This is a genomic window from Methylocella tundrae, assembly GCF_901905185.1.
Lineage (GTDB): Bacteria > Pseudomonadota > Alphaproteobacteria > Rhizobiales > Beijerinckiaceae > Methylocapsa > Methylocapsa tundrae.
Genome location: NZ_CABFMQ020000002.1, coordinates 1 through 57671 on the forward strand (window position 1 = coordinate 1; position 57671 = coordinate 57671).

Annotated in this window: 47 protein-coding genes and 1 other RNA gene (1 of these 48 running past the window's edge); 31 read left to right on the forward strand and 17 right to left on the reverse strand. The window is 61.3% G+C overall.

Annotated elements, in window-relative coordinates:
• Together MPC4_RS20845 and MPC4_RS02330 are read left to right on the forward strand one after the other, a co-directional pair.
• On the forward strand, window positions 1–615 hold a 615-nt coding region (locus MPC4_RS20845; protein ID WP_210253574.1), incomplete at its 5' end, for a hypothetical protein.
• A 35-nt stretch (window positions 616–650) separates the two neighbouring features.
• Window positions 651–1679, forward strand: coding sequence for a hypothetical protein (locus MPC4_RS02330; RefSeq protein WP_174511100.1), 1029 nt, complete (start codon window positions 651–653; stop codon window positions 1677–1679).
• Between the two features lie 52 nt (window positions 1680–1731).
• Here MPC4_RS02330 and rnpB read toward each other — a convergent pair.
• Window positions 1732–2120: RNase P RNA component class A (rnpB, locus tag MPC4_RS02335), an RNA gene on the reverse strand.
• A 190-nt stretch (window positions 2121–2310) separates the two neighbouring features.
• Here rnpB and MPC4_RS02340 point away from each other — a divergent pair.
• Window positions 2311–2649 carry an LptM family lipoprotein gene (locus MPC4_RS02340; protein ID WP_134488692.1) on the forward strand — a complete coding sequence of 113 codons (339 nt, stop codon included), beginning with the start codon at window positions 2311–2313 and terminating at the stop codon, window positions 2647–2649.
• 13 nt (window positions 2650–2662) lie between these two features.
• Window positions 2663–3403: an N-acetylmuramoyl-L-alanine amidase gene (locus tag MPC4_RS02345; RefSeq protein WP_244628804.1), complete on the forward strand. Its 741-nt coding sequence runs from the start codon at window positions 2663–2665 to the stop codon at window positions 3401–3403.
• Between the two features lie 15 nt (window positions 3404–3418).
• Here the strand turns inward: MPC4_RS02345 and metH are convergent, their stop codons facing one another.
• Genes metH through MPC4_RS02360 form a run of 3 tightly spaced genes read right to left on the reverse strand, consistent with a single transcriptional unit; the run spans window position 3419 to window position 9090 of the window.
• A complete protein-coding gene (gene metH / locus MPC4_RS02350; protein WP_174511101.1) occupies window positions 3419–7165 on the reverse strand; it encodes a methionine synthase in 3747 nt (1248 codons plus the stop codon).
• Window positions 7166–8083: a methylenetetrahydrofolate reductase [NAD(P)H] gene (gene metF / locus MPC4_RS02355; RefSeq protein WP_174511102.1), complete on the reverse strand. Its 918-nt coding sequence runs from the start codon at window positions 8081–8083 to the stop codon at window positions 7166–7168.
• A complete protein-coding gene (locus tag MPC4_RS02360) occupies window positions 8080–9090 on the reverse strand; it encodes a metalloregulator ArsR/SmtB family transcription factor (protein ID WP_174511103.1) in 1011 nt (336 codons plus the stop codon). The genes metF and MPC4_RS02360 overlap by 4 nt, the downstream gene beginning before the upstream one ends.
• A gap of 189 nt (window positions 9091–9279) precedes the next feature.
• On the opposite strand from MPC4_RS02360, the gene MPC4_RS02365 reads away from it, so the two are divergent.
• Together MPC4_RS02365 and MPC4_RS02370 are read left to right on the forward strand one after the other, a co-directional pair.
• Window positions 9280–9513 carry a PsiF family protein gene (locus MPC4_RS02365; protein ID WP_134488694.1) on the forward strand — a complete coding sequence of 78 codons (234 nt, stop codon included), beginning with the start codon at window positions 9280–9282 and terminating at the stop codon, window positions 9511–9513.
• A 135-nt stretch (window positions 9514–9648) separates the two neighbouring features.
• Window positions 9649–10419, forward strand: a complete 771-nt coding sequence (locus MPC4_RS02370) for a lysophospholipid acyltransferase family protein (RefSeq protein WP_174511104.1) — start codon at window positions 9649–9651, stop codon at window positions 10417–10419.
• Between the two features lie 646 nt (window positions 10420–11065).
• On the opposite strand, the gene MPC4_RS02375 is transcribed toward MPC4_RS02370, so the two are convergent.
• Entirely contained in the window at window positions 11066–11593 is a 528-nt protein-coding gene (locus tag MPC4_RS02375; protein WP_174511105.1) for a gamma-glutamylcyclotransferase, read from the reverse strand.
• Between the two features lie 152 nt (window positions 11594–11745).
• On the opposite strand from MPC4_RS02375, the gene MPC4_RS02380 reads away from it, so the two are divergent.
• Window positions 11746–12798, forward strand: a complete 1053-nt coding sequence (locus MPC4_RS02380) for a DUF2125 domain-containing protein (protein ID WP_174511106.1) — start codon at window positions 11746–11748, stop codon at window positions 12796–12798.
• A 134-nt stretch (window positions 12799–12932) separates the two neighbouring features.
• Here MPC4_RS02380 and MPC4_RS02385 read toward each other — a convergent pair whose 3' ends face one another.
• Both MPC4_RS02385 and thrS read right to left on the reverse strand, forming a co-directional pair.
• Window positions 12933–14399 carry an undecaprenyl-phosphate glucose phosphotransferase gene (locus MPC4_RS02385; RefSeq protein ID WP_174511107.1) on the reverse strand — a complete coding sequence of 489 codons (1467 nt, stop codon included), beginning with the start codon at window positions 14397–14399 and terminating at the stop codon, window positions 12933–12935.
• Window positions 14400–14683: 284 nt separating this feature from the next.
• Complete coding sequence (thrS, locus tag MPC4_RS02390; RefSeq protein ID WP_174511108.1) at window positions 14684–16663, reverse strand: threonine--tRNA ligase; 1980 nt, start codon at window positions 16661–16663, stop codon at window positions 14684–14686.
• A 764-nt stretch (window positions 16664–17427) separates the two neighbouring features.
• Here thrS and MPC4_RS02395 point away from each other — a divergent pair.
• A complete protein-coding gene (locus MPC4_RS02395) occupies window positions 17428–18096 on the forward strand; it encodes a helix-turn-helix transcriptional regulator (protein ID WP_174511109.1) in 669 nt (222 codons plus the stop codon).
• Between the two features lie 487 nt (window positions 18097–18583).
• Here the strand turns inward: MPC4_RS02395 and MPC4_RS02400 are convergent, their stop codons facing one another.
• The gene (locus MPC4_RS02400) at window positions 18584–19003 is read right to left on the reverse strand and encodes a DUF6197 family protein (protein ID WP_134488710.1); all 420 of its coding nucleotides are present in this window, start codon (window positions 19001–19003) and stop codon (window positions 18584–18586) included.
• Window positions 19004–19580: 577 nt separating this feature from the next.
• Here MPC4_RS02400 and MPC4_RS02405 point away from each other — a divergent pair.
• The 5 genes from MPC4_RS02405 to dksA all read left to right on the forward strand — a co-directional run bounded on the left by MPC4_RS02405 (window position 19581) and on the right by dksA (window position 24847).
• Window positions 19581–21134, forward strand: a complete 1554-nt coding sequence (locus MPC4_RS02405; RefSeq protein WP_174511110.1) for a CYTH and CHAD domain-containing protein — start codon at window positions 19581–19583, stop codon at window positions 21132–21134.
• Between the two features lie 110 nt (window positions 21135–21244).
• Entirely contained in the window at window positions 21245–22003 is a 759-nt protein-coding gene (locus MPC4_RS02410) for a metallophosphoesterase (RefSeq protein WP_244628805.1), read from the forward strand.
• A gap of 83 nt (window positions 22004–22086) precedes the next feature.
• Complete coding sequence (locus MPC4_RS02415) at window positions 22087–22839, forward strand: hypothetical protein (protein WP_174511111.1); 753 nt, start codon at window positions 22087–22089, stop codon at window positions 22837–22839.
• Window positions 22840–22945: 106 nt separating this feature from the next.
• Entirely contained in the window at window positions 22946–24172 is a 1227-nt protein-coding gene (locus tag MPC4_RS02420; RefSeq protein WP_174511112.1) for an NADP-dependent isocitrate dehydrogenase, read from the forward strand.
• 267 nt (window positions 24173–24439) lie between these two features.
• A complete protein-coding gene (gene dksA / locus MPC4_RS02425) occupies window positions 24440–24847 on the forward strand; it encodes an RNA polymerase-binding protein DksA (protein WP_134492411.1) in 408 nt (135 codons plus the stop codon).
• Window positions 24848–25023: 176 nt separating this feature from the next.
• Here the strand turns inward: dksA and MPC4_RS02430 are convergent, their stop codons facing one another.
• Window positions 25024–26241 carry a flagellar biosynthetic protein FliO gene (locus MPC4_RS02430; protein ID WP_174511113.1) on the reverse strand — a complete coding sequence of 406 codons (1218 nt, stop codon included), beginning with the start codon at window positions 26239–26241 and terminating at the stop codon, window positions 25024–25026.
• A gap of 481 nt (window positions 26242–26722) precedes the next feature.
• Here MPC4_RS02430 and cckA point away from each other — a divergent pair, with 481 nt between their 5' ends.
• Complete coding sequence (gene cckA, locus MPC4_RS02435; protein ID WP_174511114.1) at window positions 26723–29233, forward strand: cell cycle histidine kinase CckA; 2511 nt, start codon at window positions 26723–26725, stop codon at window positions 29231–29233.
• A gap of 25 nt (window positions 29234–29258) precedes the next feature.
• Here cckA and MPC4_RS02440 read toward each other — a convergent pair whose 3' ends face one another.
• Entirely contained in the window at window positions 29259–29582 is a 324-nt protein-coding gene (locus MPC4_RS02440) for a hypothetical protein (RefSeq protein WP_425312412.1), read from the reverse strand.
• 114 nt (window positions 29583–29696) lie between these two features.
• Complete coding sequence (locus tag MPC4_RS02445) at window positions 29697–30215, reverse strand: hypothetical protein (protein ID WP_174511115.1); 519 nt, start codon at window positions 30213–30215, stop codon at window positions 29697–29699.
• A 380-nt stretch (window positions 30216–30595) separates the two neighbouring features.
• Here MPC4_RS02445 and recA point away from each other — a divergent pair, with 380 nt between their 5' ends.
• The 7 genes from recA (at window position 30596) to MPC4_RS02480 (ending at window position 39629) form a co-directional block, all read left to right on the forward strand.
• The gene (gene recA / locus MPC4_RS02450; protein ID WP_134488727.1) at window positions 30596–31660 is read left to right on the forward strand and encodes a recombinase RecA; all 1065 of its coding nucleotides are present in this window, start codon (window positions 30596–30598) and stop codon (window positions 31658–31660) included.
• Window positions 31661–31924: 264 nt separating this feature from the next.
• Entirely contained in the window at window positions 31925–34615 is a 2691-nt protein-coding gene (gene alaS / locus MPC4_RS02455) for an alanine--tRNA ligase (protein WP_174511116.1), read from the forward strand.
• Between the two features lie 88 nt (window positions 34616–34703).
• Window positions 34704–35108, forward strand: coding sequence for a phasin family protein (locus tag MPC4_RS02460; protein WP_134488731.1), 405 nt, complete (start codon window positions 34704–34706; stop codon window positions 35106–35108).
• Between the two features lie 153 nt (window positions 35109–35261).
• Window positions 35262–35777, forward strand: coding sequence for a SixA phosphatase family protein (locus tag MPC4_RS02465; protein WP_174511117.1), 516 nt, complete (start codon window positions 35262–35264; stop codon window positions 35775–35777).
• Between the two features lie 89 nt (window positions 35778–35866).
• Window positions 35867–36913, forward strand: coding sequence for a hypothetical protein (locus MPC4_RS02470; protein ID WP_174511118.1), 1047 nt, complete (start codon window positions 35867–35869; stop codon window positions 36911–36913).
• Window positions 36914–37022: 109 nt separating this feature from the next.
• Window positions 37023–38537: a YcjX family GTP-binding protein gene (locus MPC4_RS02475; RefSeq protein ID WP_174511119.1), complete on the forward strand. Its 1515-nt coding sequence runs from the start codon at window positions 37023–37025 to the stop codon at window positions 38535–38537.
• A gap of 24 nt (window positions 38538–38561) precedes the next feature.
• A complete protein-coding gene (locus MPC4_RS02480) occupies window positions 38562–39629 on the forward strand; it encodes a YcjF family protein (protein ID WP_174511120.1) in 1068 nt (355 codons plus the stop codon).
• Window positions 39630–39720: 91 nt separating this feature from the next.
• Here the strand turns inward: MPC4_RS02480 and MPC4_RS02485 are convergent, their stop codons facing one another.
• Both MPC4_RS02485 and MPC4_RS02490 read right to left on the reverse strand, forming a co-directional pair.
• Entirely contained in the window at window positions 39721–41058 is a 1338-nt protein-coding gene (locus MPC4_RS02485; protein ID WP_174511121.1) for a hemolysin family protein, read from the reverse strand.
• A 391-nt stretch (window positions 41059–41449) separates the two neighbouring features.
• Window positions 41450–42484 (reverse strand): aspartate-semialdehyde dehydrogenase, encoded by a 1035-nt coding sequence (locus MPC4_RS02490; protein WP_174511122.1) that lies wholly within the window; start codon window positions 42482–42484, stop codon window positions 41450–41452.
• Window positions 42485–42797: 313 nt separating this feature from the next.
• Here MPC4_RS02490 and MPC4_RS02495 point away from each other — a divergent pair, with 313 nt between their 5' ends.
• Both MPC4_RS02495 and MPC4_RS02500 read left to right on the forward strand, forming a co-directional pair.
• On the forward strand, window positions 42798–43691 hold the full coding sequence (locus MPC4_RS02495) for a hypothetical protein (protein WP_174511123.1): 894 nt from the start codon (window positions 42798–42800) through the stop codon (window positions 43689–43691).
• Between the two features lie 75 nt (window positions 43692–43766).
• Window positions 43767–44129, forward strand: a complete 363-nt coding sequence (locus tag MPC4_RS02500) for a hypothetical protein (protein ID WP_174511124.1) — start codon at window positions 43767–43769, stop codon at window positions 44127–44129.
• Window positions 44130–44516: 387 nt separating this feature from the next.
• Here the strand turns inward: MPC4_RS02500 and leuB are convergent, their stop codons facing one another.
• Both leuB and acnA read right to left on the reverse strand, forming a co-directional pair.
• Window positions 44517–45629 (reverse strand): 3-isopropylmalate dehydrogenase, encoded by a 1113-nt coding sequence (leuB, locus tag MPC4_RS02505; RefSeq protein WP_134488750.1) that lies wholly within the window; start codon window positions 45627–45629, stop codon window positions 44517–44519.
• Window positions 45630–46125: 496 nt separating this feature from the next.
• Window positions 46126–48855 (reverse strand): aconitate hydratase AcnA, encoded by a 2730-nt coding sequence (acnA, locus tag MPC4_RS02510; RefSeq protein WP_280514708.1) that lies wholly within the window; start codon window positions 48853–48855, stop codon window positions 46126–46128.
• 124 nt (window positions 48856–48979) lie between these two features.
• Between acnA and ccmA the strand changes: the two genes are divergently transcribed.
• The 5 genes from ccmA to MPC4_RS02535 all read left to right on the forward strand — a co-directional run bounded on the left by ccmA (window position 48980) and on the right by MPC4_RS02535 (window position 52787).
• On the forward strand, window positions 48980–49585 hold the full coding sequence (ccmA, locus tag MPC4_RS02515) for a heme ABC exporter ATP-binding protein CcmA (protein ID WP_174511126.1): 606 nt from the start codon (window positions 48980–48982) through the stop codon (window positions 49583–49585).
• Complete coding sequence (gene ccmB / locus MPC4_RS02520; RefSeq protein WP_174511127.1) at window positions 49582–50283, forward strand: heme exporter protein CcmB; 702 nt, start codon at window positions 49582–49584, stop codon at window positions 50281–50283. The genes ccmA and ccmB overlap by 4 nt, the downstream gene beginning before the upstream one ends.
• A 130-nt stretch (window positions 50284–50413) precedes the next feature.
• The gene (locus MPC4_RS02525; protein ID WP_174511128.1) at window positions 50414–51187 is read left to right on the forward strand and encodes a hypothetical protein; all 774 of its coding nucleotides are present in this window, start codon (window positions 50414–50416) and stop codon (window positions 51185–51187) included.
• A gap of 168 nt (window positions 51188–51355) precedes the next feature.
• A complete protein-coding gene (locus MPC4_RS02530) occupies window positions 51356–52153 on the forward strand; it encodes a DUF2092 domain-containing protein (protein ID WP_174511129.1) in 798 nt (265 codons plus the stop codon).
• A gap of 85 nt (window positions 52154–52238) precedes the next feature.
• Window positions 52239–52787, forward strand: coding sequence for a hypothetical protein (locus MPC4_RS02535; RefSeq protein ID WP_174511130.1), 549 nt, complete (start codon window positions 52239–52241; stop codon window positions 52785–52787).
• 146 nt (window positions 52788–52933) lie between these two features.
• Here MPC4_RS02535 and MPC4_RS02540 read toward each other — a convergent pair whose 3' ends face one another.
• A complete protein-coding gene (locus tag MPC4_RS02540) occupies window positions 52934–54085 on the reverse strand; it encodes an alpha/beta hydrolase (protein WP_174511131.1) in 1152 nt (383 codons plus the stop codon).
• Window positions 54086–54762: 677 nt separating this feature from the next.
• On the opposite strand from MPC4_RS02540, the gene MPC4_RS02545 reads away from it, so the two are divergent.
• Genes MPC4_RS02545 through MPC4_RS02555 form a run of 3 tightly spaced genes read left to right on the forward strand, consistent with a single transcriptional unit; the run spans window position 54763 to window position 56336 of the window.
• The gene (locus MPC4_RS02545) at window positions 54763–55530 is read left to right on the forward strand and encodes a heme ABC transporter permease (RefSeq protein WP_174511132.1); all 768 of its coding nucleotides are present in this window, start codon (window positions 54763–54765) and stop codon (window positions 55528–55530) included.
• A complete protein-coding gene (gene ccmD / locus MPC4_RS02550) occupies window positions 55527–55691 on the forward strand; it encodes a heme exporter protein CcmD (protein ID WP_174511133.1) in 165 nt (54 codons plus the stop codon). Before MPC4_RS02545 ends, ccmD begins: the two co-directional genes overlap by 4 nt.
• A gap of 27 nt (window positions 55692–55718) precedes the next feature.
• A complete protein-coding gene (locus tag MPC4_RS02555; protein WP_174511193.1) occupies window positions 55719–56336 on the forward strand; it encodes a DsbE family thiol:disulfide interchange protein in 618 nt (205 codons plus the stop codon).
• Window positions 56337–56375: 39 nt separating this feature from the next.
• Here the strand turns inward: MPC4_RS02555 and ligA are convergent, their stop codons facing one another.
• Window positions 56376–57671, reverse strand: the 3' portion of a protein-coding gene (gene ligA, locus MPC4_RS02560; protein WP_174511134.1) for an NAD-dependent DNA ligase LigA. It continues 807 nt past the right edge of the window; only the last 1296 of its 2103 coding nucleotides appear in the window; its start codon lies off the right edge, out of view; the stop codon is at window positions 56376–56378.

Here is a 57671-nt window from a genome sequence, read left to right on the forward strand (position 1 = left end):
GGGGGGGAGCGTGAGAGGTGTATAAGAGACAGGGCTCGGCCGGCGGAACCCGCCCGCGCGCTCGAGGCGCCCCAGACGGCGGAGCCCCGCCGCCCGCAAGCGTCCCCGGCGGCGCCGTCCCGCCCGGAGGGAGCACCGACTCCGGAACGCGGCGGATGGCTGTCCGATCTGCTCGCGCGCGCCTCGACCGACGAGCCGGAGGCGCCGCCGCGCATCATGAGGGACATCAAACCGAAAGGCGTCGGCGCGAGACCGCAGCAGGCGGGTCAGCCGCTCGACGCCATCTCGCTCGACGTCGCCAGCATGATCGACCCTGACGCGGCCGCCGAGGCGTGGGAGCGCTATCGCCGCGGCGAGGCCAACGCTTTCTCGCACCGGATCTATATCGGCCGGGGCGTGCAGACTTTCGAGGATATCCGCCGGCGCTACCGGCTAAACCCCGAGTTCCATGCGACGGTCGACCGCTATGTACAAGAATTCGAACGCCTGATCTTGGAGCTGAATCGCGACAACGCCGATGAAACGGCGACGCAGACCTATCTGAATTCCGAGACCGGCATGGTCTACACGATGCTTGCCCATGCCTCGGGCAGGCTGAACGGCCTTGGAGGTTAGCCCACGCCTTTGCAGACGCTGAGAGTGTTTCGTTCATGCCGGATTTTGTTCCACCATCGCCAGATTATGCGGAACCACTACGTTGTTTGATAGCTGAGCAGGAAACACAACTGCAATATGAACGCCGGGCCCGGTTAATCGCTGAAACCAGACTGACAGCAGCGAGACAAGAGCTTGCAACGCAGAGTTTTCTAATCGGCAAAATCAAAGGTCGGATCGCGCAATTGCGCTCGCTATTGATCGACCGGTTGTGGGAGAAACTGGGAATTGAGATTGACCAACTCGAACTGTCGCTCGGAGAGACGGCAGCCCCGTTGAACGAAGCAACCGAAGCTCCGGGCGTATCCCTAGGAATTCGTCACGCTGCACCTCTGCTCGATACGGACTTGCTGGAGTTGGGCGGCATGGTCAACCAGCAATTGGCTGAAATCCGCGTCTATATCGCGCAGGAATGCGAACGCATCTTTGCGGGGATACACGTTGCCTTCGAGGAGACCAATATTGAAATTAAAGGCATCATCGGCAAAGCCTCAGAAGGCTTCCGGACGACAGCTTTAGAGCTAGGTCAGATTTCCCGGGAGTGGCAGAGCGAACTCGCGGCGACGCGGGAGGCCTTGAGGATCAGCGCCGCGGATCTGCCGCAGGAGACGGCGCAGCAAGCGCCAGCGATGCGCATCATGAGGGACATCAAACCGAAAGGCGTCGGCGCGAGACCGCAGCAGGCGGGCCAGCCGCTCGACGCCATCTCGCTCGACGTCGCCAGCATGATCGACCCTGACGCGGCCGCCGAGGCCTGGGAGCGCTATCGCCGCGGCGAGGCCAACGCTTTCTCGCGCCGCATCTATCTCGGCCGCGGCGCGCAAACCTTCGACGAGGTGCGCCGGCGCTATCGGCTCGATCCGGAGTTCCATGCCACAATCGACCGCTATGTGCAGGAATTCGAGCGTCTGCTCGCCGAGCTGAACCGCGACAACGCCGATGAATCGGCCACGCAGACCTATCTGAATTCGGAGACCGGCATGGTCTACACGATGCTTGCCCATGCCTCGGGCCGCCTCGGATAGAATGTACGAAGGGCGCGGCGGCGAGCCGCGCCCTGCGCTGCTTCCATTTGATGCTGCCAGCCGGCCTGTAAGCCGGGTTCTGTATGGCGCGCGGGAAACCCGCGACGCGTGATGGCCATTCCTCTGGGGCGGCCGTCGCCAGCCGCCTCGAGCAACCAACCCGGGCGACGATCCAGAGACGGATCTAAGGTTTTTTAGGACCTCGCGTCGCCCCTATTCGGTCTTGCTCCCGGTGGGGCTTGCCGTGCCGCTCATGTCGCCATGCGCGCGGTGCGCTCTTACCGCACCGTTTCACCCTTGCCGCCGGCGCAGGGCCGGATGGCGGTTTATTTTCTGTGGCGCTTTCCCTGGGGTCTCCCCCGCCGGACGTTATCCGGCACCGTTTCTCTGTGGAGCCCGGACTTTCCTCCGCCCTAAGGCGGCGGCCATCCGGCCGGCTGGCGCTTGCCACATAGGCGTGAAGAGGCGGCCAGTCAATGGAGGCCGCGCAATCGCTTTGGTTCCTCCTCCCTGATCTGTGTCGAAAAAATCGCAATCGAAGGAAAATCTTAACGGCGCCCAGTTCTAACTTGACCTCCCGGGGCAGTCTCGATTTTTTGGCGCGAGGCCCCAGGCGATGCTAGGATCTGCAATGAAGAAAATTTTCCTGCCGACTGTCTTTCTCGCAACTTCGCTCGCGCTTGCGGGATGCGGCTATACGCCTGAACAGCGGGCCGGAAGCGGCGCGGCCATTGGCGGCGCCACGGGCGCTGCGATCGGCGCGGCCACAGGCGGGGGAGTCGGGGCGGCGCTCGTCGGCGGGGCGCTCGGAGCGGCGACAGGCGCGATCGTTGGCGCTAACACCCGTCCAGCAAATCCGCCGCCGCCGCCGCCCGGTTATTATCCGCCGCCGCCGCCGCCGCGCGCTTGCGCGCGGGTCGTCTACGACCCCTACGGCAACGCCTTCTGCCAGGGATATTACGGCTATTAAAACGGACACAGCTTTGCCAGCGGCGTTTTGCTCCTCGCCAAACCACGGTGAGCGCAAAGGCGGACGCACGCCCGATTCGCTCATTCTTCACTATACCGGGGTGGCGACCGGCGAGGCCGCCGTACGTCTGCTCTGTGATCCCGCAACGCAGGTCTCGGCTCATTATGTCGTGATGCCGGACGGCGCCCTTTGGCAGCTCGTCCCCGAGACGCGCAGGGCCTGGCACGCCGGCAAAGGCTCATGGGCCGGCGAAACCGACATGAACGATATTTCGATCGGCGTCGAGATCGCGCATCCGGGCCATAAGGACGGCGCCGCCGCCTTTCCCTATCCCGAGGCGCAGATCGCAACCGTCACGGCCCTCTGCCTCGATATCGTGGGGCGGTGGCGGATCACGCCGCAAAGAGTGCTCGCGCATTCGGACATCGCCCCCGATCGGAAGATCGATCCCGGCGAGTTTTTTCCCTGGGCGCAGCTCGCCAAAGCAGGCGTTGGCCATTACGTCGCTCCCTGCCCGATCGCGGACGGCCCGCGGCTCGAACAGGACGCCAGCGGCGCCGATGTCGAAGAGCTGCAATCCTTGCTGGCGCGCTATGGCTATGGGATCGATTTCAGCGGCGTCTATGACAGGAAGACGCAATTGGTCGTCCGCGCCTTCCAGCGCCATTTCAGGCCGGCGCTGGTTGACGGGACGGCCGATTTTTCGACCATCGTCACTTTGCGCAAATTGCTGGCGGCGCGACCTCAAGGGTAGCGCCGACGCGTCGTGCTACTCCGCCGCCGCGGCCTCGGCCAGGGTCGCCGGAACGTAATTCAGGATCGGCGCGAGCCAGCGCTCGACCTCGGAAATCTTCATGCCCTTGCGGCGGGCATAATCCTCGACCTGATCGCGCTCGATCTTCGCCACCCCGAAATAATGCGCTTGCGGATGCGCGAAATAGAGTCCCGAAACCGAGGCGCCAGGCCACATGGCGTAGCTTTCCGTCAGCGAAACGCCGATCCGTCTTTCAGCGGCGAGCAGGTCGAACAGCGTCGCCTTTTCGGTATGATCGGGCTGGGCCGGATAGCCCGGCGCCGGGCGGATGCCGCGATACTCTTCCCGCAGCCGCGCCTCTTCGGTCAAATCCTCGTCCGTGGCATAGGCCCAGAACTCGCGCCGCACGCGTTCATGCATCCGCTCGGCCAGCGCCTCGGCGATGCGGTCGGCGAGCGCCTTCACCAGAATCGAGCCATAATCGTCGTTGGCCTTGGCGAATCGATCAGCGATCTTGCCTTCCTGCGCGCCGGAGGTGACGACGAAAGCGCCGATGTAATCGGCTTTGCCGCTGTCGTGCGGCGCGATGAAATCGGCGAGGGCCAGATTGGGCTTGCCGTCGCGCCGCAACAATTGCTGGCGCAACGTATGGAAAGTTGCGAGCTTTTCCGTGCGGGACTCGCCCGTATAGAGCGTGATGTCGTCGCCGATCGCGGCCGCCGGCCAGAAGCCGATCACCGCTTTCGGATCGAACCAACGCTCTGTGACGATGCGCTTCAGCATGGCCTGCGCGTCGTCGAAAAGCTGCCTTGCCGCTTCGCCCTGTTTCGGATCATCGAGGATCAAGGGATAGCGGCCGCGCAATTCCCAGGTCTGGAAAAAGGGCGTCCAGTCGATATAGGGAATGAGCTCGGCGACATCATAGGCGCGGAACACGCGCGTCCCGGTAAACGCCGGCCGCGGCGGCGCGTAATCCGGCCAGTTGAGCTTCATCGCATTGGCGCGGGCCCTGGCGATCGGCAGGCGCTGCTTCTCTGCTTCCGACCGTTGATGCGCCTCCGCGACCTTTTTATATTCGGCCCGCACGCCGGCGATGGTCTCGTCGCGCGTGGTTTTCGAGAGCAGCGACTGCACGACGCCGACAGCCCGGCTCGCGTCATTGACATAGACCGCCTGGCCGCGCGTGTAATTGGGATGAATCTTGACCGCGGTATGGACGCGGCTCGTCGTCGCGCCGCCGATCAGGAGAGGTAAATCGAACCCTTCGCGCTCCATCTCCGCGGCGACGAAGCACATCTCGTCGAGCGAGGGCGTGATGAGGCCGGACAAGCCGATGGCGTCGACTTTCTCCGCGCGGGCGGTCGCCAGAATTTTCGCGGCCGGGACCATGACGCCAAGATCAATGATCTCATAATTGTTGCAGGCGAGCACGACGCCGACGATATTCTTGCCGATATCGTGCACGTCGCCCTTGACCGTCGCCATCAATATCCTGCCCGCCGTCGAGCGTTCACCGCCGCCGTTCAGGCGCTTTTCTTCATCCATGTAAGGCAAGAGATAAGCAACCGCCTGCTTCATCACACGCGCGGATTTGACGACCTGCGGCAGGAACATCTTGCCCGCGCCAAAAAGATCGCCGACGACATTCATGCCCGCCATCAGCGGGCCTTCGATCACGTCGAGAGGCCGCACGCTGGCCGCGCGCGCCTCCTCGACGTCGCGGTCAATGTACTCCGTTATGCCGTTCACGAGCGCATGTTCGAGACGCTTGCCCACCGGCTCATCGCGCCAGGCAAGATCCTTCTCAAATCGCTCGGCGCCTCCTTGCCCCTTGAAGCCTTCGGCGAGCGCAAGCAAACGCTCCGTTGCATCCGCGCGACGATTCAGGATGACGTCCTCGCAGGCCTCGCGCAGCCCCGGTTCGATCTCGGCATAGACCGCGAGCTGGCCCGCGTTGACGATGCCCATATCCATGCCGGCCTTGATGGCATGATAGAGAAACACCGAATGCATCGCCTCGCGCACGGGCTCATTGCCGCGAAACGAGAAAGAGAGATTGGAGACGCCGCCCGAAATATGCACGAGCGGAAAACGCTTGCGGATTTCCCGCGCCGCCTCGATGAAATCGACGCCGTAATTATTGTGCTCTTCGATGCCCGTCGCGATGGCGAAGACGTTCGGATCGAAGATGATGTCTTCGCCCGGGAAGCCGACGTCCCCGGTCAGAATTTTATATGCCGCGGAGCATATCTCGACCTTGCGCTCGAAGGTGTCGGCCTGACCTTTTTCATCGAAAGCCATGACGACGACAGCGGCGCCATAGCTGCGCACGATGCGGGCGTCATGGATGAATTTCTCGACGCCTTCCTTCATTGAAATGGAATTGACGACGGCCTTGCCCTGCACGCATTTGAGGCCGGCCTCGATGACAGAGAACTTGGATGAGTCGATCATCACCGGCACGCGCGCGATATCGGGCTCGGCTGCGACAAGATTCAAGAATTCGACCATCGCCTTTTCGGAATCGAGCAGGCCTTCGTCCATGTTGACGTCGATGATCTGGGCGCCCATCGCAACCTGATCGCGCGCGACGTCGAGCGCGGCTGAAAAATCGCCCTCTTTGATCAGCCTGCGGAATTTCGCCGAGCCGGTGACATTGGTGCGCTCGCCCACATTGACGAAAGGGATTTCGGGCGTCAGCGTGAAAGGCTCGAGCCCCGACAAGCGCAGCAAAGGCGCGATATAAGGAACCTCGCGCGGTGGAACGTCCTTCACGCGTTGCGCGATGGCGTGAATATGCGCGGGCGTCGTGCCGCAACAGCCGCCGACCACATTGACGAGACCCGCTTCGGCGAACTCGCCAATGAGGCCCGCCATATATTCTGGGCTCTCGTCATAAAGGCCGAATTCATTGGGCAGGCCGGCGTTGGGATAGGCGCAGACGAGGGTATCGGCGATGCGCGAAAGTTCGGCGAGATGCGCGCGCATCTCGCGCGCGCCGAGCGCGCAATTGAGGCCGATCGTCAAAGGATTGGCATGGCGCAACGAGTGCCAGAAAGCCGTCGGCGTCTGGCCGGACAATGTGCGGCCGGAAAGGTCGGTGATCGTGCCCGAGATCATTACAGGCGTCTCGACGCCGAGCGCCTTGAAGGCGTCATTGACGCCGGCCAGCGCCGCCTTCGCGTTCAATGTGTCGAAGATCGTCTCGACGATCAAAATATCCGCGCCGCCTTCGATGAGAGCCGTCGCGGATTCAGCATAGGCCTCGCGCAATTCATCGAAGGTGACCGCGCGAAAGCCGGGATTGTTGACGTCGGGCGAGATCGAGGCTGTGCGGCTCGTCGGGCCCAGCGCGCCAGCGACAAAGCGGCGCCGGCCGTCCTTGCGCCCGACGGCGTCGGCCGCCGCGCGGCAGAGACGCGCCGCCTCGAAGTTCAGTTCGCGCACAAGCGATTCCATGCCGTAGTCGGCTTGCGAAATGCGCGTCGAATTGAATGTGTTGGTCGCGATAATGTCCGCGCCCGCCTCGATATAGGCGTGATGAATAGCCTCGATCGCCTCGGGCTGGGTCAGGCACAAGAGGTCGTTGTTGCCGCGAAGGTCGCTCGGCCAATCCTTGAAGCGCTCGCCGCGAAACTGCTCCTCGGTGAATTTGCGCTGCTGAATCATTGTGCCCATGGCGCCGTCCAGCACCAGGATCCTTTTCCGCGCGGCGTCGAGGAAGGCGTTGCGGGTCGCCTCGCCATTGAAACCATGAGTCATTCAGGCGGCCTTTTGTTCGAGTTTTGGCCGAAGCCCCAGAAGGTGGCAGATCGCATAGACGAGATCGGCGCGATTGTTGGTGTAGAAATGAAAATCGCGGACGCCGTGATCGACGAGATTGAGCACCTGCTCCGCCGCGACCGTGGCGGCGACGAGACGCCTTGTCTGAGGGTCATCATCCAATCCCTCGAAGCGGTCGGCGAGCCATTGCGGTACGCTGGCGCCCGCCTTCCTGGCGAAGCCCGCCGTCTGCTTGAAATTCTGCATCGGCATGATGCCGGGCACGATCGGAATATCGACGCCACGCTCTTGCAGCCTGTCGCGATAGCGCAGGTAAATTTCGTTTTCGAAAAAGAACTGGGTGATCGCACGGTTCGCGCCCGCGTCGACCTTTGCGCGCATGAAATCGAGATCCGCTTCGAGCGAGAGGCTTTCCGGGTGCCGCTCCGGATAGGCGGACACCGAAACTTCGAAATCGGCGATCCGCTTGATGCCGGCGACAAGCGCGCAGGAGCTTTCGTATCCTTCGGGGTGGGGGCAGTATTTGGTTCCGACGCCTTCCTGCGGGTCGCCGCGCAGCGCCACGATATGGCGGACGCCGGCGTCCCAATAGCCCTGTACGATGGAGTCGATCTCCTTGCGCGCCGCCGCGACGCAGGTGAGATGAGCGGCCGGCTTCACAACCCCCTCTTTGGCGAGGCGCGCGACCGTCGAATGGGTGCGTTCGCGGGTCGATCCGCCCGCGCCATAGGTCACAGAGACGAAACTCGGTCCAAGCGGCGCGAGCCGGTTGATCGACTCCCAAAGAAGCGCCTCCATCGCGACGGTCTTTGGCGGGAAGAACTCAAAGGACACCCGGATGTCAGGCTGATGCGTGCGGCTTGCGCGCGGCAGGTCACAGCTTGCATTTTCGCTCATGCGACTTCTCGCGCAGTTAAAGGAAGAGGATCAGCGATGACGCGGCGGTCGCGGCCGAGCCACAGGGAAACGGTGAGTTTGCCGCCCTCGCCCGGCTCGGGCGCCAGATCGCGCCGCATCGAAACTTCGAGCCCCGCCGCCGTCATATATCCGGCGACTTCCTCGGCGGTAAAGCCGAGGCGGCGATGCGCATGGACGGAACGCAGGCTCTCTTCTTCATGGGGAGCGAAATCGACGATGACGAGCCGCCCGCCTGGCCGCAACGCCCGCGTCGCTTCACGAATAGCGCGCAAAGGATCATCGAGATAATGCAGAACCTGGTGCATGACGACGAGATCATAGAAATCCGGTTCGACTGGCAACGCATAAATGTCGCCCTGACGCAATTGGGCGTTGCGCAGTCCGATCCGCTCAAGACGCGCCCTGGCGACGCTGAGCATTTGCGGCGACTGATCGACGCCGACCGCGCGCGTCGCAAGCGGCGCCAGAATTTCGAGCATGCGGCCGGCGCCCGTGCCGAGATCCAGCGCCGCGTTGAACGGGCCGGTTCCGACCGCCTCGAGGATCGCAGCCTCGACGCGTTCTTCCGGCAAATGCATGGCGCGCACCTCATCCCAGTTGGCGGCATGCGAGGCGAAGTACCGGGCCGCCTGCTCCGCGCGCGCCTGGCGCACCTCCGCGAGCCGGGCGCGATCGGCAAGAAGGTGGGCGTCGCCGGGCGCGAGGCGCGCAACGATATCGCGCGCGAATCCGGCGGCCTGACCGCTCTGGCTCATGAAAAAGAAAACCCAGGATCCCTCACGGTGACGCTCGACAAGTCCGGCTTCCGCGAGCAGCTTCAAATGACGCGAAACGCGCGGCTGGGATTGCCCGAGGATCGTTACAAGTTCGCTCACGGTCAGTTCGGCTTCGGCAAGGAGCGCAAGGAGGCGCAACCGCGTCGCCTCTCCAGCGGCGGTCAAGCCGTTGAGAATGACGTCGAAAGGCGCATGTTGAGACTGAGGCATCGTAAGCCGTCCTGGCAATTCATTCTTCGATATATATGCAGATATCTTTATATGTAAAGTTCATTTTTGAGCACTGCGAATTGAAGGCTTGAGCTTTTCGCCTTGGTTCGGCCCCTCGGCAGAGATAAGGTCGCGCCGCGGTTGACGCTGAAGCCAAGATCAATCGCGTCGGTTTTGGAGGGTGCGTGTATGAAGAACGCTTTTTCATGGATCATCGCCAGCGCGCTCGTGCTGTCCTTCGCAAACATCAGCTTCGCGCAGCAGCAGGCCCCCGCCGCTGCGCCTGCGGCTGCCGCTGCAAAGCCGGCGGCCTCCGACGCCGCGAAGAAGGCCAAAGCCAAGGAATGCTCCGACCAGGCCGACGCCAAAGGTCTGCACGGCAAAGCGCGCAAGGAATTCCGCTCAAAATGCAAGCGCAGCTAGTCCTCAATGCGGCTCAGAAGCGCGCGCCTAGCGATTCGCAATGCCGGGTCTGCCAGCCGGCGGATGAAGGCGCGATCCTGAACCGCGCGTGCTCGATGCGGGCTTCGCCAAAATGGAACAAGATCAGACAAACGAATGACAGTCATCCGCTCCTTGCTCTTCAATGTTCTATTCTACGCGAATATAACCGTTCTTGCGTTCTTGGGCCTGCCTACTCTGTTGATGAAGCGCGCCGCCGTTCAGGAACTCGCGCGGATCTGGTCGCGCAACTCTTTGTGGCTGCTCAAATGGATTTGCGGAACCACGGTCGAGTTCAGGGGGCTTCACAATCTTCCCTCAGGCGCCTGCATTATTGCCGCGAAACATCACTCCGCTCTCGAGACCTTCGCGCTGACCACGCAGATGGGCGACTTCACATTTGTGTTGAAGCGCGAATTGATGTCGATCCCCTTTTTCGGCTGGTATCTAAAAGGCGCCGAGCAGATTGGCATTGAACGCGCGAAGCGCGGGCAGGCTCTTGCCGACCTGACGCGGCAGGTGCGTCAGGCCATCGCCGAGGAGCGGCAGGTCTTTATCTTCCCTGAGGGCACTCGCAAGGCCGTGGGGGCCCCGCCCGACTATAAAGCGGGCGTCGCCCATTTATGCCTGTCCACCGGCGCCATATGCGTGCCTGTCGCCTTGAATTCCGGCCTGTTCTGGCCGCGCCGGGGCATTCTGCGGCGGCCGGGGCGCGTCGTCATCGAATTCCTCCCCCCGCTGGCCCCCGACACGGACAAGCAGAATTTCATGCGCGCCTTACAAGCGCGAATCGAAACCGCCACGGCAAGGCTCATCGATGAATCGATCGCCGCCGATCCATCCCTGAGGACCGTACTGCCGCCGCAAGCGAACAGCGCGACAGGCTGACCGGCAAGGCCTGCGGGCGAGTCAAAAGGACGCGGCCAAGCGAAACATTCGGGCGATATGGTTGACAAAATCTTGACATGTTCTATTTATGTTCCTTCAGTGATGAGGGGACCCGAGGCCGATGGGCATAGTAGTTCCGCAGCGCAGCATCAGATTTCGGTCAATTCGAGAGAAGCGCGCGGTGGATCGCCAGGCGCCGGGCTCCCCAGCGCCAAGAGAGCTTCGACGTCGGCTCCTCGGTCCAAATGCGCCGCTCCGTTGCCTTGCGGGAGATTCCCTGGCGGCTCATTTCCACAAATGGCGCGGCGCGTCCGGACAATGTTACATTTTCTCTGTTTTTCCCGTTCTTGCCAACGAAGTGCTCGGCGGCCTTCCTGAATTTGACGGCGCCGTCGCGGTAGCTGTCGCGCGCGACGCCGGGGGCAAGAGGCGGCGCGTCGCCGTCCTTGATCTTCGCTGGCTGGAGGGACAGTTTTGCGGCGATGCCGAAGCCGTTGGCGCAGCCCTACGGTCTGGCGTCAGCGAGTGGCACGTTCACCTTCTTGCAAAGGACGAAAAATCGCGTCACGCCGTCATCGTTGATATGACGTCGTAATCAGCGTCCTTTTGTTTCGCGGTCTCATCCTTCTGGAAGCGCCTGCTGAATTCATCCGCCCATCTGCCGCGCAAGCCATTCAAGCGTTTCGTCGTGGATCGAGAGGTCCGCCAGATGAGCGTGCGTATTTCTCACATAGTCGAAATTATGGCCTGAAACGCCGACGCCCTGATTGATCAGCCGCAGAAGCTCTTCGCGATCGAGACGTCCCGCATATTGAATATGCGTCCGGTCGGCGACATAGCAGACCGCCTCGATCTGGCGGCCATCCCCTAATATCGCCGGCAGGACGATCTCGCGATAGACCGACGTTACCTGTTCGCGCGCCCGCAGATAGTCGAGCGTCGCGGCGGCCTGCAAGGCGCCGACGCGGAATGCGACGCCCCTGCACGAGCCGCCGCGATCGAGGCCAAGGACGAGGCCCGGCCGCTCGCTGGTGCCGCGATGAACATGTGAATAGACGCAGAGCGCGCGATGATAGCCGCGCACCAGCGCGCCCTGCCGTTCGGTGAATTGAAACCCCGGCCGCCACATCAGCGAGCCATAACCGAACACCCAGAGATCCTCAGCGGCCGCCATAGCAAATTTGCTCCTTGCCAGGACGCGCTATAAACGAAGAAGCGCATCGCGAAAAGATTCGGCGCTTTCGCTTTTGCTCGCACGCGGCGGCGCGGCTGATCGATTGTCGCGCGCCCCAAAGCCCGGCTCGTTTGCCCGCAAAGGAGGCGCATATGCCAATGAAAGGCGCGGCGCTACGGCGCCGCCGGACGTCGAGCATTCTCGCGCTCATAGTATTGACGATATTGGGGGCGGCCGCAGCCGGCTGGTCGCTGTTTTGGTATGCGGCGGCCCGTCAAACCGACGCCGTCGTGACTGCCTGGATCGCGCGCGAGGCCACGCTCGGGCGCGTTTGGAGCTGCCCTCAGCGCCACATCGGCGGTTATCCGCTCGACATCGAAATGAGCTGCGCCGGCCTCCAGTTTCGCGGCAAACTCGTTGGCGGCGATTTTACAGGGTCGTTGCATGGGTTTCGCGCATCGTCCTCCGTGCTGCGGCCAGAGCGCCTCACGGCGCAGCTCGAGAGCCCCTTTACCGGCAAGACGCCAGACGGAAAACTCGACCTCGCGCTGCAGTGGGCGAAACTCGATTTGACGATAGAAGGACCGCCCGACGCGTTGACGCGTTTTTCCCTCGAGGGCGATCAAATGCTGCTGAAGGGATCAATGATTGGCGTTGGGGCGCTGAATTCGGGAGCCAAGACGGTGCAGGTCTCGATAACTCCGAGACCTGACGGCGAAGCCGCTTTGAACTTCGACATCGCCATGAATGGCGTCGCAATTCCGTCGATGAGCGATGTGCTCGGCCTCGACGCGCCACTCGACGCGATCCTCGCGGGAACGGTGACAAAAATTGATTCTTCGACCGCCGGAACGCTCTTCGAGGACATGGAGCGATGGCGTGAAAAGGGTGGCCGTCTTGATGTGAGAACCGCGCTGCTGACGAGCGGAAGCGCAAAACTCGACGCGCGCGGCAGTCTTGATCTTGATGAGGCGCACCGTCCCCGTGGCAAGTTGGATACAGCGTTTGAGGGGCTGAATCCTGTGCTTGGACGCCTTGGAGTTGACCCTCGCGTTCTGACGGCAAGCTCCCTGTTGACGAATTTCCTCGGCCATGCGCAGGGAAAGCAGCAAGCCGAGGCGGCCCGGCTGCCTCTGCGCATCGCCGATGGCTGGCTATTGATCGGGCCGATTCGCACGCCCGTGCGCCTGCCCGCGCTTTATTGAGTTCGTTCCAGGGAGGCTGCTGCGACAATCAGCCGCGCGCCGCGCACGACAGAAAACAGCTTCGGCTCCGGCCTTTGCCTTATCGCACGCCGTCCCACGTAACGGATATGCTTTTCATTCAATCAAAGTGCTTATTAGTAGGCGCGGTTGCGCAAGACCTCGAAGCAGGTGCGTATCAATATATTGATATCGAGCCCAAACGACCAATGATTGACGTACCAGAGGTCCAATTTGACCCGTTCCACCATTTGCTCGAGACGGCCGGTTTCGCCCCGCAGTCCATTGACCTGGGCCCATCCGGTCATGCCGGGTTTAACGTGATGGCGAAATGCATATTTCGCGATCAGGACCTTATATTCATTGTCGTGCGCCAGTGCGTGGGGACGCGGCCCGACCAGAGACATGTCGCCCATGAGCACATTGAAGAGCTGGGGCAATTCATCAAGGCTTGACCGGCGCAAAAACTGGCCGACCCTCGTCACCCGGCGATCATTGCGCCGCGCCTGCGTCACGACGGCCCCGTCTTCCTGGACGGTCATCGAGCGAAACTTGAAAATGACGAATTGCTTGGCGTTAAATCCGTTGCGCCGCTGCTTGAAGATCACCGGCCCTTTGCTGTCGAGCTTGATAAGAACCGCGATCAAAAGAAACAGCGGCGTCAAAAGCACGATTCCTATTGAAGCGCATAGGATATCCAGCGTCCGCTTGACCGCTCTTTCCATAGTCGTCAACGGCGCGCGCTGAATTTCGAGGCTAAGTTCGGGACCATTGGTCGACAAGGCGCGTCGTCCCAATACCGATCTGATCGTATAGTCCGGGAGCAGATGAGCGGGAAGCGGCGACGCGCGCAACCGTTCCCGAACGGTTTCGAGAAGTTCCTTGCTGCTCCAGCGGAGCGCCAGGACAAATCCGTCAACGCCGCGTTCGCGCGCTTCGTGGAGCGCCCGGTCGAGATCGACAAGCACGTCGTCCGGTGATGACGCCTTGGCGGCGGGCAATGACACGCGCACCACTTCATTCATGCCGAAATAGCGAAAAAGAACGGCTGTGCTCAATCTCATCAATTCGGAAGGCTCGCCGATCGTGACGACCCTCCGTCCGGGCAGGCTTCCCTTGGCCATTAAAGATCGCGACGTTTTCTCGGCAAACCAGCGGGCAAGAAGCAGCAGCGAAATTTGCAAGAGAGCTGAGGCGACGATTGAGCCATGCGGCAACAGAGCGTCGCCCTTGAGAAACACCAGGAAGATAGCGACGAAAAGGCTGACAATGGCCCAGGTCAAAAAAATCCGGCCGAGATAGCGTGAGGGCGACAGCAGAACGGGCAACCGGTAAAGTCCCCGCGAACTCGCGACATAGGCGTAGAGCAGCCCCTCTGAAAGACCGACTCCCAAGCTGACTTCAATCGCTGTATTTTGCCCGGACCAAAAATGCTGGTAGAGCGCCCCGCCAAATACGCTCGCAAAGGTAATTACTAAAATGTCAACAAGTCCGACAATAACCTCAATGTTTTTGTAGGATACATGAAGCCTTGATGAAGCTGAAATCGACGTACGAGCGTCGACCTCCGATTCCGCAATCTGACTCAAGCGGTTAAAGTACATTTTAGACTCGCACTGTTCAGCAGGTTGCTTATTAACATTAAGCTACAATAAACTGGAAAAATCAACCTAAAACCAAGCTAGGCGCGCGCCAAAAAGAGTTCTGTGCGGAGGAGCACATTGGATATTCACGTAAACTTTAAGCGGGCGCGCTCCCAGCACTTCTTTCAACCGCAGGTCTTCATCATGTCCTTCTCGCAACGACGAAACTGAGATATCGAGCGCTACGAAAGGAACAATAAAACCGCGGACACATGTTTTGACGAACCCGTCTTGAGGCGCAAGCCTCAATTGAGTAAGTTTATAAGCAATTTTTGCGCCGCAACATCCGAATGATCCCGCCGGAGATCGGGAGCCAACGCTTCTTCGGCCAGCGCTTCGACAGCCTCGCTGAGCGCAACCGTCGTCTGCGCGGATGAGCCTAGCCGCCGGATCGACACTGCGCCGTCAATGCTCTCGCGCTTGCCTACGACGAGCAGAACCGGAACCTTCGCGAGCGAATGCTCCCGCACCTTGTAAGTGATTTTCTCATTACGGAGATCTCCCTCCACCCGCAGCCCCTTTTTGCGAGCCGCGGCGATCACCTCATACGCGTAGTCGTCAGCCTCTTTTGTAATGGTCGCCACGACGATCTGCAGGGGCGCAAGCCAGAGCGGCAGATGTCCTGCGAAATGCTCGATCAATATGCCGGTGAAGCGCTCAAGCGAACCAAACATGGCGCGATGGATCATCACAGGGGTCTTCTTTTCGCTATCGGCGTCAATGTAGAAGGCGCCAAACCGACCGGGCAAATTGAAATCGACCTGAATGGTTCCGCACTGCCATTCGCGGCCGATTGCGTCACGTAACGTGTATTCCAGTTTTGGACCGTAGAACGCGCCCTCTCCAGGATTAATGGCGGTCCTGGCGCCACGCGCTGCAAGGACTTCCAGCACTCGCGAAAGGGCCGCCTCCGCCTTGTCCCAGGCTTCGTCGGAGCCGACGCGCTTCTCGGGGCGCGTCGAAAGCTTGATCACAATGTCGTCGAAGCCGAAATCTTCGTAGATCGAGAGAATGAGGTCATTCACCTTCAAACTCTCGTCCATGATTTGATCTTCGGTGCAGAATATATGGGCGTCGTCCTGCGTGAAGGCGCGCACCCTCATCACGCCGTGCAGCGCGCCGGAGGGCTCATAGCGATGCACGACGCCGAACTCCGCCAGCTTCAATGGCAGATCACGGTAAGACTTCAATCCATTCTTGAAAATCTGTACATGGCCCGGACAATTCATCGGCTTCAGCGCGAAGATCCGCTCGTCCTCGGTTTGCGTCACGAACATGTTGTCGCGATAGGTCTGCCAGTGCCCCGAGGTTTCCCAGAGCGCGCGATCGAGCACTTGCGGGGTATTCACCTCGACATAGCCAGCCGCCTCCTGCCGCCGCCGCATATAGGCGATCAGCGTCTGAAACAGGGTCCAGCCCTTCGGGTGCCAGAACACTGTTCCGGGCCCCTCCTCCTGGAAATGGAACAGGTCCATCTCGCGGCCAAGACGCCGGTGGTCCCGCTTCTCGGCTTCTTCGATCTGCTTCAGATAGGCCGCGAGCTCCTCCTGCGAAGCGAAGGCGGTCGCGTAAATCCGCTGCAACATCGGCCGTTTCGAATCGCCGCGCCAATAGGCTCCGGCGACCTTCATCAGCTTGAATGCGGCGCCGACCTTACCCGTTGAGGTCATATGCGGACCGCGGCAGAGATCGAGCCAATCCCCCTGCCTATAGATTTTCAGGTCTTCGTCGCCCGGAATTGAGTCGACGAGTTCGACCTTGAACGCTTCGCCGCGCGCCTCGAACCACGACTTCGCCTGATCGCGCGTCCAGACCTCCTTGGTGAAAGGCTTGTCCCTGGCGATGATTTCGCCCATCTTCTTCTCAATGGCGGGGAAATCGTCCGGCGTGAACGGCTCCTCCCGAAAGAAATCATAATAAAAGCCGTTTTCGATAACCGGGCCGATCGTCACCTGCGTGCCCGGATAAAGCGTCTGCACGGCTTCCGCCAACACATGCGCGGCGTCATGCCGGATGAGCTCCAGCGCGCGGGGATCGTCACGACTAACGAATTCGATCGTCGCGCCGCCCGGAATGGGATCGGAGAGATCGCGCAAGGCGCCGTCGATCACCACGGCGACGGATTTCTTGGCGAGCGAAGGCGAAATGCTCTTCGCGACATCCAGTCCGGTCACGTGAGCGTCGAAGTGGCGGGAAGCGCCATCCGGAAAAGTCACGCTAATCATATTCTACAACTCCTCACCGCTCACTCGCCGAAACCAATCGGCGTAAGCGCATTCGATCGCGCAATGGGGGCGACCTGGTTTCTGCCCCGGAGAGAAAATGCTCTCCAGCGGGACTTACGGCGTTTATCCCCGCGGCTCAAGCCCAGCCCGCACACTCGCAGGCCCGGGCCTCACGACAGCCAGCGTAAGAATGCGTTGATGTAAGAAACAGATCCGCCCAGGGCGACGCTAAAATTGATCTATTATTTGGATGCAAAATGGCTTCCGTCTTGCCCTGGCTCTCGCGACGCGGTCGGCGGGACGCCAAGCAACGCAGGGAATATTGCTCAAATGAGAGAGTCGATTTGTGCAAGGACAAAGAAACGTGATATAGCTTTGTATATAGGCGGTAGATAATCCGGCGCAAGCTCCAATTCGCCGGCCAAGGACCGTCCTATATGGCAGATGTTATTATATTTAATTCATCACCCTTTATTTCTAACGATTTATTCATCTTCATAATCCGACACACGCCCGTGCGATAACGCACATTAGCAGGTTCGACAAAACATTAAGTGGGTAGTTGGCAACGAACAGAAAGTGAAGAGCAAAAAAGCTCGCGCGTTCTGCTCGCTGGAAAAAATAGGGCTTTGAAGGTCTTTTATCTAAATTTTTTGCAAACACGAAGTCGTGGCGGATGCACATTCAAAACTGACGTTCATCACGCGCACGCGAAACATAGATTTGAAAAATTTGGCGATGCTATGACTCCTTTCGCAATATATTTGGATGAAATCGATTCTGAATGCGAAGAAAAGCGGGTTCTCGCCGCATTCACGCGTCGAGTTACCGAAGTTGCAATTCTCTCGAGATCATCCCGCTCCAGTTGGAATTCGACGGACCCGCTGAACATTTTATCTCAGCCGGCACTCCTGCTTGATCTCGACGGCTTTGTCGTCGAGGCTAACGAGGCGGCGGCCTCCTTATTCAATAACGACATAAGGGTGCGCCAAAGGCGCCTTTTCATACGTGATCCGGAAGCCCGAAACAGGCTTCGCATTTATGTGGATCAATTCGAATATGCGACGGCGGAAATTGCCCCGGTGGTCGAACCGATCATTGTCCCGCGTCAGGACAGTCTGCCGATTCTCTTGAGGATCTGGCCGATCGACGGCGGCGCGCGCTGGCCCTCGGCAGACGTGCGGGCGCTCGTGACGCTGAACGCTTTGGGTCCGCGGCCCGGGCCGCCGGCCTCCCTTCTTGCGAGAACATTTTCTCTGACGCCGTCTGAAGCGAAACTCGCCTGCATCATAGCGCGCGGGGCAGGTCCAGACACGGCGGCCGCGGAACTCAACATTTCGCGTGAGACCGCGCGAAATCAACTAAAGTCGATCTTCGCGAAAACGGCGACGCATCGCCAGGGCGAGTTGGTGGCTCTCCTCTTGCAAGTATAGGCACGTTGCAAGTATAGGCACGGCGCCGCCGCATCATAGGGCTGAATAGAGGCCCGAAGCTGGAGCAGAGCCCCTAAGGGCCCTGCTCTGTTGCGAGAGCTGGAGGAGGTCGCCCGAAAATCGGCTTCCACACTCCAGCATCCTCGCTCGCGTTTCAGGCTCGGTGGCGTTGCACTAAATTGCGATCGCCTGAGCGCTTTGAATTCGTGGATTTGACGTTGGAATCGCGCTTGAGGACGGCATGTAAGAGCCGATGCGTTCTCTCGCGCTATGTCGGCGCCGTCAGAACAACGACTCAATTCTTCCCCGAAGCGACCCGCATCATAAAAGATAGAGAGGCCGCAGCCTCTCCGGATCAAATGGATCTACCCTTTGGCCAGTGACGGCCACGGGGATTCAACAGCTAAAAAGCGCTTTCAGGGGAACAGAAAGCGCCTCTAAAATTCGCCCCTGCCGGACGCTGAACGCCGGCAGCTCTTTACTTCTGTCAGGCCCAACGCTTCTCTTGCTCTATCAAAAATCGGGGGGATAACGGAGGGCTCTCTTTATAAGGGCCCTCGTCAAGAAGCGAGGTGATAACCGACTGAATTACATTCAATACATGGTCGCGGGATGTAGCGACGGAGTCGTTCCATTGCGTAAAAGTCCCGTCAAAGCCATGACTTTCGCGCAAGACATCCGAAAATTTCTTTTCAAAATATTTGAAATAAAACTCTTCGTTGGCAGGATCAACCGCGCGCCACGCCATGCAAAGAGCGCCGGACAGGCAATAGCAGGAAGCCTCACTGCTGTCGAGATTGACAGCTTCGCCACGGTCGTTGCGCGCCATAGCAAATTTATTCCAGCCCTTTGTTTCAAGAAGGCGGCTCGCCTCAACGAGAACATCAACAATAATTCTATTGTTCATTGTTATTCACCTAAATTCCTCTTGGGACAAAATTTCAACATGCATCGGGGAGATCGAGAGCCTTCAGGCAAAAGACCAGCGGCCCCAGAACAGTGCATTTATTGAGAGGCTGAAACGTTTACGCGACGCCAGAATATTAATTCAACTATAGCGTGTTCACATGAATACCTGATGAACAGAAATGTTCAAGACAGCAGCGGATAAGTGACGATTTTCGATTTTCAACATTTTATTACAGATTATGATTTAATGATTTTCTTATCTGTGCTACGTATAACTGGCTGCTTCTTGCTTTTGTTTAGTTTAGCGGCGGTTCTATTACAAGACCCATTTGCGTAAATGGACCAAGTCTTGCCATTTTTCCGCAACGGCGTCGCTGACGTTGGATTGGAAGTCTTGCCTTGTGCAAACGCCGCGGACCCGGCGACTCGCCCGCCAATCCGGCGGCGGGGCACAGAATCTCACCGGCGCTCGCCCGCTCCTTGGCGGAATGAGGGCGAGTTCTCATCGACGGAAGTCTTAATCCTCGACCGTTGGGCGGGTCGTTGATAAAGGAACGGTCTAGATTGGGGTCGCAATGCCCGAGATGGAACTTAAACTCGTTTTCGACGAAGCAGATCTCGCCAGGCTTCGAACCTTGCCGGGCCTGCGCGATAAGCTCGAAGGCGCGCAGCCGGCGCGCAGTCACGCCATTTATTTCGACACGCCCGAAAAGTATCTCTGGAAGCGTGGCCTGGCGCTCCGCGTTCGGCGAACGGGCGACGTTTCGATCCAGACGATCAAGCAGGAGGGCTGCGCACTCCTCGAGCGGGGAGAATGGGAGCGGCGGATCAATTGGGACCCCTCCGACGCTCCCCCACGGCCCGACGGAACGATGATCAACGAAACGCCTTTCGCCGATGTAATCGATAAAGCTGTCCGCGCGCGCCTGCGTCCGACGTTCGAGGTCGACGTCCAGCGCGTCGCCTTTATGGTTACGGAGGGAAACGCCGCGATCGAGGTGGCGATCGACCGTGGCCGGATCAAAAGCGCGGGGGCCGAGCGGGAGGCGCTCCCCGTTTCCGAGCTTGAGCTCGAACTGAAGCGCGGCGACAAACAGGAGCTATTCACCCTGGCGCGCGAACTGACGGCGCATGCTCCTCTCCACTTGAGCTTGATCAGCAAGGCCGAGCGCGGCCAGAGGCTCGTCGATGGCCTGTGGGGCCATCCGGCGAAAGCATCGAGCCCTCGCCTTGAGGCCGATATGACAGGAGAGCAGGCGTTCAGCGCCATCTGCCGCGCTTGCTTGAATGATTTCATGCTCAACGCGGCTGTGCTGACGTCGAAATCCAGTCCCGATCCTGTCGAGGCTATTCACCAGGGCCGAATCGCGTTGCGGCGCCTGCGGGCGGCGCTTGCTCTCTTCAAACCCATGGCGCGCGACGACGCCTTTGCAAGAATGAATGATGAATTGCGGAGGCTCGCGCGCCTTTTTGGGGAGGCGCGCGATCGCGACATCATGCTCGCTAATGCGCCGGAGACCTCTCTTGCGGCCAGCGCCGCCGCGGCCAATGACTTCTCGACATGGCTCGAACGCAGACGCCTCGCCGCGCGCGAGACGGCGCGCGAGGCCGCGCAATCCGAGCGCTGGCGAATATTTCTCATCGACTTCTCGGAATGGATCGACTGCGGCGCGTGGAGGCGCCGTCCCTCCGGCCACCATCTCGAGCCGGTGGCCCAATTCATCCGCAGGCGGCTGAAAAAGCGGCTGGCGGCTCTGCTGCGAGAGGCGCGTGACCTCGCAGAACTCGATGCGGGCGCGCAGCACGCGGTTCGAATCGCAGCGAAAAAGCTGCGTTACATGGCGCAGTTTTTCGTCGGCGTCTCAGGCGTCGCGGATCGCAAGCCCATGAAGCGGCTGCTTGGCGGTCTTGATAAACTCCAGTCCTGTCTTGGCGTTCTGCATGATGACGAGGCCAGTCTGACGGCGGCGCGGACCGACATCGGCCTCTGGCGAGCCGAAGTGGGCGACGTCGGCCCTCTCGCGCTCGAAGCGGCGGCGCGCTGGACGACGCCAAAACAGGACGGCAAGAAATGGCTGGAGCAGGCGCTCGAAGCCTATTCCGAAGTGGCAGAGGCTGAGCCGTTCTGACTATCCCTTGGCGGGAAAATGCCCTAACAAGTAAACAAGAAGTCCGTAAAACGCCGATCAAGCGTGGCTCCGCCTTTGCCAAAGCCTTGATGGACGCTTCAAGTCATCGAATGTCGAATATTGCTTTGATGTGGAAACCGCGCCTCATCGGAACCGCGCCAGCGGCTCCCACTGTCCCCGAAGGGGTCAGAATCTATGCAATTGGAGACATTCATGGGCGCGCCGACCTGCTCGAACAGACATTCGTCCGAATCGACGCAGACCTGCTCAGGCATCCGATAGCCAATCCCATCCAGGTCTTTCTCGGCGATTATATCGATCGCGGCCCGAAATCTTCGGACGTTCTGACGCAGTTGATCAATCGCGGAAAAGCGCACCGGACCGTCTGCCTCAAAGGCAACCACGAGCTCTATCTTCTCGAATTTCTGCGTAATCCGGCGATATTGCGCGCCTGGGGCCAATATGGCGGATTGACGACGCTCTTATCTTATGGCCTGAGGCCGAGCCTCAATCCGGACGAGGAGGAAGAGGGCGAGCTCTCCGCAGGCCTGCAACGCGCTCTGCCGAAAAGCCACCATCAATTCCTCAGCTCCCTTCCTTTGTCCTACGCATGTGGCGACTTCTTTTTTGTTCATGCCGGCATCCGGCCGGGGGCGTCGCTCTCCCGGCAGCGCGACGATGATCTGCTGTGGATCAGGGACGAATTTCTCTCGCACGAGGAGTTATTTGAAAAAATCATCGTTCACGGCCACACGCCTGTCATGGAGCCTGACGTACGGAGCAATCGCATCGACATCGATACGGGCGCCTACGCCACGGGGCGCCTGACCTGCCTGAGGCTGGAGCGCGATCAAATCGACTTCATCTAGAATTTTGGGCTTTGGGTTATTGTGTTGCAATCCGGCTTGCAAACCGCTCGTCTGCGCGCGAATGATCAAGGAGGGAGTGATCGATGAGTTTGGAACCACCCCGACCGGGCTTCATGTTCGCGCCTGAGGCGAACGACGAATTTTTCCTGCCGGAGCCGGTCGGGCTGCGCATCGGCATTCTCGCCTTTTCGGGCGTTCTCGTGATCGCAGGCCTATGGCTGCTCGTCACCGCGTTGTTGCTGCCGCAGGCGATTGCCCTCCCGCTCGACAGGACGAGCGCGGCGGCCGCCGCGGCTTATCGCGACAACGCCCTCTGGGCGGCGCGGCTCGGCGTCGTCAGGGGAGACCTTTTCGCGCAGGCCGCCTATACCGACGCGGATCTTATCTGGCTATACCGGACGCACGGCCCTGACGCGGCCAACGCCGCGCGTCTGCAGCGCGCAAAAGCCAATGCAGAAGCCGCCGTCGCTCTGGCTCCCGTCAACGGCGCGGCATGGCTGCTTTTAGCCGAACTGCCGCCCGGGTCCGGCAAAGCCGCGGAGGCGAAGGGAATGATCGCGCTGCAAATGTCCTATTTCACGGCGCCAAACAACGCGTCCCTCGCGGCGGCCCGTATCGAGCAGGCGCTCGCTTCTCCCGAGCCGCTCGACAGGGACCTGCAGGAGTTCATGAAAGGCGATTTGCGCCAGATCCTGACTTTGCAGCCGGAGCAGAAGCCGGCGATCCTCGCAGCCTACAAAGCGGCGACGCCGCAGAACCAGGCGAGCTTCGAGGCGCTCAGCGCCCAGGCCGACCCGGATTTTGGCCAATCCCTGCGCGGCGACGCGCCCAAATGAGACCGCGGCTTCTCCCCACCGAGCCGTCCTTTTTTCAGCGCATCGAATAGACGCGACGAAAGACGGTCGGGACATTTCCAGCACTCAACTCGAAAAGGTCGAAATAATGAGCAAGATCAAGGTCGCCAATCCCGTCGTCGAACTTGATGGCGATGAGATGACCCGGATCATCTGGCGTTACATTCGCGAGAAACTCGTTCTGGCCTATCTCGATCTCGATCTGGAATATTATGATCTTTCCATCGAAAATCGCGACGCCACCAATGATCAGGTCACGGTGGACGCTGCGAACGCGATCAAGACGCACGGCGTCGGCGTGAAATGCGCGACCATCACCCCCGACGAGGCGCGCGTTAAAGAATTTAATCTGAAGCAGATGTGGAGGTCTCCAAACGGCACGATCCGCAATATTCTGGGCGGGGTGATCTTTCGCGAGCCGATTATCTGCCAGAACGTTCCCCGTCTGGTGCCGGGATGGACGCAGCCGATCGTGATCGGGCGCCATGCGTTCGGCGACCAATATGCCGCGACCGATTTCAGGGTGCCGGGCAAGGGACGCCTGACGATCAAGTTCGAAGGCGACGACGGCTCCGTCATCGAGAAGGAAATCTACAAATATCCCGGGGCTGGCGTATCGCTGTCGATGTATAATCTTGATGATTCCATCCGCGATTTTGCAAGAGCCTCACTAAACTATGGCCTCGCCTCCAAATATCCCGTCTATCTGTCGACGAAGAACACCATTCTGAAGGCCTATGACGGGCGCTTCAAGGATCTGTTCCAGGAGATTTTCGAGACCGAGTTCGCTGATAAATTCGCGGCGGCCGGCATTACCTACCAGCATCGCCTCATCGACGACATGGTGGCGTCATCGCTCAAATGGTCCGGCGGTTATGTCTGGGCGTGCAAGAACTACGATGGCGACGTCCAATCGGATACGGTCGCGCAAGGGTTCGGCTCGCTTGGCCTTATGACCTCGGTGCTGCTCAGCCCGGACGGCAGAACTGTGGAAGCAGAGGCCGCGCACGGCACGGTGACGCGCCATTACCGCGAATATCAGCAGGGCAAGGAAACGTCGACGAATTCGATCGCGTCGATCTTCGCCTGGACTCGCGGCCTCTCGCATCGGGCCAAGCTCGACGACAATGCCGAACTCGCGGCCTTCGCGCAAACACTGGAGAAGGTCTGCGTCAGGACGGTTGAGTCAGGCTACATGACCAAGGATCTCGCTCTCCTCGTCGGCGCCCAGCAAAAGTGGCTCTCGACGACTGGCTTCCTCGACAAGGTCGACGACAATTTGCGCAAGGCGATGTCAGGCGCCCTCAAGGTCTGAACGCTTCGTCTATCCAGGGCGGCGGCCGGATTTGCTCTCGCCGCCGCTAGGCGTCCAGTACAATTATCATCTCTTGACATTTACTTGAAGAGGCGCTGCCCCGGCGCCATCCGATTCGCTCGCCCAGATGTGAATGCCGCATAAGCAGGGCGCCCCCGCAAAAAGGAATAACTCAAGACGCGGGCGAGACTTACGATTGAATATGCGCGCCGCAATCGGTATAAGGCTGGCAATTGGGTTTGGGGAGACTTTCCGGTGCCTGCCGAAATGGTCGAAGACGCCTATAGACCTTCTGAAGAAGAGACGTTCATGAATGAACGTCAGCGCGAGTATTTTCGTCGCAAACTTCTGGCATGGAAGGAAGATATCCTACGCGAAAGCCGCGAGACGCTCGTCGCCTTGCAAAGCGAGAATGAAAATCACCCGGACGTCGCAGACCGGGCTTCCTCGGAGACCGATCGAGCCATTGAGCTCAGGGCGCGCGATCGGCAACGCAAGCTGATTTCAAAGATCGAAGCGGCGCTTGGACGATTGGACGATGGAACCTACGGCTATTGCGAGGAAACCGGTGAGCCTATCGGTTTGAAGCGTCTCGATGCGCGGCCGATCGCAACCCTCTCTGTCGAGGCGCAGGAACGCCACGAAAAACGCGAACGCGTCTACCGCGACAGCTAATAGCGAGCAGAATCGATCCCCTGAGGAATCATCATGCTCCAGAAGCGGCGGCCAAGCTTCGACGCCGCCACCGCTCGATTGAAGAGATCATGGGGTAGCTAAGCTCAGGTCCGGTAATCGCAGTTCGAATCGCCGCCCCCCCCCCCGAAATTGATGCCCGATTGGAAATCCGAGGCTTAACGACTGGGTCCCCGTCCGAGAAGCTTCGCCATTTCTTCTTCGAGCGAATCGATCGGATCGAACGCCGAGGAAGCGGGCTTTTCCGGCTGCGGCTCGGACTCCTCCCCGCGTTCCAGCGCGGCCTCGACATCATCCGCTGGTTTTTCCGCGACGATAGCAAGCTCGGCTGGCGCAGTCTGCGCCGCCTCGGGGGCCGCAGGCTCCAATTTCTCGACGATCGGGGCCGGCGGCGCGGCGGCGGCAGTTTCATCTCCAGCGCCGTCCCCGTTCGCCGGGGGCGTGGCCAGCGGCTCAGATAATGGTTCGGCGGCGAGCGGCGCGGCCTCGGCAGGAGACTCCGCGGGTGCGCTCGGAGCCGCCGCCGTTGAAGAGATCGATGCGGCCGCCGACTTCGCCATCATCTCGGCTAGTTGGCGCGGCGGCGACGGCCGCAGGAAAGGAGTCGCCAATGGCGCGCGCGGAAAAACGCTTCCCGGCCCGGAGGCGCCCTCTCCGCGCGCGGCAAGGTCTGGGCGCAGGAGAGGTTCGCGTGGCGTCCGCTGCGGCGGCGTGAGCGGCTGGGCGGTTCGCCGGGGCGGAAGGGGAAAGGCCGGCGATCGGGGGGGCGATGCTGGAGGCGGCGGCGAAGCAGGCGGAACGGACGGCGGCGCAACTGAGAACTGATCTGCGGCGGGAGCCGGCGCAACTGATTCGGGTTCCGATGCGATCGGCGACGGAATTGGCGTGGCGGGCTGAATGGGAGCCCGGCGGCCCAACGGCTCGCGCGAGGCGACGCGCGCCGCCACGGGTTCAAGCTCGGGTTGCTGCCACGGCGGAGGGCCGGGCGCCGGGGCAGGACCTGAACCTTGGCCCGCCGCCTGGCTCTGCGGCGCCTCTTTCGGTTCGCGCAGATCTTTTTCCCGTGGTCTCTCCCGCCCTTCCGCGCGGATGATTTCCGATTCGATGACGAGATCGTTCGGACCGCCGATCATCAACAGATGCTCGACATTATCCCGCCGGATGATGACAAGCTGACGCTGACGATCAAGGTCGAAGGCGTCCACGACGCCAAGCCGCGGAAGCCGCGTCCTGCCGGCTCCCGGCATTTTCACGCGACGCCCATAGGCAAACCGGAAAACGACGAGGATGAGCGCCAAAGCGAGCAGAAGAACGATTGCCGCAGCGATGAAGGTCAAACTTTTATTCTCGGACATCTTGTCGAATATGGCCTGCATTAGCTGGGCTCGCTCGAAAACATGGGATGACAATCTGCATCGTGACTCGTTCGATCGCGCGCGAGCAACACAAGATGACGCCGCACCTTAGAAAATGCGGCTCGTTCGATCAAGGCTCGCAAGATTTTCACGCAGGCGACGCCACTCCCTTCAAACGAAAACACGCCGCGGCGGCGATTTCTTCCCGCAATGGGAGCGTTGACTGGACGCCGTCCGCTTTGATGCGCTGTAATATCATGACATTCTTGTGCGAGACGTTTATTGAGGAAATCTTCCTGGATGCGATTGCCAACGCGAATCGGGAATTGCATCCTCGCGGTCGAAGCGCGCCTGACGATAGAGCGCCCGAGCTTGCGGCGGCGAGCGGACTTCAGGACGCCGGCGCGAAAGCGGCCTCGCCTCCCTCCGCGCTTCGCCCCTCGGCGGGAATCGGGGCGCGGCGGGGTCTGATTCGCGTTTTGCCTACGCCGGACAAACAGCCATGACCGACCAGCCGATTCCCGCCGCCTTCGAGAGGACCGAGCGCGCAGGCAGCCCCGCCCTCGTCCTGGTTTTCGCTCTGTTTCTCGCAGGAGCGGCGGCGCTCTTTTCGTTCCTGCCGAAAGACGAGGCCGGAAATGTCGTGCTGGGCCTCCTCGCGGCGCTCGCGGTCGTCGGCGTCTTTGCCGTCTTCGCTTTCGCGGTCGGTCTTCTTCAGTTCGCGGGGCAAGCCGCCAAAAACGACATCACAAAGCTGATTTGCGACGGCAACCAGGAAGGGCTGATCGCAACCGACGCCCCGGGCAAGATCATTTACGCCAACGAGACTTACATGAACCTGTCCGGCGCCCGTAATCCGGCCGATCTGCGCCCCGTGGAGCGTCTTTTTTCCGGCGCGCCAGACGTGTCCGAAGCCATCTACCGGCTTGCTCAGGCGGCGCGCGACGGCAAGCCCAATGTCGAGGAGCTGCGCCTCAGTCCGCCGCTCAGCGGCGACGGACGCGTCGGCTGGTACAAGATCAAGGTCCGGCCGCTGCCTTTCGCAGGCGTGAGGCGCGCCAATATCTGGACCGTCGCAGACGTCACCCGGGAGCGCGAGCGGCAGGAGAACGTCTTTCAGGAATTGCAGCACGCGATCGATTTTCTCGATTATGCGCCCGCGGGGTTCTTTTCCTGCGATCGCGACGGCGCCGTTTCCTATATGAACGCGACCCTCGCCGCCTGGCTCGACTATGATCTCGCGCAGGTCGGCTCGGGTGGTCTTGCGCTTGCGGACTTCCTCGCCGGCGACGGCGCCTCGCTGATTGCCTCGATCGCAGGCGGCGCGGGCGAGGTGCGCACCGAACAGTTCGACCTCGATCTGAAACGGCGCGGCGGTCAGAGCCTGCCCGTCCGCCTGCTGCATCGCGTCGCTTTCGGGAGTGACGGAGCCGCCGGGCCCTCGCGCACCCTCGTGCTAAACCGCGCGCCAGGCGAGGAGCCGGCCGAGGATCTGCGAGCGGCGGAAGTCCGCTTCGCGCGGGTTTTCAATTCGACGCCCATGGCGATCGCTATTCTGGACGCAAACGGAGGCATCGTGCGCTCCAACGCCGCTTTCGCCCGGCTGATGCCCGAAGCCTTGAAATGGGCCGATGTCGGAGCTGGACGCTCAATCTATGCCGGAATTCTGGAGCGCGACCGCAACGCGCTCGAAACGGCCCTGGCCGCCGCCGCCGGGTCACAAACCGATATTCCCCCCGTCGACGTCGCGCTGGCCGGGGACGGCGACCGCTCCGCCCGCCTCTTCATTTCCGCGTCCGACGAGCGAGACGGGGCCGGGGCGACCATTTACGCGCTCGACACCACCGAACAGCGCACCTTGCAGAACAATTTCGCGCAATCGCAGAAGATGCAGGCGATCGGCCAGCTCGCCGGCGGCGTCGCGCATGATTTCAACAATGTGCTGACGGCCATCATCGGCTATTCGGATTTGCTGCTCGCCAATCATCGGCCGACCGATCCCTCCTTCCGCGACATCATGCAGATCAAGCAGAACGCCAACCGCGCCGCCGGGCTGGTGCGGCAGCTGCTCGCCTTCTCGCGCCGCCAGACGCTGCGCCCGCAGGTGCTGCAGCTCGGCGACGTGCTCTCGGATCTGCAAATGCTGATGCGCCGGCTCGTCGGCGAAAAGATCAACCTCGAGTTGCGGCACGGCCGCGACCTCTGGCTCGTTAGAGCCGACCTCAATCAATTCGAGCAGGTCATCGTCAATCTGATCGTCAATGCGCGCGACGCGATGCCGGGGGGCGGCGACATTTTATTACGAACCCGCAACGTCATGCCCGACGAATGCGCGTCTTTTGAAGAGAATTCGCTGCTTGCGGGCGAATATGTCGCCATCGAAGTCGAGGATGGCGGACACGGCGTCCCGCCCGAAGTCAAAGACAAGATATTCGAGCCCTTCTTCACGACGAAGGAAGTCGGCAAGGGCACCGGCCTTGGCCTCGCCATGGTCTATGGCATCGTGAAGCAGACCGGCGGTTACGTTTTTTGCTCCAGCATGTCCGGCAAGGGCGCCACTTTCACCGTCCTTTTGCCCCGCTATGTCGCCGAGTCGCATGAGGCCGCGCCTTCGGTCGAGCCGGCAAAGCCCGCGGCCGACCTCACCGGACACGGCACCATTCTCCTCGTGGAGGACGAAGAGGCCGTCCGCGCTTTCGGCGCCCGCGCGCTCGCTTCACGCGGCTATAGCGTGCTGCAAGCCGCCTCTGGTCTGGAGGCGCTCGACATCGTTGAGCAGAATCAGGGAAAAATCGATCTCGTCGTCTCGGATGTGGTAATGCCCGAGATGGACGGGCCGACCATGTTCGGCGAATTGCGCAAGCGCGGCGTCAAGGCGAAAGTCATCTTCGTGTCCGGCTACGCCGAGGAAGCTTTCGCCAAAAACCTTCCCGAGGGCGAGGATTTCGGCTTTCTGCCGAAACCCTTCTCGTTGAAGCAATTGATCGAGGCGGTCAAAGCCGCGGCGAGCTGAACGCCGCGCTCGCGGCCAAGACGTCTTACTCGATGCCCGCCTCGCGGCTGCGCGCGTTCCAGGCGCCGCGGAAGCGCTTTTCGATCTCGACCGGATCGGTTTCGGCGGTTTTCGCGGCGGCGAGCGCGCCGCGAACGAGCGAGCCTTCCTCGACGGTCAGAACGATCGGGCCCGCCATATAGGCCGCGTTCGGAAGCGCATGCAGGATCGCCGCCTTGTTTGGATGCTCCTTGACCTCGACCAGTTGATCGGCGACAGGATTGCCGTCAATGCAAATCAGCGCGCCGATCACTTCCACTTTGCGTCCGTCCGAAGTGCTTCGAATGAATGTCGTTTGCATCGTCTCCATACATCCTTTCCTGGTTTAGCGTTTGCTTTCTTGTTTTAGCGATTGCGAAGTCAGCGCTAGAGGCGGTGATCTGTTTCACTTTCCAGCGCGTCAATCGCGTCAACTGATCCTGTTCTAGTCAACCGCAGCCGCCAAAGCGGCGATGACGGTTCCTCCCACCAGCTCCATCGCGCCCAGCTCGGAGATCTTGTCGAGATAGCGCTGCGATTTCGCTTTCTCGTCACGGCGCAAATGGATGAAAGCAAGGGCCTTCAACGTATAAAGCGCGAAATGGCCTGGCCCATTGACGTCGGAAGAGATCTGGCCGCTTCTCCAGAGCGTCCAATCGGCGTCCAATCCTGCCTGACGCGCGGCCTCTTCTAGCCCGGCCTCGGCGATCGCCAGCGCTTCGTCGAGATTACCCTGATAGGTATGGATTTTATAAAGGCACAGATAGCTCGGCAAAGCATCGGGCCGCAGCGCAAGCGCCTCGCGAAAGGCAAGGTCAGCGCCGACCGGATCGCGCCGGTAAAGCGACACGCCGCGCTGCAGGATCTCATTCACCTCAGGCAGCACGTCCCCGAAATCGATCAGATTGTCCATTTGGGCGATATTGTTGGCTCGAAGCTTCCACGGTTGGCTGATTTCTGACATGGAATCGCGCGCGCTCTCGGGATTTGGCTGACGTGCGGTGAGAAAGCAATTGCCGTGCCCTACCCGCACGGTAGCTGCAAAAGGGCGAAACATCCGGCCCACCGCGGCCTCGAGGCATGGCGTTAACCATAGCCAAACTTTTGGCTTGTCCCGCCGGGCGGGCGACGCGACCCGTCACACGATTGTTTTTCTATCTCGCGTTGTGCTTTTCCACAGCCGCCAATTGCATATCCCTCTGCCGAGGACGTCACAGGCTGAGAAATATGCTGGATCATTAGAACATAAAAAGAACTTGCGAACGAGAACAAATACAGTACATTCGATAGCAACGCAGATCGCATTGCACTCCTCGCCTAGCCTGTGTCAGAAGGATCAATCACATGAGTCAAGCCAATCTCCGCCTCGTAGAAGGATCGTCCGTGGACAAGACCAAGGCCCTTGACGCCGCCCTGTCACAGATCGAACGCGCCTTCGGCAAAGGCTCGATCATGCGGCTTGGCAAGAATCAGAAAGTCGTCGAAATCGAAACCGTGCCGACGGGCTCTCTCGGTCTCGACATCGCCCTTGGCGTCGGCGGACTGCCGCGCGGGCGGGTCATCGAGATCTATGGTCCTGAATCGTCCGGAAAAACGACCCTGACGTTGCATGTCATCGCCGAAGCCCAGAAAAAGGGCGGCGTTTGCGCCTTCGTCGACGCGGAACACGCGCTCGACACCATTTATGCGCGAAAACTCGGCGTCAATCTCGAAGATCTTCTGGTTTCCCAGCCAGACACCGGCGAGCAGGCGCTGGAGATTACCGATACGCTGGTGCGCTCGGGGGCGGTCGACGTGCTGGTCATCGATTCGGTCGCGGCGTTGACCCCCCGCGCTGAAATCGAAGGGGAAATGGGCGATAGCCAGCCAGGTCTCCAGGCGCGCCTGATGAGTCAGGCTCTACGCAAGCTCACGGCGTCGATCTCGCGTTCGCAAACGATGGTGATTTTCATCAATCAGATTCGCATGAAGATCGGTGTCATGTATGGCAGCCCCGAGACGACGACAGGCGGCAACGCATTGAAATTCTATGCGTCGGTCCGGCTCGATATCCGCCGCATCGGATCGATCAAGGATCACGACGAAGTGACGGGCAACCAGACGCGCGTCAAGGTCGTCAAGAACAAGGTCGCGCCGCCCTTCAAACAAGTCGAATTTGACATTATGTATGGCGAGGGCATTTCGAAAATCGGCGAGCTGATCGATCTTGGCGTGAAAGCTGGCGTCGTAGAGAAATCAGGAGCCTGGTTCTCCTATGACAGCCAACGGCTTGGGCAAGGCCGTGAGAACGCCAAGACTTTCCTGAAAGCCAATCCGGCGATCGCCGATAAGATCGAGCTCGCCATTCGTGAGAATTCGGGGATGATCGCCGACAAGATTCTGGACGTCGCCGACGGCGGCGAGGAATGACGCTTTCCGGCCTCTTATGCCTCCGCTGCGATCGGCCGGTTCTCGAGCATGATCGCGGCGCAGGAACAAGCCGTGCTTCTGGTCTTTCGCGTACGTCTGGCGATGCTGCGGCTCGAAGCCGGCCTCCGGCGCATTTGACGATGGCGCCGGCCGCGCCTTGAGGCGCGTCGCCGCGACTTGCGTTTTGCCGTCGCGCCACGCATTTTGCACCAATTCATGGAGAGCTGCTGCGCGCGAACGCAAAGGCTTAAGACGGAAAAGCAAATGAACGGCGTGAACGAGATCCGCTCGGGGTTCCTCAAGTTTTTCAAGCGGCATGGTCATGAGATCGCGCCATCTTCGCCGCTCGTTCCGCGCAATGACCCGACCCTGATGTTCACCAATGCGGGGATGGTTCAATTCAAGAATCTGTTCACCGGCCTCGAAAAGCGTCCCTATACGCGCGCCGCGAGCGCGCAGAAATGCGTCCGCGCCGGCGGCAAGCACAATGACCTCGATAATGTCGGCTATACCGCGCGGCACCATACCTTCTTTGAAATGCTCGGCAATTTTTCGTTTGGCGACTATTTCAAGCCGCTCGCGATCGAACTCGCCTGGAAATTGATTACGGAAGAATTCGACCTGCCGAAGGACCGGCTTCTCGTCACGGTCTATCATACCGACGACGAAGCTTTCGCGTTATGGAAGAAGATCGCGGGCTTTCCGGACTCAAGAATCATTCGGATCGCAACCTCCGACAATTTTTGGGCGATGGGCGACACCGGCCCCTGCGGCCCCTGCTCCGAGATCTTCTATGATCAGGGCGACAAGCTCCAGGGCGGCCCTCCCGGCAGTCCCGACGAAGACGGCGATCGCTTTCTCGAATTCTGGAACCTCGTCTTCATGCAGTTCGAGCAGATCGGGCCAGATGAGCGCATCAATTTGCCGCGGCCCTCGATCGATACCGGCATGGGCCTCGAGCGCATCGCGGCTCTGCTCCAGGGCGTCACGTCAAATTACGACATTGATCTTTTCCGCGTCCTGATCAACGCCATCGCGGATGCGACCGGGGTTGAGCCGGACGGACCGCAAAAGGCCAGTCACCGTGTAATCGCCGACCATTTGCGCGCCTGCGCCTTCCTCATCGCCGACGGCGTTACACCGTCGAACGAGGGACGCGGCTATGTCCTGCGCCGCATCATGCGGCGCGCCATGCGCCACGCGCAGATCCTCGGGTCCCGCGAACCACTATTGTGGCGCCTCGTTCCGGTTCTGACGCGCGAGATGGGGCAAGCCTATCCAGAACTCTTGCGCGCCGAACCGCTGATCGTCGAAACGCTCCGCCTCGAAGAGGCGCGTTTCATTGATACGCTTGCACGCGGTCTTTCAATTCTCGATGAAGCGGTGCGCGATCTTCCGGGCGGCGCGGCCCTTCCCGGCCAGGTCGCCTTTAAGCTCTACGACACTTACGGCTTTCCCCTCGACCTGACCCAGGACGCGCTGCGCGCGCGTTCGCTCAGCGTTGACGTCGAAGGCTTCAACACCGCTATGGAGCGTCAACGCGCTGAGGCCCGTAAAGCCTGGGCCGGCTCCGGCGAGGCGACCACCGAAAATATCTGGTTCCCCATCAAGGAGAAAGCCGGCGCGACTGATTTTCTCGGCTATGACGCGGAGCGGGCCGAAGGCGTCGTCACAGCGATCGTCAAGAATGGGCTGCCAGCCGATCGCCTCGGCGTTGGCGAGACTGGTTCGATCATCCTCAATCAGACGCCTTTCTATGGCGAGTCGGGCGGACAGGTCGGAGACACCGGCGTCATGCGCGCCAGCGGCGTGCGCTTCCGGGTGACGAACACGCAAAAGAAACTCGGCGATCTTTTCGTGCATGAGGGCGTCGTCGAGGCCGGCGAAATTCATCCGGGGCTTGCTCTCGAACTTGCAGTCGATCACGCCCGCCGCACGGCGATCCGCGCTAATCACTCGGCCACGCATCTGTTGCACGAAGCGCTGCGTCTCGTGCTTGGCGATCATGTCGCGCAAAAAGGCTCGCTCGTCGCGGAAGATCGCCTTCGTTTCGACTTCGCGCATCTGAAGCCGATTTCGGAGGCCGAGTTGAGCCGCGTGGAGGATATCGCCAACCGCGCGGTTCTTCAGAACGCGCCCGTCGTCACGCGGTTGATGGCCGTCGACGACGCGATCCATTCAGGCGCGCGCGCTCTATTCGGCGAAAAATATGGCGATGAAGTTCGCGTCGTGACGATGGGTTACGCGCAGGACCGCGAAGATGACGGCGAGGGCCGCGCCAACCGCGCCTTTTCGGTCGAATTGTGCGGCGGCACTCACGTTTCCCGGACCGGCGACATCGGACTCATCACCATAGTATCCGAGTCGGCGGTCGCCGCCGGCGTGCGGCGCATCGAAGCCAAGACCGCGGATGGCGCGCGACGTCATCTCAACGCCCAAGCACATCGGCTTCATGACGTCGCAGGGCTCCTCAAGGCGCCAGAGGAGGACGCCGTCAAACGCCTTGCGTCGCTCATCGACGAGCGGCGCAAGCTCGAACGCGAGCTGACCGAGGCCCGCAAGAAACTGGCGATGGGCGGCGCAAATGCGAGTCAGTCAAATCGCGCTCAATCCATCGGCGGAGTCACGTTCCTTGGACGGTCGGTGACGGGCATCGAGTTGAAAGATCTAAAATCGCTGGCCGATGAAGCAAAGCAGAGCGTCGGCTCTGGCGTCGTGGCGATCGCCAGCGTGGATGATGATGGCAAGGCCGGAATCGTCGTTGGCGTGACCGCGGATCTCGTCGATCGTTTCGATGCGGTCGCCCTCGTTCGGCTTGCCGCGGCAAAGCTGGGCGGCAAGGGCGGAGGCGGCCGGCGCGACATGGCGCAGGCGGGGGGCCCGGACGGCGCCGGCGTCGATGCGGCATTGGCCGCTATCGGGGACGCCCTTCAGGCGGCTCAAACCGCCGCCTGAAAGCTGGGCCTGCTCAATTAATGTCGGCGCGATGCAACTCCTCATTGAGTGAGCGGTTCTATGGCTTGATGGCCCATGGAGGGAGATCATGTCCGACATCAATCTTAAGGACGCTAATGCGGCGGCTGATCTCAGCGCGAGCACCCTATCGTCGACGACGAAAAATCTGCAGGCCTTCGCAGCTGAAATCGCAGAAATGTCGCGCCAATCAATCGAGCATACAACCGATACGATCGAAAAGCTTCGCAACGCCCGAGGCCTGTCAGAAATCCTCACAATTCAAACCAATTTCATGAGGGAGGCATTCGAGCATCTGTCTCAACATACGCGCAAGTTCAGCGAGCTGATGACCTCGCTTCCGCTCGAAATGAGCAAGACCTATGCGCAGCTCTGGACGAAATCGCTGGATTCAGGGGTAAGGACCGTGGAGGAAGCCGGTGAAAAGGCGGCGGCGAACGTCGAGCGCTTGTCTCAGACTTATCGCAATCCATGAAAGGCCGACGCTCGAGCGACCGCCTGCCGGCCACTGCGAAAACGCGGGCGACCCTCATTTTAAAGTGTGATGGGCGGGCTCTTTAATATGTCATAAAGGCATGCCAGAGGTGAACCTTGCTCCGGCATAATTTCCAGATGAGTTCCGCTTCGCATGCCTCGGCTCCTCCTCCTTCGTCATGCCGAAGCTGCGCCGTCGGCTAGCAGAAGAGATATTGACAGGCGGCTGACGCCGGGGGGCCGCAGCGCTGCTGTTAGAATAGGGGCCTACCTCCGATCGGCGGCTCTCGCGCCAAATTTGGTTTTTGTCTCTCCGGCGCAACGAACGCTCGAAACGCTCCAGGAAATTGAGCGTGGCCTTGGCCGAGACCTGCCTTATGTCACCGTACCGGCGCTCTATCACGCGAGCGCGGAGACGATTTTTGCGGTGCTCTCCGAGGCGCCCTCAAACATCGACACACTTCTGATGATCGGGCATAATCCGGGTTTCGCCGAAGCCGCCAACGTCCTCTCGAAAGCAGGAAATAAAGCGGATCTTGCAAGATTGCGCGCGCAATTTCCAGCTCCCTGCCTCGCCGTGATAGATTTGGCTCCGATCGACTGGAGCGACGCCAATCACGCCCGAGGTCGCCTCGAACGTTTTGTGACACTCGCCACCTTGGAAAAGTGACGGGGCGGCGCTTCAGCGCTACGCAGACGTCAACGACAATCGGCGGATAGAAGCCAGGCCGGTTTGCGGCCCGCTGAGGGGACAGGCTCATGCTTCTGGAACTGTTCGGCGTTGTTGCGCTTGTGCTCGGTTCAACGGCCTCGGTCAATATTGAAGCAGACGCGAACGGAGCCGCTCGGACATGGACGAGCATGGAGAAAATGTCGGCCCTCGCTATCTCTCGCGTCACATTTCTTCCCGTTGAACGGGCTGTATCGAATTGGCGTTGGGAGGCGGCGCGCAGCCTCGACGCGTCCCCGCGATCTCTCGCCGACGTCATCGCCGACGATCGGCTGGGGACGCCGCGCTGCGTAAAGCTCAACAATTATTGGTGCGTCAAAAGAGCAGGCTGGGCGGGAGAGATCGCCGCCGATTCCGAGGGCCATGTCGCCTTTGCTTCCGCTTCGGAGGGAGCGGTCGTCGCAGCGATGCTGCTGCGGCGCTATTATCTGGTCTATAATCGTCGCTCGGCCCAAGCGATTCTCTCTCGCTGGGCGCCCGCTCAGTGCGGCGGGGTCAGCGCCGCTCGAGGCCGGGGCGGCGCCATTCGGCTTGGCGCGCTGACGACCCGCGGCATAGCAAATACATTGCGAGCGCGCTGGCTAGCCTCGCACCGTCGAGGCTTCGCCGCGCCCAGGCTGGCGCAAGGATCGGCAACCCTTCCGGCGCCAAAACTTCGGCGTTCGGTCGTGGCTGACAGGCCGGTCAGACTGATGGCCGCACCCGAGATTGCCGTCGGCATGGGCGAACAGGATTTGCCGTCGCGCGCGCCCGTCAGGCTGGCCGCGCTCGAGGCCCCGGACCTCGCTCCGCTTCTGCCAGGCCCGAGCTGCATCGACGAGACCGCGCGCATCCGTCAATATGCGCTTCGCGCCATCGAGGGCGTCGTCGCGAGCCCGGATGATGACTTACAGTTGTTCGCCGCCGATGGGACGCCCCTTTCCAGCCTGTCGCGGCTCATGCAAAACATGGCGAGGGTTGAAATCGGCCCTCTGGCGGCGCGCATCGATCTCATCACGGCGGCGATCGAGGCGGAAGCGCGACGGGACCGGGAGACCCGCGCCGTCGCCAAGACCCCTGGCGATCCGGCGCGGTAACCCGTTTGATCCTCGCAAAGGGGCTTGATTCAAACGATTGCGTTTGGTTTGTCCCATCTGCGTGCGGCGCGCCGGAGCCGAGTTTTCAAAAAGCCAGCCGGATTATCCTTTGCCCCTGTTTTCCGATATTTTGTTTGAAGCGCGGGCCGTCGCGCAAAGCCTTGTTGATCTGTCGGCGGGCGCGCATGTTCGGCTTGGCGTCACCGGATTGTCACGCGCCGGCAAAACCGTTTTCATTACGGCGCTGATCGAACATCTCACCAAAGCGACAAGCCCAAGCCTTCGCGGGCGCAAGAATCCGCTGCCGGTGTTTCGCGTCCACGCCGAAGGCCGGCTGATCAGCGGCGCTCTCGAGCCGCAGCCGGACGATAATGTGCCGCGCTTTGCCTATGAAGATCACATGGAGGCGCTAGCCGGCCCCGATGGGCGCGTCGAGGCGCGCCGCTGGCCGCAGTCGACGCGCCGCATCTCGGAGCTGCGCCTTCGCCTCGAATATCAGCAAAAGGCCGGTCTGCGCCCCGGCCGCCATGCGCTGACGCTCGACATCGTGGATTATCCGGGCGAGTGGCTGCTCGACTTGCCGCTGCTTTCGAAGTCCTTCGCACAATGGTCGAAGGAATCCTTCGCCGCCGCCTCCACCGCCGCCCGCGCGCCTCTCTCCGCGCAATGGCGCGGATTTGCGGCCCTGAAAGACGCCAGGGCCAAATTCAACGAGGAGGACGCACGCCGCGCAGCCGAGCTTTTCACCACTTATTTGCGCGCCTGCCGCGCCGAGGAATATAATTTTTCGAGCCTGCCGCCCGGACGGTTTCTGATGCCGGGCGATCTTGCCGGCTCGCCGGCGCTGACCTTCGCCCCGCTCGCCATCGAGCCAAACGACATTTTCGCGCCCGACTCTCTCGCCGCCATGATGGAGCGGCGCTATGAGGCGTATAAGGCGCATGTGGTGAAGCCCTTCTTCCGGGACCATTTTTCGCGACTCGACCGGCAGATCGTCCTCGTCGACGCGCTCGCCGCGCTCAACGCGGGACCTGCGGCCATGCGTGATCTTGAACTCGCGCTCGGCGATGTGCTGACCGCGTTCCGCGCCGGTCGCGGCAATGTTCTGTCAGCGCTTTTCCGACCGAAGATCGATCGAATTCTTTTCGCCGCGACGAAGGCCGATCACCTGCATCACACCAGCCATGACAGGCTGGAGGCGATCTTGCACCATTTGACCGCGAGAGCCATTGCGCGCGTTGAAAATGTCGGCGCGGAAGTCGATGTCATCGCGCTCGCGGCGGTGCGCGCGACGCGCGAGGCGAGGGTCAACGGCCATGGCGGCCCCGCGCTCGAAGCGGTCATCGGCGTCCCGCTCGATGGCGAACGCATCGGCGATGAACTTTTCGACGGCAAGACCGAGGCGGCGATCTTTCCGGGCGAGCTTCCGGCCGATCCGCGCGCCGTCTTTCGCGATCCCGCGCATGATCCCCGCCGCCCGGCCTTGGCGCATGAGATCGATTATCGCTTCGTGCGCTTTCGCCCTCCAGTCGCGACGCGGGCCGCCGATGGATCTCTGCTTCCGCCACCCCATATCCGTCTGGATCGCGCGCTTCAGTTCCTTCTCGGGGATAAACTGACGTGACGCTCATTCACGAAGGGCGCCTCCATGCAGCCTGACTCCAAACGTCCGCGCGCGTTTCGCCTGCAAGATCTCAATCTCGAATCGAGCGCGGAGACTGAAAATCCGCGCGCGCCGGTGCTGATCGAGCCGACGCGGGACCCCTATGAGGCGGAAGTCGAGGAGGCGATGGCGGAGGCCGGCGGCAATGCCGAGGAAGCGGCCGTCGAGGTCGCGCAGAAAAAGGGCCTCGCGCGGCCCTGGCTCCTGTCGTGGGGCGGCCTCTTCTGGTCGGCCGCCGGCGGCCTCGTCACCTTGAGCTTCGGCCTCTGGCTCAACCATCTTGTCGATGATCTTTTCGCCCAGGCGCCCTTGCTTGGCGCCGTCGGCCTCGGCCTCGCCGCGCTCGCCGGTCTCGCGCTCCTCGTTCTCGCCGGCCGGGAGGCCGCGGGCGTGCTGCGCCAGAGCCGCATCGCCGAATTGCACATCGGCCTGGCCAAAGCGCGCGAGACCGACGACTTCAAAGACGCACGCCGCCTCGTGCAGGAACTCAGCGCGCTTTACGCCGCGCGCGCCGAAACCGCGCTCGCCCGCGACCAGTTACGCGAACTCGCCCATGACATCGTCGACGGCCGCGACCTCATCGACATCGCCGAGCGCACGCTGATCCATCCGCTCGATCTCGAAGTGCGTCGGGAGATCGCCAGCGCGGCCAAGCGGGTCTCGATGGTGACGGCGATCGCGCCGCGCGCGATCATCGACGTCGTGTTCGTGATCGCGCAGGCAATCCGTCTCATCCGGCGCATCTCGACGATCTATGGCGGACGGCCGGGCCTCCTCGGTTTTCTCAAAGTGCTGCGCTCGATCGGCGCGCATATCGCGATCACCGGCGGCATGGCGGCTGGCGACAGCATCGTGCAGCAGGTGCTCGGGCATGGCATAGCCGCGAAGCTCTCCGCCCGCCTTGGCGAGGGGGTGCTCAATGGCCTCTTGACGGCCCGCGTCGGCCTCTCGGCCATGGCGGTCTGCCGCCCGATGCCCTACGCCGTCGGCAGGGCGCCCGGCGTGCGCGACGTCGCGCCTTTCCTGTTCAGCAAGGCCGAGCCGAAGGGGTGAGCGCTGCTTAAGGTCTGAAAGACCGCATGCGCGACGTCTGGTCCCCAACGGATCAGGCGTTTGTCTTTTGCAGTCAGGCTGCGCACGGAGGCTATTTTGGCGCGCCTAGAGAAGCGGTCCGTTGCGCGAGCAGCTTGTCGATCCGTCGGCCGTCCATGTCGACGATCTCGAAGCGCCAGCCCCTATAGTCAAAATGCTCCCCGACTTCTGGAAGGCGCCCCAATTGAGAGAGCGCGAAACCGGCGATCGTGTGGAAATCAGCATCGCCCGGCGGCGCCCGCAAGGTCAGCCGGCTGAAAGCGTCGTGAGCCGGCATCATGCCGTCGATCAGGAGGGAGCCGTCGTCGCGCTCCACGACGTCCGGTTCTTCGCCCTCGACGTCCGGCAGATCGCCAGCGATCGCTTCAAGCAAATCAGTTTGCGTGACAATTCCTTCCAGGCTTCCGTATTCGTCGACGACCGCCGCGAGGCGCACCGGAGCCTTCTTGAATTGCTCCAACACTCGGAAAATCGATGTCGCCTCGTGAACGACGAGAGGCTCACGGATGACCGCCATTGGATCGAGCGTCTCTCCGCGGAGAACTTGATCGAGCAGATCTTTTTTTAAAATCAGGCCCGTCGGCTCGTCTATATCGCCGCGGCCCACCAGCAGCTGTTCGTGGCGGCATTCTCGAATGGTTCGCAGGATCTCTTCACGATCATCATCGGCGTCGATCCAATCGACTTCGCGGCGGGGGGTCATGATGTCGCTGATCCGGCGGTCGCCGATATTGAAAACCCTCTCGACCACTTCCTGCTGCGCCCGATGCAAAAGGCCCCCTTCCTGGCTCGCCGCGACCAGCAGCTTCAGCTCTTCCGGCGAGTGCAGCGATTCCTCGCCAGCGCCTGGGCGCAGACCGAACAGGCGGAGCACCGCGTTGCCGAGGCCATTGAGCAAAACAATTGCCGGCCGCAGGAGGAACAGGAACAATGCGAGCGGACGCACCACCCAAAGCGCCGTCGCTTCGCTGCGTTGAAGCGCGAGGCTCTTCGGCGCAAGTTCACCAAGCACAATGTGCAATGCGGTGATGATGACGAAGGAGATTGCGACGGAGACAGCGTGAGAGGCCGCGCCGGCGAACGCTCCCGCCAGGCCTATTAGCAAAGGTTCGATGAGATGCGCCAGCGCCGGCTCGCCAATCCAGCCGAGGGCAAGCGAGGAGATTGTGATGCCGAGCTGGGTCGCCGCGAGATTAGCGTCAAGATTTCCGACTGCGCGCTGCAAGGCGCCTGCATTTATCCGGCCGGAGGCGACAAGCTCTGTCACTCGGCTTCTGCGAACGGAAACCAATGAAAACTCGGCTGCAACGAAAAACCCGTTCGCAGCCACCAGCACGAGAACGGACACGATTCCGAGAATATCGCTCAAACTGCCATCTCCGGTGGGCATGATCTCCTCTCAATGTTGCCGACGCGAACCGGCGCGTCTCGTAAAATGCGAAATGGCGGCATCAGCGGATACCGCCACAAACATGCCTTAGCTGCGACGACCTCGATTGAATCTGGACGGCGCCAATCATTCCGACCGGTCGCCTCTACGCCGCCTGCCGCGGCTCATCGCAGAACTTTGCCTCGAAATTTTAGTTCGTCATTTGTTCTTTCGCGCGCTTTTCCAGGATCGTCGAGCGCGTCTTGACGGATACCTCGTTCATGGCCGCGACGAACAACGCCATCCTTACCGCAGCGCGCACTGCGCGCGGCCGATGGCATTCTCGCCGCGATTGCCGCTCAAAGCCATGCGTGGCCGCCGGACGCACAACTGCCTTCGAGCAGCGGCGGCTTCACGCCGCCTTTTGCTTCGGCGCGATCAGCTTCCGGTTGATCAGCGTTTCCGCGATCTGCACGGCGTTGAGCGCCGCGCCCTTGCGGAGATTGTCGGCGACGACCCAAAGGATCAGGCCGTTCTCGACCGTCGGGTCCTCACGGATGCGCGAAATATAGGTCGCGTCCTCGCCCGCCGCCTCATGCGGCGTGATGTAGCCGCCGGCTTCTCGCTTGTCGATCACGAGACAGCCCGGCGCCTCGCGCAAAATATCGCGCGCCTCGTCGGCGCTGATCGGATTCTCGAACTCGATATTCACCGCCTCCGAATGGCCGATAAAGACAGGCACGCGGACGCAAGTGGCCGAGAGCTTGATCTTGGGATCGAGGATTTTCTTCACCTCGACCATCATCTTCCATTCCTCCTTCGTCGAGCCGTCCTCCATGAAGACGTCGATATGGGGAATGACGTTGAACGCCATGCGCTTCGGAAACTTTTTCGACTCGACCGGATCGGAAACGAAAATCGCGCGGGTCTGCGCAAAAAGCTCGTCCATCGCCTCTTTGCCGGCGCCCGACACCGATTGATAGGTCGAAACCACGACGCGCAGGATCTTGGCCTTGTCGTGCAAAGGCTTCAGCGCGACGACGAGTTGCGCCGTCGAGCAATTCGGGTTGGCGATGATGTTGCGCTTCGAGAACCCGGAGATCGCATCGGCATTGACCTCCGGAACGATCAGCGGCACGTCGCTGTCATAGCGCCAGGCGGAGGAATTATCGATGACGACGCAGCCCTGCGCGCCGATGCGCGGCGACCATTCCTTCGAGACCGTTCCGCCAGCCGACATCAGGCAGATATCGACGCCGCTGAAGTCGTAATTGTCGAGCGCCTTGCATTTCAGGGTCTTGTCGCCGAAGGAAACCTCCGTTCCGATCGAGCGCGAGGAGGCGAGCGCGACCACCTCATCGACCGGAAAACGGCGCTCTGCAAGAATGTCGAGCATTTCGCGCCCGACATTGCCCGTCGCGCCGACGACTGCGACCTTGAAACCCATCTTATTCTCCAGTTCGGGAGCATGCGCCCCGGCAACGCAGCGCGGCCCGCGCCCGATACTTGGGCTGGCGGACCTGCTCACTCCATTCGCGATCATTATCAGCCCTGTACATAAGCGATGCGCGCCCAAGCTGCAATGCGAGGCGCGCAAGGCCTCGCAGCGGCTACGCTCAAGAAGGCGTTAACAGAGAGAGGCCCCGTAAAGGCTCCGTTGAGCCTAATAGCAAACAGCGGGGCGCCGGTAACGTTTGGCGCAATGTTCGAAACGCATAGTCGCCTCCGGGCCGCTCGACGCGGCGTGAGGAAAGGCTGAAATGCGGCGCTTTGCGTTCGAAGACCAGGGACCGGCGAACGAGATCCGTGAGGCGTTCCATTTCGAGCCGCGCCGCCTGCCGCTGTCGCGCGCCAAACGCTCCAGGCGTTTGCGGCGGCGCCTCATCGGCGCGGCTCTGGGCTCCATCATCTTTGGCGGCGCGCTGGCGCTTTGGCGCCCCCCGAACGACGCCCCCTCCCCCGAATCCCGCGCCGGCCCCCTGGCGCCTTTGCCGGTCTGGACCACCGTCGCCAATGCTCAGCCCTTGTTCGGCCTCGCCTCCCCGGAGTTCGCGCTTGACCTCAAGACCTATGAGGTCCAGCTGCATCGGACCGGCCGCGGGCGCCAGGATATTATGGTCTTTGGCGACGTCGGCGGATCTGGTCCGTTCTTGCGCCTGATCGTCTATCGCGTCGGAACCGAAGGCGCGCCAGCCGCCGCATTTTTCGTCGACCTCGCCCGCCGCGCCGCCGAAACGGGACGCGCGATCACCTTCGCCGCGCAGCCGACGGCGCTGCCGACCAGACTGGGCATGTTCGAGGCCGCCGATCTCAATATGACCCGCGCTGGCGCGCCGGACGCGACCTGCCTTGGCTTTCGCAGCCTCGAAGCGGAAACGTCGCCTGCGCCTCTCGCGCCTACAACACCGGCAGACCTTCGCATCTCCGGCTTTGCCTGCGCCGCCACAAAGGGCGACGCTGGGCCGGCGCTGACAAAGGAAGCGCTCGCCTGCCTCATCGACAAAATTGACCTCCTGCCAAGCGTCGCCGACACGGACCTTGCCGCCTTTTTCGCCGCCCGGGATCTGAGAGACGCCACGGCCTGCAGGGAAGCCATTTCAAACAATGCGCTTTTAAACAATGAATCTCGGCGGTTACGGCCCGCGGCGCCATAACCCGAATTTTTCCTTCTTTTACTTGAACGAAAGCGCAAGTGATGCGTTATAAGCGTAGCTTTAGAGGATTTTGACATGTCTTTTGTCGCCCATCGCCATAATGCTTCGATCGTTCTCGCAGCTGCGGCTCTCGCGTCGGTAATTATCCCGGCTTCCGCGCAGACCAAGGCGCGCACGCATCGCGCCCCGCCCGTCGCGGTCGCCTATTCGGGCGAGCGTCCGCCCCTCACTGTCAACAAGCGCAGCTTTCTCGATCCGGGACCCGTCGTTCCGGTCGGCAGCATGTCGAGCTATGTAACAGCCAACACCACTTTCAACCGGACGCCAGATCAGGTGGCGCAACGGTCGAAATTCGGCAATGAGGAGTTGCCGTGGCCGCTTGAAGTTCCCGGGCGTCCCTCACCGGTGCTTCAATTCGAAACGCCGCGGGTCGACTAGAGCGCTTTCCGATCGAATGGGGTCATTCGATCGATCAGAAATCGCTCCAGAGTCAAAAGCTTGAGCATATTCTCGTCGATCAGATCGAACCGATCTGATCGTAATATGCTCTAGAGCATGACGCTGAAAAGTTGCTGACCTTTCGGGCCGGCATCATGCGTTGAAACAAATGCATTTGCCTCTAGCGACATCGCATCCGTGAATTTGCGCGGAGCATTGCGGAGGCGAGCACGCCCGCGCGGCGGACCAGGCGGCCAGGCGGAATTAAAAAAGCGACCGGCGGTGTCCGGTCGCTTTTGTTTTTGGCGGCGTCCCGCTCTTGCAGCGGAGAATCCCGGCTGGTGCATGATGGCGAAAGGTTGCGGACTTCCCGGACCGCATTCTGCTCTAATGCACCGCGATTTTCAGCTCCTCCAGGATGGCGTCGCCCATTTCGCTCGTTGATATGGTTTTCGTCGCTCCGCCCGCAATGTCGGCTGTGCGAAGTCCCTTCTCCAGGACCCTCGCGATCGACCGGTCGAGTCGGTCGGCGAGGTCGTCCATATTGAAGGAATAGCGCAGCGCCATCCCGAGCGAACTGATCATCGCGATCGGATTGGCGATGCCTTTCCCCGCGATATCGGGCGCCGAGCCATGCACAGGCTCGTAGAGCGCCTTGCGCGCGCCGGTCGTCGCGTTTCTCTCGCCAAGCGAAGCCGAAGGCAACATGCCGAGCGAACCGGTCAGCATGGAGGCGACGTCCGAAAGCATGTCGCCGAACAGATTATCCGTGACGATGACATCGAATTGCTTGGGTCGGCGCACGAGCTGCATGCCGAGGGCGTCCGCGAGCTGATGCTCGAGCTGAACATCGGGAAATTCGCGCACATGCAGAGCCGAGATGACCTCGTGCCAGAGCACCCCCGATTTCATCACATTGCGCTTCTCCGACGAAGTCACCTTGTTGCGGCGCTTGCGCGCAAGCTCGAAGGCGATGCGGCCGATGCGCTCGATCTCATAGGTGTCATAGACCTGCGTATCGATGGCGCGCTTCTGGCCGTTGCCGAGATCAATGATCTGTTTCGGCTCGCCGAAATAGACACCCCCGGTCAGTTCGCGGACGATCATCAGATCAAGGCCGTCGACCACCTCGCGCTTGAGCGAGGAAGCATCAGCGAGAGCCGGATAACAGATCGCCGGGCGCAAATTTGCGAAAAGCTGCATGTCCTTGCGCAGGCGTAGCAGCCCCGCCTCCGGACGCAGCTCATAGGGAACATTATCCCATTTCGGACCGCCGACAGCGGCGAGCAAGACTGCGTCCGCCGCTTGCGCGCGCTCCATGTCGTCTTCGCTGATGGCGCAGCGATGAACGTCGTAAGCGCTGCCGCCGACGAGCCCCTTCTCCACTTCAAACTTGACGAACCCCTCATAGGTCAGAAAGGCCGCGATTTTCTCCACCTCGGCCATGACTTCGGGGCCGATGCCGTCGCCAGGCAGGACGAGAAGCTTATATGTTGTCATGTTTCAATGTCCGGTGCATCGGGCTTTGCCGTAGAACGCGTTCACGAAAACGCATCCTGCTCATCAAAAGCCTTTGTTTCGACGCATGATGTGGCTCCCAAAGGTCTCAGACCTTTCGGCATCATGCTCCTGGAGCGCGATTTTTCAAGGATCGTTTATGCGCTCTGTCCCCTCGTTTCGACGCTAATCTTCTCGGAAAAGGACGCCGCCTTTCCAAGATCACGCCACTTATTTCCCCATGGCCTCATCCGAAAAGTCTGCAACTTTTCGGCGCCATGGTCTCCTTCAACGCATGGCCTCATCCGAAAAGTCTGCAACTTTTCGGGGCCGTGGTCTCCTTCAACGCATGGCCTCATCCGAAAAGTCTGCAACTTTTCGGGGCCATGGTCTCCTTCAACGCATGGCCTCATCCGAAAAGTCTGCAACTTTTCGGGGCCATGGTCTCCTTCAACGCATGGCCTCATCCGAAAAGTCTGCAACTTTTCGGGGCCATGCTTTACGCGGCCGCGAGCTGGCGCAGGACGTAGGAGAGAATGCCGCCATTCTTGAAGTAGTCGAGTTCGTCCAGCGTCGCGATGCGAGATAGCAGCGGCACCTTTTTGACTTGACCGTTGGCGTATTTGATCTCCGCCTCCATTTTCTGGCGCGGCTGCAGCGACTCGCCGAGGCCGTGGATGGTGACTTCCTCATCACCCTTGAGCTGCAGGCTTTTCCATGACGTGCCGGGCTCAAACGTCAGCGGTAGAACGCCCATGCCGACGAGATTCGAGCGATGGATGCGCTCGAAGGACTCAGCGATGACGGCGCGGACGCCGAGCAGTTTGGTGCCTTTCGCCGCCCAGTCGCGCGATGAGCCGTTGCCGTATTCGGCGCCGGCGAAGATGACGAGCGGCACGCCTTCCGCCTGATACTTCATGGCGGCCTCGAAGATCGACATTTCCCCGCCGTCCGGCCAGTGCTTGGTGTAGCCGCCTTCGGGCGCCGTCCCGTCGGCGGTCTGGCGGATGAAATTCTTGATGCGGATGTTGGCGAAGGTGCCGCGCATCATGATCTCATGATTGCCGCGCCGCGTGCCATACTGGTTGAAGTTCTCCGCCGAGACCTGGCGCTCGAGGAGATAGGATCCAGCCGGAGAAGCGGCCTTGATCGAACCCGCCGGCGAAATATGGTCGGTGGTGATCTTGTCGCCGAACAAGGCCAGAATGCGCGCGCTCTCGATCTCCTTGACCGGCTCCGGTTCGATCTTCAGGCCCTCGAAATAGGGCGGATTCTGCACATAGGTCGAACCCATGTCCCATTTGTAGGTTTCGCCTTCCGGCGCCTTCACCTTGCGCCAGTTGACGTCGCCGTTGAACACATCGGCGTAACGCTCCTTGAACACTTTTCGCGTCACGAATGCGTCGATGTACTCCGCAATCTCTTCATCGGAGGGCCAGATGTCCGCGAGGAAAACCGGATTGCCCTTCTTGTCGTGGCCAAGCGGCTCGGTATCGAGATCTTTGGTCACTGTGCCGGCGAGCGCATGAGCGACGACGAGCGGCGGCGAGGCGAGATAGTTCGCCTGGACATCGGGGCTGATGCGGCCTTCGAAATTGCGGTTTCCCGAGAGCACGGCCGACGCCACGATGCCGTTCTCATTGATGGATTTCGAGATTTCCGGCGCGAGCGGTCCCGAATTGCCGATGCAGGTCGTGCAGCCGAAACCAACGAGATTGAAGCCGAGCTTGTCCAGCGATTTCTGCAGGCCGGAAGCCGACAGATATTCGGCGACGACCTGGCTCCCCGGCGCCAGCGAGGCCTTGACCCAAGGCTTCACGCCAATGCCCTTTTCGACCGCGTTGCGGGCGAGAAGTCCGGCGCCGATCAGGACGCTCGGGTTCGAGGTGTTGGTGCAGGATGTGATCGCGGCGATGACGACGTCGCCGTGGCCGAGGGTGAAATCCTTGCCTTCGACCTTGTAGCGTTTGTCGGCGTCTGCGGTCTTGCGATATTCCGTTTCCAGCGCGGTCTTGAAGCCGCTACCGACGGCGCCAAGCGCGATCCGCCCCTCCGGGCGCTTGGGGCCGGCCATTGACGGAGTGACTGTCGAAAGATCGAGGTCGAGCGTCTCGGTGAAGACCGGATCGGCGGCCGTGCGTGTGCGATAGAGGCCCTGCGCCCGCGCATAGGCTTCAACGAGCGCAACCCGCGCCGGCGTCCGCGCCGAGGTGGTGAGATAGTTGAGCGTTTCCGCGTCGACCGGGAAGAAGCCGCAGGTCGCGCCATATTCGGGCGCCATATTGGCGATCGTGGCCCGATCGGCGAGCGAAAGATGCGCGAGTCCCGAGCCAAAAAACTCCACGAATTTTCCGACGACGCCCTTCTGGCGCAGCATCTGCGTCACGGTCAGGACGAGGTCGGTCGCGGTGACGCCGGCGCCGAGTTCGCCGACGATCCTGAAGCCGATGACCTCCGGCAGCAGCATGGACAGCGGCTGGCCAAGCATGCAGGCCTCCGCCTCGATGCCGCCGACGCCCCAGCCGAGCACGGACAGCCCGTTGACCATCGTGGTGTGGGAATCAGTGCCGACGAGCGAATCCGGATAAGCAACCTCGACCGTCTCGGCCTTGCCGCGCGCCGGCTTATATTTTTCTTTTTTCGTCCAGACGGTCTGGGCGAGGTATTCGAGATTGACCTGGTGGCAGATGCCGGTGCCCGGCGGCACGACGCGGAAATTGTCGAACGAGCCCTGGCCCCATTTCAAAAAGCGGTAGCGCTCGCCGTTGCGGCCATATTCGAGATCCACATTGATCTTGAAGGCCTTGTTACTGCCGGCGGCGTCGACGATGACGGAATGGTCGATGACAAGATCAACCGGCACCAGCGGATTGATCTTTTGCGGATCGCCGCCGAGCTTCGTCATCGCGTCGCGCATCGCGGCGAGATCGACGACGGCCGGAACGCCGGTGAAATCCTGCATCAAAACGCGGGTCGGGCGAAACGCGATTTCGCGCTCGGTCTTGCCCCTATTGACGAGCCAGGCGGCGACCGATTCGATATCTTCTTTGGTGACCGAACGGCCGTCCTCGAAACGCAGCAGATTCTCGAGGAGAACCTTCATCGAGAAAGGCAATTGCGAGATGCCGGCAAGGCCGTTTTTCTCAGCCGCTTTCAGTGAATAATAGTGATAGGTTTTGCGTCCGACGGTGAGTTTCTTGCGGCTTTTGAAACTGTCGAGCGAGGCCATGAGCATTATCTCCGCACGTCGGGAAAGGAAGGTACCCGGCTTATAAATAATTTCTACGCCGACAGCTATACGGATGCTAGACAGTTAGCCCAAGCTTTTTATGCGGCATCGGTGCGCTTTTCTCATGCGGCTCTCAGCCTCACGCCTCTCCGTCGAACGCGGCGGACGCGTCATTTTTTCCGATCTTTCTTTCGCGCTTCAGGATGGCGAAAGCCTCGTCGTCACCGGGCGCAACGGCGCTGGAAAATCAACCCTTTTGCGCGCGCTCGCGGGCCTGCTTCCGCTGGCTCAGGGCGAACTCTCGCTTGACGGCGCATGCGACGAAAGTATTAGCGAACAGACGCATTACATTGGGCACGCCGACGCTCTCAAAGGCGCGCTTACCGTTGTCGAGAATCTCGAATTTCACGCCGCCTTGCTCGATTGCGGGCGCGGCGGAATTGCGCCCTCCGCCGCGCTCGCCGAATTCGGCCTCGGCCATGTCGCGCATCTGCCCTCGACCTATCTTTCGGCGGGCCAGAAACGGCGCGCGGCGCTGGCGAAACTCCTTGTGGCGCGGCGGCCGATCTGGCTTCTCGACGAACCAACCACCGCGCTCGACGCCGCCTCGCAATCCTTGATGACGGCGATCATGGCCGCGCATGTGTCGGACGGCGGCCTCATCATCGCCGCGACACATGCGAAACTGCATCTCGCAGCGCGCGAACTTCAGCTCGGAGCCGCCGCTTGAACACCGAAAAGACGCCGAGCAAAGAGGCCGCGAGATCTCCTCTTCACGCGCTCTTTTTGCGCGAATTGCGGATCGGCCAGCGCATCGGCGGCGGCGCCAGCCTCGGCGTTGTGTTCTTTCTCATCCTCGTCACCTTGACGCCCTTCGCGGTCGGCCCCGACCTCGCCCTTCTCGGACGCATCGCCCCGGCGATGCTGTGGATTTCCGCATTGCTTGCGACGCTTTTGGGGTTGGACCGGCTGTTTCAGGCCGATCATGAGGACGGTTCGCTCGATCTGCTTTTGACGAGCCGGGCCTCGCTCGAGTTGATCGTGCTGACGAAATGTCTCGCGCATTGGCTCCTGACCGGACTGCCGCTCGTCATCGCGGCTCCTTTCTTCGGTCTGATGCTGGCGCTTCCGGTAAACCAATTATGGAGCGTCACTCTGTCCCTCCTCGTCGGGACGCCCGCCTTGACCTTGATCGGCGCGATCGGCGCGGCTCTTACCGTCAGCCTGCGCCGGGGCGGCCTGCTTTTGCCGGTGCTGATCCTTCCGCTCTGCGTCCCGGCGCTGATCTTCGGCGTCGCCGCGGCAGGAGCCGGCGCCAACGCATCACCCTTCGCGCCGCCGTTTTTGATTCTCTGCGCGCTCAGCCTTCTGGCGCTCGTCGGCGCGCCGATCGCAGCGGCGGCGGCCTTGCGCCAGATGAGCGAATAGCCGGGCGGCAAGGCAACACAATCAGCCTATGATTTACAATTCTAAGCTTTGATTTTCATGAGCCTTCATCCGTTCAGCGCATCAATCGAGGGCACTTGCTCCAGATTGCTCTGTTTTGAGGGTTTCAGCCATGAACCGTAGTTTGCTCACGGGCGCAGCCATATTGACCCTGGCGCTTGCCATTGGCGCGCCGAAACCCGCCAACGCCTTCGAGGGCGGCGTCCGCGGCGGCGGCGGCGATAGGGGAGGAGGCGGAGTTGGAGGCGCCGGGGCCGGAGGCTTCGGGCGCGCAGGGGCGGGAGGGTTCGGAGGCGGCGCCGAGGGCGGCGGCTTCCGCGCTGGAGGCGCCGGCGCAGAAGGCAGCGAGTTCCATGCCGGCGCGGCTGGCGCCGAGGGCGGCGGCTTCCATGCGGGCGCCGAGGGCGCCGCCGGTGGCGGCGTCTGGCATGGCGGGGCCGCGGCGGCTGAAGGCGGCGGTTATCACGCCGGCGCGGCCGGCGGCGCATGGCATGGCGGCGCCTGGCAGGCAGGCGCTGATACGGCGGCGAGCATTATCGGCGCGGACGCAGTCTTGGGCGGCGGCGACGGCGGAGGCGCATATTATGGCGGCGGCGGCGCGGCCTATGGCGGCGGCGCGGGCTATGTAGCGGGCGAAGCCGCCCGAGGCGGCGGTTGGCGCTCGGGCGCGGGGGGCGAGGGATGGACTTCCGGCGCCGCGGCGGCGGGCGGAGGATGGCATGCTGAGGGCGCGGCTGCCGGCGGCGGCGAGGCAGGCGGCGCCGCGGCGGGCGAAAGACATGCCGAAGGAGGCGGATTCGGCGATCGTGGCGGTGGCGGCTTCGGCGATCGCGGCGGCGGCGAAGGGCCCGGGGGCCGTGGAGGCGGGTTCGGCGGCCGTCGATAGCGGCGCCGCGATCCCCTAGCCGCTGCGGCGACGGTCCTGGATGCGCGGCGACGGCTGTGGATGAATGAATGTGCAAAACTGCTGACAGTGATTTACTTTTTTGCGAAAGCTTCACAAATTGCGCTCATGAATGCCAGAAGATCCGGGCATTTGCTCCAAGAGGCGATCATGAAACGATTTGGGATAGGGGCGCTCGCGGCGGCGTTGATGTTTTCCGGGCTTGCCGGCGCAGCCTTCGCGGAAACTGCGACGCCGCCGGCCGCCAATAATGAAGCGCATCCAGCCATCGAGCCGGCTGCGCTCGAAATCCTGAAAGCGACGAGCGAAAAGCTTTCCGCCGCCAAAAGCATTGCCTTTCACGCGCTTGGCGCTTTCGACGTTCCCGCGCGCGACGGCCAGCCCCTGTTCTATTACAGCCGTTCGGAGGTGCTGCTCGTGCGGCCGAACAAGCTGCGCGTGATCGTGCCTGGCGATGGACCTCCGTCCGAGTTCTATTTCGACGGCTCGACGGTCGCCGTGCTGAGGCCAAAAGAAGATCTCATCGCCATCGCGGAGGTCCCCGGCAATCTCGAGGACATGCTGGAGAAAATCTATCAAAAAGCCGGCATTTATTTCCCGTTCGTCGATTTTCTCGTGTCCGATCCATACAAGGCTCTGACGAGCGGCCTGACGCGCGCATTCGTCATCGGCCAATCGGCGATGATCGGTGGCGTGACCACCAATGTGCTCTCGATTTCAGACGAGAAGGTGCATCTGCAAATCTGGATCGGAGCGGACGACAAGCTGCCGCGCCTCATCTGGGCGACCGGGACGGACGCCGACAAGCCGCGTCACATGGTCGAATTCTCCAATTGGAAGCTCGATGGCGACGTATCGAACGAGGCCTTTGCGCCGAAACGGACAGCCGCGACAAAGCAGATTCCGTTTGCCCGGCCGGACGAGGACCCGGGCGAGAAAAAGCCCTGAGCCGGTTATTTCGCCGGATCATTTTTCGGCCTACGCTTGAAACGCCCTCGCATTCTTAATGACGCTCGATATTGAGGTTTCAGCCATGAATCGCAGTTTGCTCACGGGCGCGGCTCTATTGACTCTGGCGCTGGCGGTCAGCGCTTCGAATACAGCCGACGCGTTCCGCGGCGGCGGGTTCGGCGGCGGCGGCGGCTTCCACGCCGGCGGGGCCGCTGGCGGCGCCTGGCACGCGGGCGGCGTCGCCGGTGGCGGCTTTCACGCGGGTGGCGTCGCCGCAGGCGGCTGGCATGCGGGCGGCGTCGCAGGCGGCGGCTGGCATGGCGGCGCCGTGAATGGCAGCACCTGGCACGCCGACGGCTGGCACGCCGGCGGCTATTATGGCGGCGGCTTCCACGGACCCGCCGTGGTCAACGGCTATTACGGCGGCGGCTGCTGGGGCTGCGGCGCGGCGGCCGTCGGCGTCGCGGCGGCTGCGACCGCCGTTGCGATCGGCAGCATGGTCGCGACGGTGCCAGCGGGCTGCCCCTACCAATATGCCAACGGCGTCAATTATTACGTCTGCGGCGGGACCTGGTACCAGCCCTATTACGGCGCCAATGGCCTCTATTATCGGGTCGTTCCGCCGCTTTAGCCCTACAGTGCAACGACCGGAGCCTCGGTCGTCAGAATGGCGACGCGTTCCCCGGCGCGGACAGCCGACGGATCGATCCGGGCTGAATTTAGTCAGCGTTCATGAGAGCGCGGCCGACCAAAACGGTCAGCCGCGCAGCCGGTTGCTTATTTCAGGTTGGCGGTGAGCCAACTCTGATAAAATGCGGCGATCGTCAGGTTGTTCATCTCGAGCATTTCCATGTGGCCGTTGCCCAGGATGCCCACCGTCGCCAGAGGCACATGCTCGTTCTTGACCCCCGCCTGGGTGAGGAACTTCGATGTGCAATAGTCGTAGGTCGCGTGGTAGGATGCTTGGCCCGTCGCGATCAGGATCGGAATTCCGGTCAGGCCTGTCAGCTTATGGACCGGGCCGCTCTGCAGCCAGCAGCTCTTCTTATTGGCGCTCGGCGGCGCAACTTTGACAAGGTTCAGATCAGCGCCGGTGCTGACCGGCGGATTGAATTTCAGGCAGACGTTGCTGAGCCCGCATGTGGTTCCGGGCGCAGTGTCGCCGTTTAGGCTCGAGTTGCCTGTTGGTTCGACCGCGATGACGGCCTTGATCTTGCCCGGGCTGGCTTGCGGAATGAACCAGCTCACCGGGCCAGTCATCGAGTGGGTAATGATGATCGCGGGGCCGATATCTTTGATCAGCGCCGTCACCGCCTTGGTGGTGAGGTCGAGGGCCTGATCGCCGTTCGGCATATTGGCGACCTGAGAGGCGAAGAACTGATCAAAGGCGTATTCGCCGGGCACGCCGCTGCCATAGCCGCCCGGCCACTGCGTATGGAACCTGGCTTGCGGCCACTGCAGTGGAACCGTCAGCTCCGGCGCGGTGAACATCGATTTTATGGTCGCGGGAAGAGGGTTCGGCCCCTGTGGACCATAAGCATTCGGGAAATAGCCGGATTTGCCGCGTCCAGGCTGGTCGATCACAAACACCGGCCAGCCATTCTCCGCGAAAAACTGCGCCCACCCTGGCCGCCCATCCGGCGTTCCGAGGAAATTGGCGCCTGTCTGGCCGCCGCCATGGATCATTATGATCGGATATTTGGCTCCAGGGCCTTGCTGCCCCCATCTGTAACCCGAAGGAATTTGATAGAACACATGCATCTGTCCCGACATTGTGGTCGGGTTCGAGGGGTTGTCGTAAACGCCGCCTTCGTAGATCACGCCTTGGCTGCCAAGGAACAGGGGCCCTTTCTTGGGTCCTCCGCCGCCTCCGGTGAAACCGTCATCATCAGCCGCGCTGGCGATCGCGACACCGAGAAGTAACGCCATGCCCGCGGCTGCGCCGGCGCGCGCGCATGCGGTCGATTTCGCTAGTCGATTTTTCACCTCTGCCCCCTTTGTTCTTTGGAGCCGCATTGGCTTGCGAGAACGGGAGGGATCTACGCTCGGCAATTCTTCATTCTTCCGCTTCGAAGAGCAGATTTGCCTCGACAAATTCCCCCGAGCCGTTGCGGCTTCTCTCCGTCACTCAAGTTTTTGTGACGACGGGGAAAACATTTCAGTCGCGTTGCGAATAATCTTCCATGAAAGTCAGTTCTCTATAATAAAATAGATATTTTACAGGCTAAAAATACGAGCATAAACGTTGCAATACACGGTATGTTCAACAGTTTTTGATGCGGCGTCTATCCCTCGCGTTTGTGCTGGATCCACAAAAATGACAAATCTACCATATATTTAAGTATATTTAAGCTTTACAACGCCCTCGAAGAAAGTTCCTTACGCTAATCAGAGAATCCTGCCATGAGCGGATATGGCCTTGTTGTTGGCGTCCATTATCGGCGCGCTGTGCACGCCGCGGAGATCAAGCAGCGCATCCGTCGCCGCCCGTCCCGGCAATTTGCGTTTGATCGACCGCCGGCATAGACAGTTGGCGCGATCCGCTTGGGGCTTACGAGGATAGCTGAACCGTTCGGCGCAGATCGAAGCAGATTCGGGCAAAGGGCATGCGAAACTACGCCAATCCGACGAACTTTCTCCAACTGGTCAGCGCCTCCACGCCATTCCTGGCGACGGCGACGGCGGTGCTGCTCGCCCTTGGCCTTTATCTCTCCTGGTTCGTCGCGCCGCCGGATTACCAGCAGGGCGAGACTGTGCGGATCATGTATCTGCACGTGCCCGCTGCCTGGCTTTCGATGTTCATCTATATGGTTATGACCTCGGCGGCGCTCGGCACGCTGATCTGGCGTCACCCGCTGGCCGACGCGGCGCAAAAGGCCGCCGCGCCTCTTGGCGCCGCCTTCACCTTCCTTTGCCTCGTCACGGGATCTTTGTGGGGCAAGCCGATGTGGGGCGCCTGGTGGGTGTGGGATGCGCGCCTGACCTCGGTGCTTGTCCTTTTTCTGATCTATCTGGCGCTGGTCGCGCTCTGGCGGACGATCGAGGACCCGGGCAAGGCCGCCCGCGCAGCGGCGATTTTCACCCTCGTCGGCGCCGTCAATATCCCGATCATCAAATTCTCCGTCGACTGGTGGAATACGCTGCATCAGCCGGCGTCTGTGTTTCGTCTCGGCGGCCCGGCGATCGCGCCCACCATGCTCTGGCCGCTCATCGTCATGGCGCTCGCCTTCACTTTCCTTTTTCTGACGCTTCATCTGCTCGCCATCCGCAATGAAATCCTTCGCCGCCGCCTGCGCCGTCTGTCCATCCAGACAGCCGACTCCGAGCGCACCAGCATGGCCGCCTCTTCCGCCTCGCTGGGGACTGCGCTTTGACCGCCGATCCGCATTTTGGCTTCATCGTCGCCGCCTATGGCGTCGGCTTCGTCGTCATCGCGGGAATGATCCTCGCAATTCTTCGCGATTATTTCACGCTGAAGCGGGCTCTTTCGCGTTTTCCGCAGCGTAGCGAACGCGACGATAGGACGAAGCCTTAAAACGATGCTTTCTTGGCGCATATTCACATGACGACGACAGAACCAAAGCTGCAACCGGCGGCCCCTGTTCCGGCCAAGAGACGCTCTCTCCTGGTCTTTCTGCCGCTGCTCTTTTTCGGGGCGATCGCGGCGCTGTTCCTGTTGCGCCTGTTCGCAGGCGATGCGTCCCGCCTGCCCTCGGCCCTGATTGGCAGGGAGGTTCCAGCTTTCACGCTCGCCGGCGTCGAAGGATTGCCGGGCGCGAACGGCCTTTCGGACGCGGATTTGCGCCAGGGCCATGTAACGATCGTCAATGTGTTCGCGTCCTGGTGCGTGCCCTGCCGCGAGGAGCATCCGACGCTGATGGGGATCGCGGGTGATCAGAAGCTGAAGGATCTCGGCGTGCGCCTCGTCGGCCTCGCCTACAAGGATACGCCCGCCAATGTGCGCGAACTTCTCGGGGCGGACGGCGACCCCTACGCGACGATCGGCGCCGATCCCAATGGCCGCGCCGCGATCGACCTTGGCGTCTATGGCGTGCCGGAAACCTTCATCATCAGGGGCGACGGCACCGTCGCCTATCGCTTCGTCGGCCCCCTTAGCGATGAGAGCTATGCGGCGACGCTCCTGCCGGAGATCAAAAAGGCGGCGGGAGCAAACTCGTAAAGGCGCGATTGGCGCTGGGCGCCGATCCTCGCGCGAGCCTCAACGCCGCCCCGTCAGCTTCAGCCAGTCTTCCTCGCTGATTGTCTCGACGCCAAACTCCGCCGCCTTGGCGAGCTTTGATCCGGCGCCTGGACCGGCGACGACAAGATCGGTCTTTTTCGACACCGAGGCCGCGACCTTGGCCCCTAACCGCTCCGCCTGCGCCTTGGCCTCGTCGCGCGTCATGTGTTCGAGCGCGCCGGTGAAAACGACCGTCTTGCCGGCGACCGGGCTTTCCGAGACGATAGCCTCCATCGGCTGCGGCGTCACATGCTCGAGCAGCGCGTCCAGCGCCTGCTCATTATGCGGCTCGGCGAAGAAATCGGCGATGGCCTCGGCGACGATTTCGCCAAATCCTCCGATATTATTGATCTCCGCGCGCGCCTCCGAACCCTCGGCGGCGGCGCGGCCGGTCTCGCGCAGCGCCGCGAATGAGCCGAAATGACGCGCGAGACGGCGCGCATTGGTCTCGCCGACATGTCTTATGCCGAGCGCATAGATGAAGCGGTTGAGCGGCGGCTCGCGCCGCGCCTCGATCGCCCTGAACAGATTGCGGGTCGAGGTCTCGCCATAGCCTTCACGGTCCTTCAGCTTCTTCAATGAGGCCTTGTCGCGCGCCTCCAGCGTGAAAATATCCGCGGGCGTCTTGATCAGCCCATCATGATAAAACTGCTCGATCTGCTTGTCCCCGAGCCCTTCGATATCCAGCGCATTGCGGGAGGCGAAATGCTTGAGCCGTTCCACCGCCTGCGCCGAACAGATAAGGCCGCCTGTGCAGCGGCGCACGACATCGGCGACGCCCGTCTTTTCGTCGATCTCGCGGATCGCCGCCGACCCGCAGACGGGACAATGGTCGGGAAAAACATAGGGCTTGGCGCCCTGCGGGCGCTTTTCCAGCACGGGTCCCAGAACCTGGGGGATGACGTCACCGGCGCGCTGGATTCTTACCGTATCGCCGATGCGAATATCCTTGCGCGCGATCTCGTCCTCATTGTGGAGCGTCGCATTGGAGACGACGACGCCGCCGACCGTCACCGGATCAAGGCGCGCGACGGGGGTCAGCGCGCCCGTTCGGCCGACTTGAATTTCGATGTCACGCAAAACGGTCGTCGCCTGTTCGGCGGGAAATTTATGCGCGATCGCCCAGCGCGGGGAACGCGAGACAAAGCCGAGCCTCTCCTGCAACGCAAGCGAATCGACCTTGTAGACGACCCCGTCGATGTCATAGCCGAGAGAGGCGCGCATCGCCTCGATCCGGTTGTATTGCTCGAGCAGCTCCTGCGCCGAATGGCAGAG

Coding starts and splice junctions, on each gene's coding strand:
- MPC4_RS02330 (WP_174511100.1), top strand. CDS start 651: ATGCCGGATTTTGTTCCACCATCGCCAGATTATGCGGAACCACTACGT.
- MPC4_RS02340 (WP_134488692.1), top strand. CDS start 2,311: ATGAAGAAAATTTTCCTGCCGACTGTCTTTCTCGCAACTTCGCTCGCG.
- metH (WP_174511101.1), bottom strand. CDS start 7,165: ATGACTCATGGTTTCAATGGCGAGGCGACCCGCAACGCCTTCCTCGAC.
- metF (WP_174511102.1), bottom strand. CDS start 8,083: ATGAGCGAAAATGCAAGCTGTGACCTGCCGCGCGCAAGCCGCACGCAT.
- MPC4_RS02360 (WP_174511103.1), bottom strand. CDS start 9,090: ATGCCTCAGTCTCAACATGCGCCTTTCGACGTCATTCTCAACGGCTTG.
- MPC4_RS02365 (WP_134488694.1), top strand. CDS start 9,280: ATGAAGAACGCTTTTTCATGGATCATCGCCAGCGCGCTCGTGCTGTCC.
- MPC4_RS02370 (WP_174511104.1), top strand. CDS start 9,649: ATGACAGTCATCCGCTCCTTGCTCTTCAATGTTCTATTCTACGCGAAT.
- MPC4_RS02375 (WP_174511105.1), bottom strand. CDS start 11,593: ATGGCGGCCGCTGAGGATCTCTGGGTGTTCGGTTATGGCTCGCTGATG.
- MPC4_RS02380 (WP_174511106.1), top strand. CDS start 11,746: ATGCCAATGAAAGGCGCGGCGCTACGGCGCCGCCGGACGTCGAGCATT.
- MPC4_RS02385 (WP_174511107.1), bottom strand. CDS start 14,399: ATGTACTTTAACCGCTTGAGTCAGATTGCGGAATCGGAGGTCGACGCT.
- thrS (WP_174511108.1), bottom strand. CDS start 16,663: ATGATTAGCGTGACTTTTCCGGATGGCGCTTCCCGCCACTTCGACGCT.
- MPC4_RS02400 (WP_134488710.1), bottom strand. CDS start 19,003: ATGAACAATAGAATTATTGTTGATGTTCTCGTTGAGGCGAGCCGCCTT.
- MPC4_RS02405 (WP_174511110.1), top strand. CDS start 19,581: ATGCCCGAGATGGAACTTAAACTCGTTTTCGACGAAGCAGATCTCGCC.
- MPC4_RS02410 (WP_244628805.1), top strand. CDS start 21,245: ATGTCGAATATTGCTTTGATGTGGAAACCGCGCCTCATCGGAACCGCG.
- MPC4_RS02415 (WP_174511111.1), top strand. CDS start 22,087: ATGAGTTTGGAACCACCCCGACCGGGCTTCATGTTCGCGCCTGAGGCG.
- MPC4_RS02420 (WP_174511112.1), top strand. CDS start 22,946: ATGAGCAAGATCAAGGTCGCCAATCCCGTCGTCGAACTTGATGGCGAT.
- dksA (WP_134492411.1), top strand. CDS start 24,440: ATGGTCGAAGACGCCTATAGACCTTCTGAAGAAGAGACGTTCATGAAT.
- MPC4_RS02430 (WP_174511113.1), bottom strand. CDS start 26,241: ATGCAGGCCATATTCGACAAGATGTCCGAGAATAAAAGTTTGACCTTC.
- cckA (WP_174511114.1), top strand. CDS start 26,723: ATGACCGACCAGCCGATTCCCGCCGCCTTCGAGAGGACCGAGCGCGCA.
- MPC4_RS02440 (WP_425312412.1), bottom strand. CDS start 29,582: ATGGAGACGATGCAAACGACATTCATTCGAAGCACTTCGGACGGACGC.
- MPC4_RS02445 (WP_174511115.1), bottom strand. CDS start 30,215: ATGTCAGAAATCAGCCAACCGTGGAAGCTTCGAGCCAACAATATCGCC.
- recA (WP_134488727.1), top strand. CDS start 30,596: ATGAGTCAAGCCAATCTCCGCCTCGTAGAAGGATCGTCCGTGGACAAG.
- alaS (WP_174511116.1), top strand. CDS start 31,925: ATGAACGGCGTGAACGAGATCCGCTCGGGGTTCCTCAAGTTTTTCAAG.
- MPC4_RS02460 (WP_134488731.1), top strand. CDS start 34,704: ATGTCCGACATCAATCTTAAGGACGCTAATGCGGCGGCTGATCTCAGC.
- MPC4_RS02465 (WP_174511117.1), top strand. CDS start 35,262: ATGCCTCGGCTCCTCCTCCTTCGTCATGCCGAAGCTGCGCCGTCGGCT.
- MPC4_RS02470 (WP_174511118.1), top strand. CDS start 35,867: ATGCTTCTGGAACTGTTCGGCGTTGTTGCGCTTGTGCTCGGTTCAACG.
- MPC4_RS02480 (WP_174511120.1), top strand. CDS start 38,562: ATGCAGCCTGACTCCAAACGTCCGCGCGCGTTTCGCCTGCAAGATCTC.
- MPC4_RS02485 (WP_174511121.1), bottom strand. CDS start 41,058: ATGCCCACCGGAGATGGCAGTTTGAGCGATATTCTCGGAATCGTGTCC.
- MPC4_RS02490 (WP_174511122.1), bottom strand. CDS start 42,484: ATGGGTTTCAAGGTCGCAGTCGTCGGCGCGACGGGCAATGTCGGGCGC.
- MPC4_RS02495 (WP_174511123.1), top strand. CDS start 42,798: ATGCGGCGCTTTGCGTTCGAAGACCAGGGACCGGCGAACGAGATCCGT.
- MPC4_RS02500 (WP_174511124.1), top strand. CDS start 43,767: ATGTCTTTTGTCGCCCATCGCCATAATGCTTCGATCGTTCTCGCAGCT.
- leuB (WP_134488750.1), bottom strand. CDS start 45,629: ATGACAACATATAAGCTTCTCGTCCTGCCTGGCGACGGCATCGGCCCC.
- acnA (WP_280514708.1), bottom strand. CDS start 48,855: ATGGCCTCGCTCGACAGTTTCAAAAGCCGCAAGAAACTCACCGTCGGA.
- ccmA (WP_174511126.1), top strand. CDS start 48,980: ATGCGGCTCTCAGCCTCACGCCTCTCCGTCGAACGCGGCGGACGCGTC.
- MPC4_RS02525 (WP_174511128.1), top strand. CDS start 50,414: ATGAACCGTAGTTTGCTCACGGGCGCAGCCATATTGACCCTGGCGCTT.
- MPC4_RS02530 (WP_174511129.1), top strand. CDS start 51,356: ATGAAACGATTTGGGATAGGGGCGCTCGCGGCGGCGTTGATGTTTTCC.
- MPC4_RS02535 (WP_174511130.1), top strand. CDS start 52,239: ATGAATCGCAGTTTGCTCACGGGCGCGGCTCTATTGACTCTGGCGCTG.
- MPC4_RS02540 (WP_174511131.1), bottom strand. CDS start 54,085: ATGGCGTTACTTCTCGGTGTCGCGATCGCCAGCGCGGCTGATGATGAC.
- MPC4_RS02545 (WP_174511132.1), top strand. CDS start 54,763: ATGCGAAACTACGCCAATCCGACGAACTTTCTCCAACTGGTCAGCGCC.
- MPC4_RS02555 (WP_174511193.1), top strand. CDS start 55,719: ATGACGACGACAGAACCAAAGCTGCAACCGGCGGCCCCTGTTCCGGCC.